The sequence below is a fragment of the Paenibacillus sp. 1001270B_150601_E10 genome (assembly GCF_015558675.1).
Classification (GTDB): Bacteria; Bacillota; Bacilli; order Paenibacillales; family Paenibacillaceae; genus Paenibacillus_B.
This window is the reverse complement of sequence record NZ_JADMOL010000007.1, coordinates 1-57,435: the sequence shown is the minus strand read 5'-3', so window position 1 is coordinate 57,435 and position 57,435 is coordinate 1. Positions and strand designations below refer to the sequence as shown.

The following is a 57,435-nucleotide window of genomic DNA, read 5'->3' as shown; positions in this document are numbered from 1 at the left end:
GTATTGATTTACACCGGTTATGAGATCAGCTCTCACTTTAACTTATTGGTTGAATCCGGGGTATCCGGCTTTGTGTCGAAGACGGTATCTAGAGAACAGTTGTTGAATGCGATCTATTGCTGCATGCGAGATGAAGCCATTATCCCTCTCTCGCTTCTTAAGCAGCTGCGGCGGAGCGAGATCAAGATTAAGCGCGGCGACAAGACATTTGAGGAAGCTTCTATCAATGAGCGAGAGCAGGAAATTCTGCAAGAGGTGGCCGAAGGACGCAGCAATAAGGATATTGCCGCTAAGCTTCATATGAGCCAGCGTACCGTTGAATATAATTTGACTCGAATCTTCGAAAAGCTAGGTGTTCGTTCGCGTTCTGAGGCAATTGTGGAAGCAACTAGACTTGGTCTTGTGCGAAAAGAAATGTTCTAGTTCTTATGACTTAATTATCATTTTATTTCAACTATGTAAAATAGTAAAAACGGTGTAATAATATGTTGTAAAAAGTAAAATATGACTATATAATTGTACTTGCAATCCATATATTAACAATAACAATGGGTGATTTGAGAGGAGGAATATGATGAATAGGAACATGGAATTAAGTTTGGCTAGACAGTTGAGTTTGGTATTTGAGGAATTGGAATCAGAGTTGATCGGCATAACAGGTGGGACTTTGGTAGTGTGTATACGCAACGATATGATAGGTAAGTTTGGCGTTAAGCATGATGCGCTTGAGAGCAAGAATGAGGTGCTGGTTCCCATACGACAGGGGATGCAGAAGAACCATATTGCTTCATTCCGCTTGCTTGCTATGGAAGCGCTAAAGCGCAAGAAGAACTGGACGCACGGAGAGATTGTATTCGACTTTACGCTGAAGCACGATACGCTGATGGTCAGCACTTGGTTCGAGTCGAACTATAATATGTCCAACCTGCTTGAAAAGTACAAATATTCAGATTCACATACAGGATTACGTCGATAAGATATACGCTTTACATAAGATTAAGACAACATAGCATGAAGCATAAGAATAAGTTATAACCATGCATGATTCTGCACGATTAGGCTTTATCTAGAAAGAGCCGTTCTATCGCACTCCTTATTAGTCGAACTAAGAGCTTAAGGGAACATGCGCAGATCACGATTCCGCTTGACGTTGTTCTGACTTCCTGATATATGTATGTCGACTAACTTTTAGGAGTGTAGAGAATGAAGACAATTTGTGTTTACGCAGGGTCTAACTTGGGTAATCGTCCGGAGTATGCGGACGAGGCGCGCAAGCTGGGCAAGCTACTGGCCGAGCGAGGAATTGAGCTTGTATATGGCGGCTCCAAGGTTGGACTTATGGGGGAAGTAGCAAACAGCGCTTTGGCTCACGGTGGAAAAGTAACGGGTATCATGCCGAAGGGCCTCTTTCGAGGAGAGGTTGTCCATACTGGACTTACAGAATTCATCGAAGTGAAGGATATGCATGAACGCAAGGCACTGATGGCTCATCGCTCAGATGGCTTTATTGCATTGCCTGGTGGGTTCGGAACCTTTGAAGAGTGGTTTGAGGCTGTCAGCTGGACGCAGATCGGAATACATAGCAAGCCAGTGGCGCTCCTTAATGTGTTGGACTACTACACGCCGCTTCTTCGCATGGTAGACCACAGTATTGAAGCGGAGTTCGCTCAGGAAGCTCATCGTCAGCTCATTCTGGAAGCTCCAACTGCTGAGCAGCTGCTTGAGAAGATGGAGCAGTATCATCGTCCAGAGCTCAAGAATAAGTGGAAGCATCTGGAAGACTAACTTTAGTGCTTTAAGAAATATGAATATGATAGGCTTGTGAATCAGGTTCGCCTTGAAAGAGGGCGGACCTTTTTCATTTCAATAGAGAGGGTTAGTACTCGGGTGGTAGAATAAGGGATTGTGAGAATGCTCCTAGCACAATGATTTCCATCGTTTTATGCTAGAAACGGATTCTAATCGTAATAGGAAACAGGACTCAAGGTCTTTAAACGAAAGCAAATCGCATCAGCATTGTCGAGTCTAAGCCCATAAGAAAAAATGGATGATACAAATAACGGGAGTGAAGGACATGAATTCATGTGCGACTATGCGGACTAGTGAGGCGCCAAGCAGTATCATGTGGAAAACAGTATCGGAGGATTGCAATCTTGCTTGTGACTATTGCTATTACAGCACTTGTGCTGGAAAGCCTGGTAAGACGATCCGACGAATAGAGGATAAGCTGCTCGAGTCAGTGGTTCAGCAAATGATGCAGGCATCCCGAGGCGCAGTGTCCTTTGCTTGGCAGGGGGGAGAGCCGTTGCTCGCAGGCAAAGCCTTTTTTGAAAAGGTGGTAGCCCTGCAGGCTCATTATGCACCCCCTCGTACGACCATCAGCAATAGTGTGCAAACGAATGGGACGCTGATTGATGAAGAATGGGCCCAGTTCTTTAGGACATATTCTTTCCTAGTAGGAGTTAGTGTCGATGGTCCCGAATCTATTCATGATAAGCGTAGAAAGACTGGCTCGGGCGCAGGCTCTTATAAACAGGTAATGCGCGGTATTGATGCTCTTCGTCAGGCAAATGTGTCCTTTAATATTTTGATGGTCATTCATGAGGACAATGTAAGAGAAGCTAAAGCGCTAATGCAATGGTTGAAGGAGCAACGCATTGAATATGCTCAGTTTATTCCTTGCATGAACTTCCGATCTCAGGATGTAGAGGCGTCCGGAACCTATCGCATAACGCCAGAGGAGTACGGACAATTCCTATGCGATGTTTTTGATCTATGGCTGGAAGACGGACAACCACAGTGTTCGATTCGTATTTTTGATAATTGGCTTCAGACGCTTATCGGAGATGAAACTGAACTGTGCACGTATCGGACAAGCTGCCCCAAAATGCTTATTTTAGAGCAAAATGGAGATGCCTATCCTTGCGACTTCTATATCCATGATCAGTACAAGCTGGGCAGTGCTGCAGAGGAATCTTTGGCAGAACTAATGGAAGCTTCGAAATGGGAGCTGTTTGAGGATCAGCAGAAGATTGGTTTAGATCAATGCCATTCCTGCTCGTATTGGCATTATTGTCATGGCGGTTGCCCTCGCAATCGAATGACAGAGAAGCCTGGATCTCAAGGAACCTTGCAGGAAACGGATTATTTTTGCCAAAGTTATCAAATGCTATATAAATATGGAGAGGACCGGATGAGAACGCTCGCTAAAGATGTTATGCAGCGGATCAAGCGGAGTTATCCAGGGAGAAATGAACGCTGCATATGCGGAAGCGGCAAAAAGTATAAGCAGTGCTGCGGCAGCTAGGCTATTTTCCGGGAAATAAAGGACTGGTTTATCAAAGGAGCGAGTATGCGTGCAGGAACAATGGAGAGTATTCATAGCCGTTCCACTTCCTCTGGAACGAAAGGAATGGCTTAAGAAACAGATGGATAATCACGATTCTGCATTAAAAGAGTTCAAGAAGCAGTCAGACTATCGTGACTATCATATTACGCTCCAATTCCTCGGAGATGTGGAGCCTGACAAAGTCGTTCACATTCACGAGGCAATGAATCAAGTGGCAGCATCGATGCGAGCCTTTTCTCTTCAGTTAAAGGACTGGGGGACCTTCGGTCAGCCCGCATCGCCACGTGTTCTATGGTGTGGGATAGAGGGGGACCTGAGTTCTCTTCAGCAGCTTTATGGCAGCTTGGCGGACAAAACCAAAAGGATTGGTTTTGAGCCGGAGCATCGTCCTTATCGACCGCATTTGACGATATCTCGCCAATATCGGGGAACAGAAACATTCTCTATGGACAAGCTTCCTCAATGGGATGATCATTCAGCAGCGGATCGCACTTGGAAGGTGGATCGCATTGTGCTTTATCGCACTCGATTGGGACAGCGACCGATGTATGAAGAGATCGCAGAGAGCTTGATACAGTCGTAATCCAATTCAGATGTATATAATACCCATCACGTAGAGGATGTCTTTTCCTTGTTCTACCTCCTGTATCAGTTATACAATAGAATCTAGAAGTCAGAAAGATGGACTTCTATTGCAGAACGTGCAGCAAAGGAGATTAGCAATCGATGAAAAGTCATCCCTGGAAATGGGTCAGGCGATTCCTGCTCTCTTTGGTGATTCTACTTATTCTAGGTGTTCTAGGCCTATCCATGTATGTGAAGCCTTCGGAGCCGATTGGCTGGGCTGCTCCCGTACATGTCTCGATCCGAGAGCGTATTGAACAAATGATTGACCAGCGCTCATTTGAAATTAAGATTACAGAGGACGAGATTAATGGGTATGCATCAGAATGGATGCTGACAGAAGGCTTTAAAAGGCCAGAGATTAAACGTTGGAATCTCCAAGGGTTATGGATCGCTGCGGAGAACGAATTCCTTCATTTGAGAGTAGTGGCCAAGCCTTGGCTTGGATTGGAAGTGGAAGTGAATCTAGATATGAAGCAGGAGTATGATGCTTCTACTGGACTGATTAAGCTGATTCCAATCAAATTGTATGTAAAAGATATTGAGCTTCCCCTTCATTGGTTCAACCTGAAGACGATAGAGGTAAAGCCAACGGATTATATGACAGACTGGGTAAAAGTGAAATCGATTGATTTCGGCGAACATTACTGGATGGTGCGTCTAGGTTTATCATTATAGAATGAATAAGTTTCGTCATAGACGGAACCAAACATTCTATTTAGTGATATAACCTGCCTCTTAACACGGTCGCTCATCTTGAATGGCCTCGAATAAGATTTTCTCGCGTCAATAATTCGGTATGCGTTGGGTAGGGTAAGTAGAAATGGAGTGGATGAATTGCCAAATAAAGATGAGCTTTATCAATTGCAAATTAAGTTTCGTTCGATTGTTCGACGCATCAACAAATTGTGGATGGAAGAGATGGATCACAATGTGAATCCTACACAGTTTAGTGTGCTGGAGCAGCTTAGCAAGCAAGGTTCTTTAAAGGTAACGGATGTTGCCAAGACCCTTCGACTGACGGCAGGTGCGGTAACAGGCATTACAGATAAGCTGATCGAGATGGAAATGGTCGTTCGCCGTCGCGATGATTCTGACCGAAGAACGGTATATTTAGAGATTACCGATAGAGGAAAGAAGCTGGTGGATGAGACGCAGGTGCATCGCCAGGAGCTATTTGCCCGCTTTTTCACAAATGTAACGGAAGAGGACTTTAAGGTCTATGTCGCGGTTAGCGGACAAATTATGGAGAATATTGAGCAGCTGATGATCGGTGACGAGACTAGCACTTCATAGGTGTAACAGAGATGACGACCGCCCCAGCAATGATTGGGGCGGTCGTCATGCTTGCATAAGTGCTGTTGATCCAAGGGTAAGCAATAGAAGCTCATGGCTTCAGCTAATTCGAAGACCCTCTTCTGCCTGTAATCAACGATATAATGAACAAGATCAGAAATACAAAGAAGAGTACCTTCGCGATAGAAGCAGCTGCTTCTACAATTCCAAAGAATCCGAAGATCCCGGCAACTAAAGCAATAATCAGAAATATTGCGGCCCATCTTAACATGTGAATCCCTCCAATTCAATTTGAACATGAGCTCATTTTTGAATGTGTCAAGTTATTAACCATTGATTTTATGGATTAATCAGGAAAATTTGTTTTGATCCATTTTGTTTGAACGCATAGTGGACAGGGTATAGAGTTGATAACTACCTGCTTTGTTTATGATGATGTGATCATATATCGCAACAAGCCTGTACATAACGAAAGGAGCCCTATTATGCTTATTGAAATTAGTGCCCTCATTGCTGCACTCGCTTTTGTTGTTCTTGTCGTATATTTAATTAAGACATTAGTGTCCGCTAGAAGCTCATTGGATCAGGCGACACAGACGCTCGCTGACATTCAGCGAACGATTGATGCCGTATCTAGCGATGTGAAAGAGGTTGTATCCACCGCGAATGAGATGACCTCCAATATTCATGTACAGGTCAAGAAGCTTGAGCCTGTTGTCGATTCGGTTGAAAACGTTGGAGAGGCGCTTGAGGAAATTACCGCTGTGCTGAGATCGGTATCGGTTGGTGTGGCTAAAGGCGTGAGGAAAGCGGCCTCGAGATTTGAGGAAGCGCCTAAGACAAAGCCAACTGAATCTCCGAAGGCTCAGACGGCTTCTGTTGTGAACTTTCCTGTACCAGTAGAGGACAATCTGCCAGCTAAGGTGGAAGAACCTGCCCCATGGGAAGCAGGAATGGCGGAGGCTGCTGTGGCTCACGAGATGAACAAGGCTCCCGCTAAGAAGACGTCTAATCCTGAGCAGTGGAAGGCATGGGTTGATCTAGGCGTGCAAGCATGGCAGCTGTTCCGAAAGTCATAGTCAAAAAGCTGTAGCCCGGCTATCTTAGATAGACGGGCTATTTTTTGTTCGATTATCCTAATCTAGCATTTGATAACATTTTCACAAAAAAGATGCTCGTATCCTTGGATTTCGGTATAGTAGAGATAACCACTAACGAGAGGAGAATCGTATGGTGAACGTTCTGGTAGTTGATGATAATCCAACGAATATTATGTTGATTCGAGAAATATTGCGCAAAGCAGGGTATACAGGCATTCATACGGTATCATCCGCTCGAGAAATGTATGAACAGCTTGGATTGACACGTGACGGCGACCATCCGGAGAAGCGAATCGAGCCTGATATCGATCTGATCCTTCTCGATATGATGATGCCGGAGATTGATGGATTGGAAGCTTGCAGACATATACAGCGAATTCCTGAATTACGGGATATTCCGATTATTATGGTAACGGCTATTGGGGATTCGAAAACGCTGGCAGAGGCCCTTGATGCGGGCGCGGTTGACTATGTCACCAAGCCTGTGAATCGCATCGAGCTTCTTGCGCGAATTCGGCTCGCGCTTCGGTTGAAGCAGGAGAAGGATTGGCACAAGGAGCGGGATCGGCATATCCGTGAGGAGCTTCGACTGGCTGCGCGCGTACAGGCCTCGGTTCTGACGGAGCCTTACGCGGACGAGAAGATTCATATCCATGCGATCTATAAGCCATCTGAAGAGCTGGCCGGTGATTTGTATGCCTGGTTTCCAATAGAAGAAGGAAAGTACGGCGTTATGATTCTGGATATGATGGGTCATGGTGTATCCTCTGCGCTTCTAAGCATGTTTATCGCATCTGAGCTTCGCAATAATGTGATGAGTGGAAGAGCCCCGCATGAAGTTCTTCAGCAGCTAAACGCCAAATTCCAGCAGGTCCATATGAATGGGAATCTTATGCTTTACTACATGACCGCGATCTATGCCATCATTGATGTGGAGTCGAATACGATCCAGTATGCGAATGCGGGACATCCTCCGGGAGTAGTCGTGATGGAGGACGGCCGCATTGAGAATCTAGGGACGACAGGACACCCTGTCGGCATGTTCTCCACGCTCGATATTGAGACGAAGGTCATTGAGTGCACTAGCGAATATCGAATGATTCTCTATACGGATGGCCTGACCGAAGCGGTAGGAGAGGATCCTGAAACGTCGGCTGCGCAATTAGCCTCCCTTGTGCAACAGTACCCAGCATCTGATGCGGAACCTTGGAAGGAATTATTCAATACGCCATTTGGCAGAGAAGATGATAAATGCATGGTATGGGTTCACGTAAATGGAACAGGGGGAATAACAGCATGAAATTAAGGACGAAATTGGTTCTCGGTTTCGCGTCCTTTATGATCATCATAGTTTCATTGGGAGTCATGTCTTATACACGAATGACCGAGATGCAAGAGGATATTCGTGAGTTCTATAGTGATCGCTTCGTGAAGGTCAAAGCAGCATCCACTATTATGAACGATGCTCATAATATATCGGCTGAGCTAGTGAATGAGCTGCTTAATGTTGAGACGGATCGTGCACAGGCCGTTATGGAGATTCAGCGTTATAAGCGCAGAATCGTACAGGGTATCCAGCTCCTTCAGAATATGACAGTGAAAGTACAGGAGAAGGAAGGCATTGCGCAACTCGAACAGTCTTGGACGAACTACATTCAATTTGTGGAAAAAGCAGCAAGCCTCGGTGAAGCGAACGAAATTGAGAAGGCGAATCAGCTTCGCAATGACGTTGGAGTGACCTTCCAGCGCAAGCTGTTGGATGATCTGCGCTCGTTAATTCATTACTACGAGATCCTGATGGATGATCAGCTTCAGCAATCACAAGCTTCTTATGAGAATGCGATCAACTGGACAGCCAGCATTATGCTTCTTGGCTTCGTGCTCAGCATTGCGGTAACGCTCTGGGTTATTCCAAGCGTGACAAGGAATTTGAATACGATGTCCATGATGATACGAAGCCTTGCTGCGGGCAAGCTTCGTGTTATTCGCAAGATGAAGGTGCATACGCGTGATGAGATTGGCGACGTCATCGAAGTCTTCAAACAGATGGTAGAGGACTTGGAGGAGCGCAAGCAGACTGAGGAAGTGCTTCGCAAGCAGCAGGATGATCAGGCTTGGCTGGATAGCAGAGTGGCTAAGATTGGCGAACAATTAAATGGCGCTACGAACCTGCACCAGGTTGGACAAACCTTTGTCAATGCGTTCACGCCGGTCATGAATGCCCAGTATGCAGCCCTTTACATTCGTGATGAGCTTCATGCTCCCGATACATTTGAACTCTACGGCACATATGCTGCACAGCATGCGCTTGAGGCTGTAGCCTCATTTGAGGTAGGGGTAGGACTTGTCGGTCAATGCGCAGCAGATGAGCATCCCATCATACTGTCTGATGGGGATCAATGCACGATCAAGCTTCGTTCTGGATTAAGTGAGATCAATGCGGCACAGATCGTCCTCTATCCACTAAAGTTTGAAAATCGTGTAATTGGGGTAATGGAGCTTGCTTCTAATCGTTCATTTTCAGAGCTTGAGCATAAGCTGCTTGAACAGCTTGGGGTGAGTCTAGGCATTGTAATCAATACGGTTATAGGCCGCTTGCGAATTGAAGGACTCCTTCGGGATTCTCAAGCCCTTACCGAGGAGCTTCAATGTCAATCCGAAGAGCTGATGTCCCAGCAGGAAGAACTGAGACGCTCCAACGAACATTTAGAATCACAAACCGATGCCTTAAAACGCTCTGAGGAGCTGCTTCAGCGGCAGCAGGAAGAATTGGAGCATTATAATAAACAGCTCGTTACCAAGACGAAGGCGCTTGAAGATACGATGAAAGCGACGCAGGAGAAGAACGAAGAGCTTGAGATTGCAAGAACGGCGCTTGAGAGACAGACGCTGCAGCTTGCTTTGACATCCAAGTATAAATCCGAGTTCTTAGCTAATATGTCCCATGAGCTTCGAACTCCGCTCAACAGCCTCCTCGTCTTGTCCCAGCTGCTCGCTGAGAACCCGGAAGGGAATCTTGTGGAGAAGCAGGTGGAGTATGCTCGCACCATTCATATGTCGGGCACAGATCTCTTGCAGATGATCGATGAGATTCTGGATTTATCCAAGATTGATGCAGGCAAGCTGAACATCAATTACGAGGCAGTTGATATTGAAGAGCTCGCCATGTTCATGAAAGATAGCTTTGATCAGATCGCAGCGCAAAAAAACTTGACCTTTAACGTGAAGCTGGGAGAGCATCTTCCAGAGACGATCATAACGGATAGCTATCGCTTGAAGCAGATTGTCCGCAATCTGCTGTCTAATGCGTTCAAGTTTACCGATGAAGGGGCAGTAAGCCTATATATCGATGTAGACGAGGAGACGTCAGAGCTTGCGCATACTCCATTCTTGGCAATACGCGTAAGCGATACAGGGATTGGAATTCCAGAGGATAAGCAGAAGCTGATCTTTGAGGCCTTCCAGCAGCTTGACGGCAAGACGAGCCGCAAGTATGGAGGGGCAGGCCTTGGTCTATCCATTAGCCGTGAGCTTGCTGGTTTGCTAGGAGGCAATCTGCAGGTGAAGAGTGTGTCGGACGAAGGTAGCACCTTTACCCTGCTGATTCCGATGTATACAGAGGAAGTAGAGATTTTGAAGCTGCAGCAGATGACGAAGGCTCGTGATTCTTCTCCTATCGATGAATTATTAAGCCGCTTAGGGGAAGGGCAGCAGCAAAATGGAGACCATACCGATCCTGTTCAAAAGGATGATCCTGCCGCCTTCGTTGCTGCTGTAGTTAAAGAAACGACGCAATCCGAGAAGGAAGCAGCGGCATCAAGCATGAGAGCGATAAACGGAAGCGAGACAAGTGAATCTGCACGGTCTAGTGATATCAAAGATAAGGTGAAGTGGATTTTCTGCCAGAAGCGTTTGCTTATTATAGGCATCGAAGAAACCGATGCCGATACCATCATGGAACGCTTGAAGGATACCAGCATTGGCATAACGGCTGTGTCCTCAGGACAAGAGGCGATTGAGACGCTTAGCAGGGAGCATGTTGACGGCATTGTAATGGATATTGGCCTTAGTGATATGACAGGGCTTGATCTTGTATCTAGAGTGAAGGACATCCCGGAGATGAGCGATATCCCGATTATTGTCTATACCGCGATGGGGCAGCATGCGATTGTTGCAGAGCTGCGGCAATATGCGCATCGCTTGATATCTAGTGACGATTCGGGGCTCGAAGTGCTCCTTGCTGAAATTATGAGCATGCTCAAATGCACAGATACGCTGCCTCCTGAACAATTTGGCTTACAGGAGCGTGTTAAGTTTGTGCGGGATCAGAACTTGTCTGGCAAGCGCATCTTGCTCGTGGACGATGATGTAAGGAATGTATTTGCATTATCCAGTGTCTTTGAACAATACGATATGGTCATAGAATATGCGGAAAACGGCTTGGAGGCCATCGAGCTGCTGAATCAGGATTCAGCGATCGATCTTGTACTGATGGATATGATGATGCCAGAGATGGATGGCTATGAGGCGATGGGGAGAATTCGCCAAGTGCCTAAGTTTGAGAAGCTTCCGATTATCGCCTTGACGGCCAAGGCGATGAAGGAAGACCGCAACAAATGCATTGAAGCGGGTGCATCCGACTACGTCAGCAAGCCATTTCAGACCGACCAGCTGTTATCTTTGATGAGAGTATGGCTTCACCAATAATAGAATAGCAAGAATAAGATTTAAAGAATGGAGAAGGGGATCGACATGTTTGAAGATAAGTTGCTCTTCAATCAAAGTGCGAATCGGTACCCTGACGAGGGATATCGGGAGCAGGTTGAAATTGAGCTGTTGCTGGAGGGCCTGTATCGGGTATACGGCTACGATTTTCGCGATTATGCTTTCCCTTCTCTGCGACGTAGAATATGGCATCAAGTGTATAAAGAGCAGTTGACCAGCATTTCGGAGCTGCAGGGACGACTCTTGTACGATCGCAAAGCTTCAGAAAGGCTAGTGGAGACCTTGTCGATTCCCGTGACGGAGATGTTTCGAGATCCATTGATGTTCAAGAAGCTTCGCGAGAAAGTGCTTCCGGAGCTGAAAGACATGCCGATGATTCGGGTCTGGCATGCCGGCTGCTCAACGGGAGAAGAAGTGTATTCGATGGCCATTCTGCTGGAAGAAGAGGGGCTCTTTGAGAAGACCAGACTTTATGCGACAGATATGAATATTGCCTCGCTTCAACAGGCGCGAGAAGGAATTTGCTCTTTAGAGAAGATGAAGCAGTATACGATGAACTATCTTGAGGCAGGGGGCAAGCACTCTTTTTCTGAGTATTATAAGGTTACGAATGATGGCATGGTTGTCTTTGATCCACGTTTGCGAAAAAATATGATTTTCTCTGATCATCATCTTGCGACGGATAAATCATTTAACGAGTTCCAGTTGATTTTTTGCCGTAATGTGATGATCTACTTCAACGATACTTTGCGGGATCGTGTGCATCAGCTGATCTACGACAGCTTGGCTCCTGATGGTGTATTGGTGCTTGGCTCTAAGGAGTCGATTCATTACACGGCCTTTCGCTCAAGATATGAAGAAGTGGATTATAATGAACGAATATATCGTAAAATTCGATAATGCTTGGAAAGGAGTCTTACGCGGTGGAACCGATCAACATATTGCTGGTGGATGATCGCCCAGAGAATTTGCTTGCCTTGGAAGCCGTATTATCCGAGGAGAATTATAGGCTTGTTAAAGCGACTTCAGGGGAAGAAGCGTTGCGCCATCTAATGAAAGAAGAGTTCGCCGTCATACTTCTTGATGTGCAAATGCCAGGCATGGACGGAATTGAAACAGCCAAATGGATTAAAGCTCGGGAGAAAACGATGAACATCCCGATCATTTTCATTTCAGCAAACTATAAAGAAACAGAGCATCTATTTGCGGGGTACTCTGCTGGCGGCATCGATTATATGGTGAAGCCCTTTGTTCCGCATATTCTAAGATCAAAAATCCACAGCTTCGTCGGCATGTTTCTTGCTCAAAAGAGACTGAAAGCACAGAAGATGCTGCTTCGTCAGAAGACCGAGGAGCTTGAGCGCATTAATCGTGAGCTTGAGATCGCAAAGGAAGAGGCGGAACGAGCGGCTTTGGCGAGAACCCAATTCCTAGCGATTATGAGCCATGAGATTAGAACGCCGATGAATGGTGTGCTTGGCATGATAGATCTGCTGCAGGATACGGAGCTTACGGCGGAGCAGCGCAGCTACACGGACATGATTTATAACAGCGCCAATGCCCTTATAAAGACCATCAACAACGTGCTCGACTTTACGAAAATGGAATCCGGGAAGCTGGAGCTGGAAGATTATCCGTTCGAGATTCGTTCCTTGATCCAGGGCGTATTTGAGCTCTTTACGCCTGAGGTTAACAAGAAGCCGCTCTCCTTGATCAGTGTTATTGATGACGGAGTGCCTGCTTGCTTAAGAGGCGACATGATACGCCTGCGGCAGGTCTTGATCAATCTGATCGGCAACGCCGTAAAGTTTACGAATGAAGGTAATGTTACTGTGCGAGTGCGGATGACGGATAAGGATACACTAAATGCCAAATGCACCATGCAATTCGACATTGAGGATACGGGCATTGGCATCCCGGCTGAGAAGCTAAATGGGATGTTCAAGCCGTTTTCCCAATTGGATTCGTCTATGAATCGAAAATATGGCGGCAGCGGGCTGGGGCTTGCGATCAGCAAGTCGATTATTCAGCTGATGGAGGGGGATATTTCGGCTTCCTCCTTGGAGTCCGGGGCATTATTGCAATTCACGGTTAAGCTCCATCTTGCGGAATAGGATATAATTGATGGTTATGTTTTTGGAAGCGGTTATGTTTCAATCGTGATAGAAACGGTTATAGTTTAAGAAAAGTGTGACAAATGTAATAAGGAAGCAAGATCCAAAAATGGTTTTCTCACGGGGAGAGGGAATGTTATGAATGGTAAAAAATTCAATGTTACGACAGCAGTAGAAGGCACAGAGCTAACCGTTTATTTGCAAGGAGAACTGGATCTGGCAGCAGCGAGTGAATTCAGAAGCTACATGGAGCCATTGACCAGTGATGGGGATATTTCTTTGACTCTTGATTTGTCCAAGCTCTCTTACATTGACAGCACAGGGATTGGGATTCTCATTTCGATTCTGAAAGCGCGCAAGGAAATGAACGCTCCGTTCCAAATCGTTCAGATTCCGGCTCAAGTTCAGAAGTTGTTTGATATGATCGGCATTTCGAAGTTTTTTAACGACTAATTAAGAATATGATAATTTGAAAGGAATTGAATCATGGCTGATGTAAAGTTACAGCAGCAGGTTAGATTGTCTATACCGGCACAAGCTGAATATGTTGATTTGGTTCGTTTGACGTTATATGGTATTGCAAATCAGATGGGCTTCTCCTTCGAGGACATCGAAGATATGAAAGTAGCTGTATCTGAAGCGTGCAACAATGCGGTACTGTATGCATACAAGCGTGATGGCGGAATGGTAGATATCGTGTTTAACGTTGGTGATCAAGATCTAGAGCTGATCATTCGCGACGAAGGCGACAGCTTCGATGCGGAAGAGAAGACGCAGGACCCGGGTGCATGGCATGATACTCCATTAGAGGATGTCGAGACAGGTGGACTTGGCTTCTATCTGATGCAAGCTCTGATGGATGACCTCGAGGTTAATAGTGTGGAGGGGCGTGGCACAGAAGTACGGATGCGTAAGTCCATCACTCTTAGCGAGGAGCTCCAATGAGTCTGCTTCCTAGACAACAACCAAATGATGCATTAGATCTTATTCGCCAATATCAAGAAACCAAAGATAACGATATCGCCACCATTCTTATTCAAAAGTTTGAACCGATGGTTAAGATGGCTGCAGGCAAAATCTCACGCAATCGACCTGACCTCTATGAAGATTTGATGCAGGTTGGGAATATGGCGCTGATTCGTCTATTGCAGCAGTTTGACTCTTCATTAGGGGTACCCTTTGAAGCCTACGCGATGAAGAGCATGATTGGACATATGAAGAATTTCCTGCGAGATAAGTCATGGTACATTCAAGTGCCGCGTCGAATCAAGGAAAAGGGGGCTCTTGTTCAGCAAACCATTGATCAATTGACGGTTATGCTTGAGCGAAGTCCATCTGTTGAGGAGATCGCGAAGCAGCTCGATCTCTCTGTGGAAGAGACCGTTGAGGTTCTTGCAGGCAGAGAATGCTATCACTATGTATCGCTTGATACCCCGCTGTCTCAAGAGGAAAGCGCGGCAACGCTGGGCGAGCTGATCAGCTCTGACGTTGATGACTACGATGCTGTTGAGCGGAAGATGGATCTGCTGGAAGCGATGAAGCAGCTGAAGGAGGAAGAGCGGCGTGTGCTTGTGCTTGTGTTCGAGCAGGGCTTGTCTCAGCGAGCAGCAGCAGAGAAGCTTGGTGTATCTCAAATGAGTGTATCTCGTATTCAGCGCAGGGCGACGGACAAGCTGAAGCAGATCATGTCTGCGCAAGGAACAAGCTGATGGAACTTATAGGTATGATCATCATAAAGAAATAAGCGTGAGCATCTAATAGAGAGCTCACGCTTATTTATATGGTCCGCTATAAATCGCTCATTCGCTAACAAAAAGGAATTAGGAGTGGCAATACTTGCGGTTCAGGGCTTCCAATGCTGGTACATACGTATAGCCAAGATCACGTGCAACTGCTTCATACGTAACTTGATGGCAGGCAACATTAAGTCCAGATAGAAGGGCGGTATTATTGCGAAGAGCACTTAAGAATCCTTTGTTCGCTAGCTGAAGAGCATAAGGTATGGTTACGTTTGTAAGCGCAAGCGTGGAGGTGCGAGGTACAGCACCAGGCATGTTGGCTACAGCATAGTGGACGACGCCGTGCTTTACATAAGTAGGCTGGTCATGAGTGGTAATGTGGTCAACCGTCTCGATGATACCGCCTTGGTCGATGGCTACATCGACAACGACAGAGCCTGGCTGCATCGATTGAATCATGTCCTCTGTAATGAGCTTTGGTGCTTTGGCACCTGGGATGAGTACAGCTCCGATAACAAGATCCGATTGCTTCACAGCATCCTTGAGGTTGAATGGATTGGAGATTAAGGTTTGGATTTGGCCATGGAAGAGGTCATCCAATTCGCGAAGACGATCAGGGCTTAAATCCACGATAGTGACGTCTGCACCAAGGCCAAGTGCAATCTTGGCTGCGTTTGTTCCAACTACGCCGCCGCCTACAATCGTGACTTTGCCTCTGTGTACACCAGGAACGCCGCCAAGCAGAATTCCTTTTCCGCCATGAGGCTTTTCAAGGAATTGAGCACCGATTTGTGCAGCCATGCGGCCTGCTACCTCACTCATTGGCGTAAGGAGCGGAAGTGTGCGTCCAACTTGTACGGTTTCATAAGCAATGGCAATGACGCCTTTGTCTACTAGAGCCTTTGTTAGGGCAGGCTCATTGGCAAGATGCAGATACGTGAACAAGATTAATCCTTCTTTAAAATAAGGGTACTCCGATGGGAGCGGCTCTTTCACCTTTAGAATCATATCAGCTTGAGACCATACCGATGATGCTTGATCAATGATGCTAGCTCCAACGGATGTGTAATCCTCATTTGTAAATCCGCTTCCTGCTCCTGCTTGTGTCTCGATAAGAACACGATGTCCGGCTTTGACGAAGGCATCGACTCCGGCTGGTGTAATCGCAACGCGATTTTCATTATTTTTGATTTCCTTTGGTACCCCAATAATCATGTTCAGTCCCCCTGATATGTTTCATTACTTCTCGTCATTAAGTATATCAATGTAAGCGATTTATCACTTCGTTCAGAATCATGAATGTCCATTTATTTTATTGTTTGTCAACACCAAGATAAATAAACAAAATACCCAGGCCATCACAGTGACGTGACATGACCTGGGCTAGTTCATATAGGAAGCATGCGAAGATGCCCTATACACCTGATGATCAATTAAAGAAAAAAGCTGTCTTAGCAGCTGCCAAGCCTTGCGCTTGACGCTAAGGGTAACTTTTTCTTGTCCTGCAAAGGATACTTTCGCCGCGTCAATTCGGAATTGACCGTCAGGAAGCAGCTCTGCAGGCACCGAAAGCATAAGTGCTGGGCGATCTTGTTGGTCATGCTGGCTTGGAATGCCCAAAACGAACACTTCTTCATCACTGCTGCGAATTCCCGTAAAGCCATAATCGCGGAGTACATCACGTACAGCTTCAGCAGGAGCTAGAACAATAAGATGCAGGTTCATCCCTTATGCCTCTTAATCTTCCTTCTTCAATTCCTCTGCCACGCTCTCTTTGATGTCTGCGGAAGCATCTTTAACGGATTGAACGGCGCTCAGAGTAGCTTCCCTTACTTGCTGAGCTGCATCGGTAGTTGCGTCTTTTACGGAAGTTGCAATCGTTGCAGAGGCTTCCTTCACGCCAGACACAACGGTTTCAGCTTTTTCACCGGCGTTCTTTACTGCTGTTGCGGCCTTAGAGCTCAGATCCAAGGCGACTTCCTTTGTTTTTTCGGTTACATTCTGTGCACCGCAGGCGAGATCCGTGCGAAGCTCACGGCCAGATTTTGGCGCAAGCAAGAGCGCTGCTGCCGCTCCAACGAGACCTCCGATAATAGCGCCTTTAATAAAAGCAGAGCTGTTTCGTTCACATGCCGTTTCTTGTACAGCTGTTTCCTGATTCGTATTCATGTCACATCTCTCCTCTTTAGGTTTTCTGAAGATCATTTACAATGGAATTACACCAGTTGCCTCGCTTCGAAACAATTATTTTCTTTAATTTACCGATTGACGATTCTAAAACGGACAAAACAGCGTCATAATTGAGGTGGAAGAAGTGAAGCTTATTAAGGTACAAGAAGGTTTGGGCAGAAGGAGCAAATAATCATGAGTGAACGATTAATAGAAGAGACACGCAATGGATGGCTGGAGTGTGAGCATCTCGGCTCTATTTGTGGAGTTGATGGAGAGGGCAAGATCGTATATGCTTTGGGTGATATGGAGCGGCCGCGATTTTTGCGATCTGCAGGCAAGCCCTTGCAAGCCATACCGGTCGTAAAGAGTGGAGTGCTTGAGCATTATGGTTTAACAGAGCGGGATCTTGCCATCATGATGGCCTCGCACCGAGGAGAATCCTTCCACATGGAGACGCTGGATCACATCATGCAGTCCACAGGTCTTGATCAACAAGAATTGATCTGCCAAGCGTCCTATCCGCTGCACGATCCTACTAAGGAAGAGTGGATTCGTCATGGAGGATACAAGGAACAACGGTTCCACAATTGTTCCGGCAAGCATCTTGGCGTGCTTGCTTGGTGTCAGCTGGCTGGCTATGACAAGCAGCGCTATACCGATCCGGATCATCCCGCTCAGCAGACAATCGTAAGCAGCATAGCGGAGATGTCTCTGTCTGAGGTTGAGAAGCTTGCGGCTGGAGTGGATGGCTGCGGATTTCCAGTGCTAGCACTGCCGCTGCCTTCTATTGCTAGAGCTTATTTACATATAGCATGTCCAGAGAAGCTTCAACATGAAGAGACTAGACAAGCGGTAATGCGTATTCGCGAGGCGATGGTCCATTATCCGCTGCTTGTTGGTGGCACTGGGCGTCTTGATTCCGTGTTAATGGAAGATGACAACATCACGGCAAAAGGCGGCTTTAAAGGCATATTCGCCTTCTCGCTTCGAGAGGAAGCGCTTGGCTTTGCAGTCAAGATTGATGATGGCAATGATGAGGAATGTGCCTATGTCGTGACCGAGATCTTGAAGCAGATGGATTATCGCAACAAGTCCACGATTGCGCGGCTGGAAGAAGCGTTTCCGATCCATATCCACAATGATCAAGGCATGGTTGTCGGGGCACGCCGTCCCGTCTTCCGCCTGGAAAGAGGTTGAAATCATGCAGCAAGTATCAAAACAGCAAGATCGTGTTCATTTGGAAGTTATCGGAACCACTCTGAGCGATGTTCGAGCAGCGGAGCAAGGCGGTGCAGACCGCATTGAGCTGATTACCGCCATCGCAGAGGGAGGCCTAACACCAAGCCTTGCTTTGGTAGAGCAGGCCGTTCGCACAGCGAACATTCCAGTTCGCGTCATGGTTCGTCCGCATGCACGTTCCTTTGTGTATGATCAAGATGACATGCTGACAATCGTGCGAGATGTGGAGCTGATCGCAGCTGCTGGAGCAGAGGCCATCGTATTTGGAGCGCTTACTCCAGACGGAAAGGTCGACGAGTCCGCTCTTGAGCAGGTATTGAAAGCAGCAGGAAACATGAAGATGACCTTCCATCGTGCGATTGATGAGAGCGATGATCTGCTTGAAGCGTTCAAGACGGTCAAGCAATATGAAGCGATCACGGATATCCTGACATCTGGAGGTGCGGACCGTGCGCCGGAAGCGGTAGAGATGATGCAGGCGCTGCTTAAGGAAGCCGGTCCTAAAGGAATTCATATCATGGCAGGTGCAGGCCTTAGCCTGAGCAATATTGCTGGCTTTATCCAGGAGACTGGAGTCCGCTATGTTCATTTTGGCTCAGGTGTGAGACAACATGGGGACGCAATCCAACCGATTGATATCGATCGCATTCGTGAACTGCGCGAGCTGCTGAACCACGCTATCTTAGAATCATAAGTGATTATATAAGCACACATTAGAAATGATGTTTCCACCACACAGCACAATTAAAGCTAAAAGGGGCTTCCCATGGTCGATTGACCCGGGACAGCCCCCTTGCCTTTTTTATATGCAGGAATATGATGCAATGCATTCGGCTATGATGTTCACGCCGTTCCCGATGCTCAACACTCTAGTTAGCCAGCTTCATGTATTCATCGGGTTTAATCCCTTCATAGCGGGCAAAGGCTCGTTTAAAGGAATACACATTTTCGTAGCCGACCTGATGGGCGATGTCATCGATGCGATAATTGCTCTCACGGAGCAATTCCTTAGCCATCTCCATACGGAGGCGACAGAGGTAATCGTAGAAGTTAATCCCCGTATTTTCCTTGAAAAGTTTGGATACGCCTGACACGGAGAGCTGAAATCTCTCAGACAGCTGTTTTAGCGAAATATCCACATTCGTGTAATTTTCGTTTACATATTGCAGCATCTTGCTGCCAACCTCCAAAGAGGAGGAGGTATTGGAGTATTGCTTTCTTTCGCATATCAGAGTACCCATTTCAAATACATAGCTCCACATCGCGCTAGGGTCAGCTGCCGCTACGCGGTTGTCGAACTGCTTCACATAAATGCCTGTATCGAGATTAAGCTCCTGAAGAACCCTTAACATCGTTTCCATCAAAGAAGAGATGAGCTTAACCGTACTCCCTTCAGACAGCTGGCGCTTTTCATTCTCCATCATGATTTCATGCAGAATTTGAATCGATGTGTCGAGGTTGCCAATTTTTAAATTATTGATCAGCTGAACCTCCCAGTCGGTTGGGTAGTAATAATGGATTGCATGCTGAATTGTAGCTTCAGGCTCTTGGATCTTATGTTCCTTTGAAAAAAGGATGACCTGCAACCGTTCTTGAGCTGCGTAATACGATTTGCTGATCCCGACGATGCCTTTCTCTAGTGAGCCGTGCAGTACGTCTGGCTGGAAACCACAAACCCGTCCTATGGCTGCGGACAGCTCTGCCGTAATTTGCCCGACCCATCCTTCGTCCTCGATTGGGCAGCTTGAGGATAGAATGAGACCATAATCCGCATGGGCCACTTCAAACAGCTCATAGTTCATATGGGTACGGCTCATCATGTCTTCAACGATCATCATCGTAGCCATTTCGATCTTCCACAGACTGTCCAGATGAGTGTGCTCTTGTACGGCATGAAAGCTTATAAGTATGGTGCAGTAATGCATGTCATCTGTGTAGGGAATTCCAAAGTGGTGAAGCCTATTCAGCTGCTGCTCATCTGGGAAATAGCCTTTAAGCAAGCGCAGCAGCATATTGGATCTAGCAGCGCTCTCAAAATCCTTCATTGCCTGCTGCAGCTTTTGATTTTCATCCAGCAAACGATCAAATGACTTCTCAATGTAGCTGTATTCAGAGCCGGTTGCAGGGATGGTTTTAAACGCTTCATCCTTTAACTTGCCAGAAAGCTTGTTTAACAGCATTCGCAGCGGCTGATAAGTCAATTTGGTCAACAGCAGCGTACAGCAGATTCCTAAGGCCAGCAGCAGGCCTAAGACTAGCAAGGGGCCTAGTAAATGGTGAACCCATATCCAGCGAGGATCGATGTATGCCACCTCATATTTCCACTTGCTCACCTCAGATGCCAGCTCAATCGAATAGGTCTTCTCGTCCAAGCTCTTCGAGGATGGAGTACCCTGCGCTTGGAAGTAGATGACGGCTTCATCATTGGATATCCTGAGATTTTTGTATTCCGCACCGCCAAAGCGCTGCAAATAATTTGAAAAGTAAGCGCTGTCAATAAAGAGAACGAGAACGGCTCGCGGGTGATTTACGACCTCTAGACTTTGAATAACAGGGATGACGGACTTTCCGTGTCCCCATAGGCTGACCTTTGCTGGATGAAGAATTCTAAAGTAGTCTGGTGTTTGAAGTGAATCCTCAATTTCCTGTTTCGTTGCAGAGTCGATAACGGCAACATGCTTAAAAAAATCTTCGCTAGCATAGGTGCCCCAAGAGGAAAGAACTTGATCTTTCTCAGGGAAGATCAGCATGCCAAAGGATAGGACGCCGAGTGAATTAATATCTTGGTTGAGATTGTTTCTAATTTCGAGCATCGAGAGAAAATCAAACTCGGATTCATAAATATTTGTATTTTGTATCAGCTTAATCAACCAAGCTTCATTACTCATCGTCTTGCCCAGGTTTTTTAGTTCGATTAGCTTATTATCGATGCTGTCGGCAATTCGCTTTGCATCCAGGGCATGCTTTTGGTATTGCTGTTTCTGGTCTTCCCGAATGCTTTGATATACACTTACGGCACTGAAGATGATGATGGGTATCATAATGATCGCGGTATACGAGATCAATATTTTTCGATATGCGCTGTTTCCAAAACGCCGTTTATGCATCCCCAGTTCCCCCCTCCGTATGAAACGTGAAAAATGGCAGACCCGTTAAGGGATATTTATCTGCCATTTTCCACATTGTATTAAACCAATCACTAATTGATGCTATTGTATCGGTCAAGAAGCTGCTGATCAATTTCAATTAATTCATCGAGGCCGAGCTTTTTCAGCTCCGTCATATACTGATCCCAGTCATCTAGCGATTTCTGGCCAAGCGCCAGCTTGGTAGCAAGCTCCGTGGAATACGTGGTCAGATTCGTTAAGATCTTGGTCTTTCTCTCCAATTGCTGATCATCTGGAATGGCCAAGTAGTTGTTGTTCATATTTACGAAATACGGTTTGTATTTCAACACTTCAAGCTCATTATCCGCTTTATGCTTTGGAACGCTGGTAAGCTCGAACTCCAAATTTGCATACTGTACACGCGGGAATACCGTATCGCCGAATAGAGGTCGGCCCGCAATCAGTCCTGACTTAGCCTGTTCTTCTTCTGTACCGGTGTTAATAAAGACTTTAGCGCCGTTGCTGTCCTTCTCATACGTCTTGCCTTCAATTCCCCAATACAAGAGGTCAGCATACTGCTCGGAATAGATCACATCGAAAAATTTGATCGCAGCTTCTACGTCCTTGGCGTCCTTCGTAATGGCGTATTTTTGCCAGACAAGGAACGGGGGCTCTAACTGTGCAGCAGGCGTAATGCTGTCCACGGCCTTAAGCGGCATTAACGGGAGATACTCTCCGCCACCCTTGATGAGAGGCTCATTATAGGTTGCAAGATTGTAGTCGGAAAGAGAGGCAACCTGATTCTCGGTCATCTTTTGCGTTCGCTGCTCGCCTTGGGCGCCGATCAGACTCGTATCCAATACACCCTCCTTTACGAGCTGCTGCATGTAGCGGAAGTAATCCTTAATGCCTTCCTGATACCAAGGAGACACGACCTTTTTGTGCTCCACATCTACCGCGGTGATATCGGTACCAAGGCCGAACCATTGGGCAATTGCACCTGAGAACAAGCCAGGATCGTAGGATAGAATTTCATCTTTTTGACCGTTGCCGTTGGCATCTTGCTCTCTAAATTTCTTCAATGTATCCAAATATTCCTGCGCTGTTTTTGGGACAGGCAGATTTAATTTTTCCAACCAGTCTTTCCGAACGAGCATGGTCAGGGAGACAGGTGCAGGATCTTTTTCCTGATACGTTTTCTTATGAAGATTGCTGAACCAATACATCTTCCCGTCAGGAGAGGTGGTTGTCTTTTTCGCATAAGGAAACTCGTTATCGTACATTTTCTTGATGTTGCCATTGCTGTACTTCTCAATAAGCGGGGTAAGGTCCTGAATAACCCCTTGCTTGGCTAGATTCAGTACTGTTGTGTTATCGAGCTTCGAAATGTTAACGATGTCTGGAAGATCAGCGCCTGATGCCATTCTTGTTTTGATAACGACATCATATTGCTCATTTGGTACAAGCTCGTAGTCCAAATCCAGGCCTGCTTCATCAAGCAGTTTATCGACCTCGGTCCATACCGGATATTTTTCTCTATCCTCGAATTTGATGTACTTGTTGGAAGAGCTGGGCCCAAGCAGGCGAAGCTTGCTTGTGTTGCTTGCAGAGTCCTTATTTCCTCCCTCTGCGGTCTTGTTGTCGCTGCTGCAGGCTGTGATCGATCCAATCATCAGCATGGCAGCCAGTACAGTTAAAAGTGTTCTTCTCCAAATATTCATGAACGTTTTCCCCCTTGGTCATGATTGTGGCAACCCTATTCCTTTAACGAGCCTAGAAGCGCTCCCTTGATGAAGTACTTTTGAAAGAATGGATACGTAAAAATAACCGGAAGTGTCGTAAACACGATAATGGCGTATTTCAATTGAATGCTGGAGAGCATGTTAGCAACTGCATTTCGGGTATCTTCGAGTGAAAGCGTCTTCAAATCTACCGATTGTTGGACAACGACACGGTATAAATACATCTGCAGCGGGTGAAGCTTCTCATTCGGAAGATACACTAATGAATCAAACCAACTGTTCCAAATGCCAACGACCGAGTAGATGGAGATAACGGCAATAATGGGCTTTGAAATCGGCAAAATAACTTTGAACAGAAGCTGCAAGTGGGAAGCGCCGTCGATAAACGCCGACTCTTTTAATCCATCTGGAATCGTGGTGAAAAAGGTTCTAACGAGAATGATATTCCAGATGCTTACCATCCCAGGAATAATGACGGCAAACATGGTGTTGTACAGGCCAAGTTTATTTACAAGCAGGTAAGTTGGAATTAATCCGCCTCCAAAGTACATCGGAATAAGCAAAAAGACGACAATCAATTTGCGCCCCTTCAAATTTTTGACGGTAAGCGGGTAAGCACCGAGTACAGCCATCAGGCAGTTCAGCAGGGTGCCTGCAGTGACGTAAATAAGTGTGTTAGAGTAAGCCCACCACATTTTAACATCCTTTATGATGAGTTCGTAGGAGCCGAGAAAAAATCCTTTTGGAAACAAGAATACATTCATAGCCGCAACTTCCTGCGGGTCACTAATGGACATGATGATAACATAATAGAATGGATACAAGGTAATCAGGCATATGAATAGCGCAGTTGCATACAGGATAATATCGACGACAATGGAACCTTGCCTGATCTTGTTCGGATTCCGCTTGAGCGCGGTGATCATATGAACTCCTCCTACCATAAGGCGTAATCAGAGTATTTGCGGCTGAGTGCGTTAGCAGTATACAGCAGCGTAAAATTAATGAGCGATACAAGCAGTCCGACCGCCGTTCCTGAACTGAAGTTTCCACCTAGCAAGCCTTCACGGAACAAATAGGTGCCGATGACATCCGCTGTTTCATAGACCATTGGATTATAAATAAGCAGGATGAATTCACTGTTTGCGGACAGCAAGCTGCCGATTGCAAATATCAGCAAAATAAAAATCGTTGGTCGAATAGAAGGCAGCGTGATATGAAGCATTTGCTTCAATCGATTGGCGCCGTCCATCTTTGCAGCTTCATATAAATGGGGATCGATCGATGACATCGCGGCCAAGTATAGGATGCTGCTCCATCCAAACGACTTCCATATGCTCGTGATCGTATAAATGGCCGGAAAATAGCCGGGCTCTGTATTTAAGGCTACCGGATGGCCTCCAAACAGCTTCACAAGCGCATTAATGATACCGTCCACATTAATGAAGGACAAGACCATGCCCGCCACAACGACATTGGATATGAAGTGAGGCAGGTAGCTTGCCGTTTGGACGAACTTCTTGAAGGAGCCGATTCTTAGCTCATTCATCAAGAGGGCGAACAGGATCGGTACCCAGAAGCCAAACACGAGAAAGTAGAAGCTAAGCAAAAAGGTATTTTTCATCAGCCTGCCGAAGTATGGCCCATTGAAGAAATCAATGAAATGCTGAAAGCCAACCCAATCTACCTCTCCTCCAAACGAAAGGAAGGGTTTACCCGGGTAATAATTTTGAAAGGCAATGACGATTCCGTACATCGGAATGTAGCTGAATATAAAAATGTGAACCAGAACGGGAAGCATAATCAAATATAGCTGAACATTGTCGCGCAGATGATACGATCTGCGCTTGCTCGCTTGACCGGCTGCTTTCATGATCTTCCCCTTTCCTCATTAAACCTGTGTCGGAACTAACGGGCCCGTTCTTCCGCTTGGGTTCATCATAAAAGTGCGCGAAAGATCCCGCAAGCAACATAATTTGATGAGACGCACAATTTTTTCTTCCCTTGCGCAGCAAAGAAACCGCGCGTTATGCCTTGTATTTCCATGAATGCAGTGGGAATTAATGATTCCAAACCCACAGCAGATAGGTAAGCTCTTTTGCATATTTGTTGTCTTGGAGAGAAGGAGGAGTCTAACATAAAAAACGGCCGTTCAGCAATAATCACTGAACGACCGTTTTGGGCTGCTCCATGTTACATCGTGGGAGCCTGTATGATACATAAATGCTCGATTTTATCGTCTTAGCTTGCCAAGCTCCGATACCAGAGCCTCCATCTCACTAATGCTGAAATGCGGCTTGCTCATGACAACATCATGAATATCCTTGATATCCTCGTATTGCTCAACTGAGAATGCAGATGCTTGCATCGCTTGTGCAGTAGCCATCTTCAAACGTTCCTTAATCGCTTCAATCATGGCTTCGATCTCGGCTTGTGTTACTTCTCCAGACATCGTAGTCCCCCCGTCAACCTTGATTCATTACTGAACGTATTGTAACATGCAGCATTCGAAAACAAAACGTTATTGTACAGACTTGGCTTTCCTACCATTCTAAAGTACAATGGGCTCAAGATAACGCGGTACAGTGAAATAGTTGAATCCGCAGTCATCTAAACGACGATATAAGGAGATTTGCATGTATAGAAGAGAGATCGTGCACTCTGATCTTCAGGGGAATAATGGGACGATGCGTGGTGATGCGTCAAAGCTTCGTGAATTTTGTGAGCAGCTTGCGAACAAGCATCGGTTGGATCAGATCGTATTTCTATGCATCGGGACGGACCGTTCAACAGGGGATGCACTGGGCCCTCTAGTTGGCTCAGCATTGGCGGAGAAGGGATGCCCGCATGTAGTGGGAACCCTGGAGTCTCCCTGTGATTCGAACAATCTTACGCTGCGCTTACAGAATGTACCCGCGGACAAGGTATTGATCGCCATCGACGCATGCTTGGGGCATCCGCTGAATGTAGGCCAGTATCTTATCGCAGAAGGCTCTATTCAGCCTGCGGAATCGGTCGGCACGGAGCTTCCTGCCGTTGGGGATTACAGCATTGCGGCCATTGTGAATGAGAATGGGGTAAAGCCGTATTGGACCCTTCAAACGACCTCGCTCTATTCCGTTATGCGCATGGCGAGAGAGATTGTGGAATCCATCACATCGGCCTTTCACAAAGACGGATGCAATCCGAAGTCATAAATTGCAGCCTCTATCCATAGTATGAAGTTGTGGGCATTCAACAGCCGCACAAGAAGAGCCGGATGTGGGGCATCCGACTCCTCGACACCATATTAGGCAAGTTCTTTTTACGATCCGTTCCTTGGAGGGGCGGATTACTTTTTATTCCGATCGGACAAAGCAATAATAAGCTGCACGAGCCCTAACATAAACATACAAGTACCTAAGAATAGTTCGAGCTCTTTCATTACATTCACCCCCTTTCATATGGGAATGGCAGGACGGAGAATGTTCATGAATTCGATTAAGTTTCAAGTGATGAGTGGAAGTGTAATATAGTATATATTTATGGACGGAGGGCGGTTGATAGAAGCTTTTGTCAAGAATAATATTCATGTTTCTTTACATTCGCATGATTTAACATATTTGCTGCAAGCGTTGCATACCCTAATTAGGATGAAGCTTGCGTTATTTTATGAAGAAATGAGGGTAATACGATGACGCAAATTCAATTACGCCAAGGATTACATATTCACGTTACAGAAAAGGGAACCGGTACGCCCGTTATGCTGCTGCATGGCTTTTGCGGAAGCAGCGGATATTTTGCGCCCATTGTCGATAAGCTTAGCGAGCATTGCAGAGTCCTTACACTGGATCTGCGCGGTCACGGCAAGAGCGCTGCGCCCAATGGTCCCTATACAATCGAAGAGATGGCAGATGACATCATTCAAGTAGCGTTCAAGCTGCAGCTTGAACGCTTTGTGCTGCTGGGTCATTCTCTTGGAGGTTATATTACGCTATCTCTGGCAGAACGATATGAGAATCGCTTGTTGGGCTTTGGATTGATTCATTCCAACGGCTATCCCGACAACGAAGAAGGGAAAGCACGGCGTCTTCAAGCGGTGGAGAACATTCAAACAGCAGGCATTGTCACTTTTGTGGATAAACTTATTCCCTCCTTATTTAATCCTGATCGATTGGATCAGCTGGGCAGCCAGATTCAAGCTGCCATACAGATTGGCTACCATACACCGCCACAAGGAGCGATTGGCGCTTCCTTAGCCATGCGCGAGCGTATAGATCGCCGGCATGTGATGGATCAATCCTCGCTTCCACTCTTATTGATTGCAGGAAGAAAGGATTCGAAGATGACGCCTGATAAGCTGTTTACGACGACACGCGATAAGGTTTCTTCGCATGTTATTGAGGATGCAGGGCATATGAGCATGATGGAGACGCCTGACGAGCTCGTGGAGTTGATTCGCTCATTTGTCAAAGATCAGGTAAACCCCGTATAATAGAAAAGATCTCACAAGTGCTGCCTCATACAGGCAGCATTTTTATTTCAAGTTTGCGTGACGTAAAGCTCGTATACATGATTTGATCTTCAACCATGTTAGCAGCAATCAAACGATGAAATCATAGGGGGATATGGATGTATCAACGGGATTACTTGATGAGAATTATTCAAGAGATGACGACGATGCTTGGGCAGCTGCTTGGGCTGCAACACCAGAAAAAGCGTACGGAGCTGTTAGAGGATTGGGATGATCTTCTTGACCGAAGATTTCGCATTAAGGGAGAACTCGCGGATTCCTTGTCTTCGCAAGACTTGATTAAATTGTTTTATCGACATGGCCATATACAAGCGGATGAGCTGCAGGCTTTTGCCATTGCCTTCGCGGAACGCGCTCAATTGATCAAGGACGTTGCTTTAGATGGCGACGAGAGAGGGAATGCTGCGCTACAGCGTGATGATATTGAAGCCTATTATATTGGGCGGATGATGAAAGCCTATTCCCTGCTGCTTACTGCACAATTGCAAGGCAGCGATCGACAGATGCTCGCTGTGGACAAGATCATGGAAGAGATGTCTCATCGTCTTCGGCCGTATAAGCTGGACGATGATCTTTTGGAATTGTTATGGCATTGGCATGCCCGCGATCAGCGCTACTCGGAAGCGGAGAACGCATGCTACGAGTGGATGGAAAGAGACGTGGCGCGTCTTAAAAAGGGGCTTGCTTGGTATGAGCGGCTTATGGAAGAAAGCGACGAGGAATTAGCAGCTTCTAGCCTCCCAAGGGATGAGGTCGAGCAGGCGATTATCGACATTAAGAGACGAATGGCTTCAGCTAGTATGAGCGATGAAGAGCAGCAGCCAAGCGATTTTAAATAGAAGGATGAGCATAAGATGGAACAGCTACAGCAATTTATGGAGCGCATATGGGAGCAGGGAACGCTGCACTCGGCTGTAATCAGCCAAGTAAGAACAGCTCCGATGGAAGGGTGCACGAAGGCGGTATTAAAGCCCGTACAGCTTAGAGGAGACCGCATGCTTCAAATCACCTATCATGTTGGTAATAAAGTCGTGCATGAGAATATGGAATCGGATCAGGCCGTTCAGAAATGGATGGCGCTTATGGAGCATCATTTCCGTCAAGCATTGATCAGAACAACGGAAGCGGAGCATCAGGTGATGATCAGCAAGAAGCATAAGGTCGCGATCAAGACGAAGGCGAAAAAGTCTCCTGCTGCCGATCTGTCGCATAATCGGAAGAAGCAGTACATTCTGGAAGAGGGCAAGCCTGCGGCATTTCTTGTTGAGCTCGGCATTATGAATGCAGCGGGGAAAGTTGTCGCTCAGAAGTTTGATAAGTTCAAGCAGATCAATCGTTTTCTTGAAATGGTGGCGGATGTGCTTCCCTACCTGCCCAAAGATCGCCCGATCTCGATCATTGACTTTGGCTGCGGCAAGTCGTATCTGACCTTTGCTTTGTATCACTATCTGCATGTTTTATTGCAGCGAGATGTTATGATCTACGGTCTTGACTTGAAGGAAGACGTGATTGAGCACTGTGAGTCGTTGGCAAGAAGACTGCAGTATGATGGTCTGCAATTTGCGGTAGGCGATATTGCGGATTATGATCGCACGTCTCCGGTGGATATGGTCGTGACGCTTCATGCGTGCGATACTGCAACGGATGCGGCACTTAACAAAGCGGTAAGATGGGGAGCAGAGGTTATCCTGTCGGTTCCGTGCTGCCAGCATGAATTATTCTCACAAGTGAACAATGACATGCTTGCACCGCTCTTGAAGCATGGTATACTGAAGGAGCGATTCAGTGCGCTGGCGACAGACGCACTGCGAGCGAATCTTCTGGATTGTGTGGGCTATCAGACTCAGCTGCTTGAGTTTATTGACATGGAGCATACACCGAAGAATCTGTTGATTCGTGCAGTGAAGAGCAAGCTTAAGAGCGAGGCGGCAAGCTGGGAGCAGTACTTGGCATTTCGTGAGGGGCTTCAGCTTGATCCGTATCTGGAACGAGCTCTTCAGGATATTCTTGAGACAAGGGGCTTTACTCGTTAGGGAGCCCTTCAACTATAGAACAGCATGCTTAGAAGAACACCATGATATGTAATATGATGGTGTTCTTTTTTGTATGACATAGACATGCTGAATTGCTAAGGGGACACGGTATTTTTTTATAAGATTCTTCGTTGTGCCAATACATGGAAACGATTACATCTGCTGCTATCTACGAGGTTGGTATACCATGCAGTGGAATTCACCTGTTCCTGTAGGGGTAGGACGCTCATAGGTATCGGTAATTCCAAATCCTGCTTTTTGATAGACATGTACGGCTCGTTTATTCCAAGTGAGCACTTCGAGATCAATTTCATCGTTAGGATGGCGGTGAATCGCTTCTTTCACGATCGCTTCTACAAATGCCGTTCCATGGCCTTTCCCAATTAAAGCGGGGTTCATGCCAAGTCCTAATCGTGTCACGCCGGCAAGCGGAAAGAACTGAGCGAATCCTTCAACCGAGCCATACTCCGACATGATAACGGCATATTGCGATTCACGAATAACAGGGTCACCGAATTCGACTTCAAGCGCCTTCATATGCTCCCATGGTAGGAAGCCATAGATTTGGTAAGTCGGCTCATATTCCCAGGAGCAAACCAATTCGGCATGCTCCTCTTGCATGGGCTCAACGTGAAACATCATCTGCATGATCTCCTCTATAAAACAATTAACATTACCCTTTTATTTTGGCATAATCGTACATGAAGAAACAATGCGCAACAGATTGTAACAATAAGGAAAATCAAGTAGAATGGTCTGATAGTATGGCGAAGTTTTCGCTTGGCAGATCAAGCATTTGCGTCTCGAATTAGAGATGATTAGAGGTGAGATAGTAATGCTCCTAGAGGCTGGTTGGTTGGATGGATTCATGTTTTCAGTGATGCTTGCATTAATGATTTATGTATTTGCTGTAAACGTTATTTCTTCTTTACATAAATACTATTTAGCATTTCATTTCATCATGCTTGTGTGGCCGTTAAGTCAATGGGTTATGCATACCTCACCGAGTCTGCTTGAAAGGCAGATAGCTTGTTATGCGGGCTTGATCTCATTGCTTGCATTAGGGCCGGGCTGGGTGCTGTTCGCTCGATTATTTACAAAGCCGGCGTACGCCTTATCTCGCGGAAACCTGCTTCTCTTAACCACCCCGGTGCTGCTGTTTATTCCTTTTATTCTATTCATGCCGGAATGGTGGTACAACCTAAAGACCCTGCCTGTATCGAATGGCGATATGGGATGGCCGTTTGGTGTTTATATCGTCATGATTGCGTTCTACTTTATTCTTGCGGCATCTGATATGCTGCGTACGATCCGCGGCTCAGCGTCAAAGATCCAGAAAAAGCAAATCGCGCTGTTATTGGTGGGCATCGCGATATTTGCCTGCTGTACTTGGATGGACTTCATTTATAATGCACTGCTGGAGGGGCAATCGCCGAAGCTTTACGGCATGACATCTCTTGGCATTGTGTTATCTGATTTGTTTCTAATCTTCGTCATTCAGCGTTACCGGGTCTTGGATATTGTGTCTATCGCAAGACGCGAGGTTGTGGATACCATGTCCGCTGGTGTAGTGGTTGTGGACGGACAAGATATCGTGATTGACGTGAATCGTGGGATGAACGTCTTTTTTCCTGTTCTGAAAGGTTCAACCCTTCCCATGAAGGAGATTCTGGGCTTGATTCCAGATTCCACTGATCGCGAGGAAGTGTGGACGCAATACTACTTCAGCCCGTATGATCATTTGAATTCCGAGATCCATATCTCTCTTCAAAAAGACATTGAGCCGATGCATGTTTCTCTTCATATTTCACCGATATATGACGATAACAAGAGGTGGGTAGGTCGGCTTTTGACCTTCCATGATGTCACGCAGCTAAGGGTTCTGGTTGAGCAAATGAACCAGAAGAACACGACCTTGTTTGAGCGGAATCTAGAGCTCATTCATATTCAACAGGAGCTGCAATACGCGAATCAGAAGCTCCAGCAGATGGCGATTACAGATCCGCTCACGAATTGCTACAATCGCAGGTATTTGATTGAACAAATGGAAGAGAAGGTTCCGATCTGCGTAAGATCACGGCAGCCTTTCGGCATTGTGCTATTTGACATCGATCATTTTAAGCAAATCAACGATAATTATGGACATATCGTAGGCGATGAAGTCCTGTGCTATGTTTCCGATATCGTTCGTAAACAGCTGCATCACTCGGATTTGTTGGCCAGGTATGGAGGGGAGGAATTTGTACTCTTCATGCCGGGTGTGAACGCACAAGAAGCTTATTCGACTGCGAAGCAGCTGATTGATCAAATGAAGCAGGCGCCGCCTATTACGGAGGATCTGCCGATTGCGGTAACGATTAGTGTTGGCTGGGTCGCTTACGAAGGAGAGGAGTTAGAGATCTCCGAGGATACTCGCAGCTGGATTCTGGCTTTGCTTGGTGAAGCAGATCAGCGCATGTATGAGGCCAAATCAAGCGGACGCAACGGAATTCGGCCTATATGGCGAGACCCTGAGCACTTGCCTCAAGAAGAGCAAGAGGACAAAGGGAATTCTGATGTACAAGCAATCACAAATAAAGAGGCGGCAGCGGGGCGTGAGATATAGCTGACGGGATGAATGGAAGGAAAGGGGAACAGCAGTTACGTGAATAAGGAAACATCAATAGAGCAGCAGCCTTTGAGTGTGTTGCTGCACAGCCGCTCGGTTCTTGAAGGAGAGCAGAGTGTAGCAACGGGTGTACTGTCTTATCTTGAAGGATTCCTCATGGACATTGAACTTTCTGAATATGAGCAGTTTCAGCTGGGTGAAAAAGTAAAGGTTACGATGTACTCTCCAGCAGGGGTGCACAATTTTACAACGAAGATTGTGGCTAGGCATCAAGGGTCACTGATGCTCGTGCATCCGCCTCATGAACAGCAGAAATTCAATGAGAAGCGGGAGTATCCGCGTATTGCGATTCGCAAGCATGGCTTTATTACTTCTTACTCGAATGAAGATGGAGACATGGTGAAGGCTCCGTCGCCTATCCCGATCCATCTCATGGACATTAGCATGAAAGGAATAGGCTTTACGATCTCAGAAGCTGCAGTCCTACAGTCAGCACTGGATGTTGGCAGCATGACACATGCTGAGCTTCACTTAGGTATGGAGCTTCCTTGCACAATAAGACTTGTGCACGATAGACAACAAGCGAACGAGCGCTTCTTCGGAGCCACTATCGAGTATATGGAAGAGGATGCAGCCCGCTCGCTGCAAGCCTTTATCCTGAGCCAGCAAATACATACGTATATTGAAAATAAATCCAAACAATCTCGCAGAAGTTAATTCACAACAAAGGAGAGAGAAGCATGAGCCTACAACCATCACGCCGTTTGGCCCTGATGAGTCTTGCAGCCATTTTTCTATTTACGATCATTCTCGGCATCACACCACGTTCTGCTTCAGCGCAAGGCATGGTTTTCCCTCCTGTAACCTATTCGGCAGAGAAGCAGGTCGAGCTTAACAATGGCGCTGCGGTCTTTCCTATAGTTGAACCGACGGTGACGGCTGTTACCTATCAAGTGGAAACAAGCGATCCATCCATCGCCAATGTGAACGTCGATCTTCATAATCGAACCTATGTGATAGAGCCCCTTCAAGTTGGTTCGGCGACTGTTCAGGTAACCTGGCATGATGCGCTAGGGAATACTGCGGCTGAGAAGTTTGCTGTGATGGTGCATGCAGGTGATCCTACGATCGTTCCGAGTGTTAATGTTGAAGCACTAAGAGATGAATACTTATTAGAAAATAACAACTTTATTAGTGTTGAGGTTGCAAAAGTATTTCGCAATGTAAATCAGACGGATCTTGAAGACAGGAGAAAATATACGATAACGGACACGGCAGGTGCTTTTACACCGAGCTTTGGATCTCAAGGAAATATTGCTTTATCCCAAAATATTCATATGTTTAAAGACTCAAAAATAACGATCAAGTTTACGAAGAACGGGATAAGTTCAAGTATTTTTATAACGGCTTCTCAAAATGAGTACCCAGAATTCACCGCACCACTTGAACCTTTGCAACTATTGAATGGCAAAGAAGCGCTGCTAGATCTCAATGCCTATTTTTCTGATGCAAATGGAGACAAGCTCAAGTACGATATGATCCAAGTTGATTCAATCTTGAAAGTGACACCAACCATATCAGGTTCTACGCTCATTATTCCAGCTGGAGTGGATCAGGACTTTAAGATTCAGATTAGAGCGGATGACTTAAGACTTGGCACTGTCGAAGGAGATTTCAACTTCCAAGTTAATGCAGTATCACTCAAGGAGTATGCTGGCAGCTATGAAGATACGGACAATGATATTGCGGTACCGATTACGGAAGAGGGGCAATATTGGCTTGCTCCTTTCCAGGAGTGGCTGAGCCAAGTGCCGGGAACAGAGCTTCGTACAGTAGATGTCCCTGCAGGTGCTGCGGAAGTGACGTTCTCATTGGATCAATCAGGCTCACAGAGCGAACTGCCTGCAGGAATCTATGGCATTTATAAAAATGATGCATCAGGCGTCAAGCTCATATCGGTCATAGAGCTTCAAGGTAAGCAAGTGCTGCAGCAGGAACTGCTAAGCATTGCCCAAGCGAACGGAAGGGCAAAGATTGAGCTTCCTGATGTCCGTCAGTGGATTCTGAAGCCTGAGAATCAATCGTACAAACGGATTCGAATGGCGATGTCATTCTTGTAGGTCATAGAGTGATGTAAGTGGGGAATGATTACAACAATATGGTGAAAGAGCTGTCTAATCCTCTAGGCAGCTCTTTTTATTTGAGGGAATAGGAGTTAAGGGCGGTTTATAGCAGAGTGTGGGCAAATAACGATCCCTGAGAGAATGCTGGTATAATGAGGAAGCCAAAACGGTTTTCTAACGGATCTTGAGATTATACAGGTTAGACATAGGCAATGAATAAAGAGAGTAGGAACCCATCATCCGTCTATTAAAAGGAGGTGAGCATATGAAACGAAATCACTTGGTCATTCATATTCGTTGGCTGTCACAATCCCGAATAGGGTCGCTTATAAGCCGTATGGGCGTCTTTAGTATTGGTCTGGCTCTATTTCTTGGATGGTGTCTTTGGAAGCAAGGCTTATTTTATGATCAAGCGATGCTTGTTCCTGCATTATTATCCATCTGTGTCGGTCTTTATTTGACTCTCTATAGACGAGGCTCTAGTCTTGCAATAGATAAAAAAGTGCTTCCGCTGGCAAGCATCACATGGATCATTCTTCTTTTTTACTGGCTTACGCTGGGATTTCAGCCTGCTTCCGTGCACGCGACTTGGATGCAGTTGATTCGATGGTCGTCCTATGCAGCATGGTGCTTTATTTTAATAAAAAGGGTACAGATCCAAGAAACATCGAAGAGTCAATGGCGAACAGGTCTGAATCTCGAAGGAGCGCTTGTATTCTCTGGCATGCTGCTCTCATTGGGTTCATTAGCGACATTATATCATTGGCTCCCTCTGGAAGGCAGCGTCATGATGAGTGATAATGAGAAGCTATCCTCATGGGGATTTCGATTGGGAGGCTTGCTCCAGTATCCGAATGTGCTTGGGGCCGCAGCCGGTGCGTTTGTCGTATTTCATCTTTTCCGATTAGGCAATAGACATGCCTCGTTGTATTCGATAGGCTGTATCGTCATCCATATAACCGTATTGCTGCTTACAGAGTCGAGAGCAGCTTGGCTTGCAACAGGAGCAGCTGTGATCATCGGATTTCTAGGAAGCAGCAAGAGCCGCTCGCTGTATATAAAATGGGGGGCATGGAGCTTCATATGGGCGTTTGGAGCAAGTGTGTTTACAGCAAGATTGTGGCTTGATTATAGTGTATGGACATTTGTCCCGCTGCTTTTTGCCGTCGGGGCTGCTGCGCTTCTTCCTTATGCATCATCCAAGGCGAGTGGACGAGCAGTGTGGGGTGTCCGTACTGGCATGCTGGCTTTAGCTGGAGGTATCGCGCTGCTTGGTATCTATGAAATGCCAAGCGATGCCATACATCGCATGACGGGGAACTATGATACGGGGAGCGCCAGGCTGCTCTTCTATAAGGATGCCTTGCGACTATGGCAGGAAAGCCCTTGGCTCGGCAGGGGAGGAGACACTTGGCGCCAGCTGTTTGCAAGCATACAGCAGGAGCCATACGTAGGAAAAGAAGTGCACAGCATCGTTTTCGACCTCTTACTCGATATAGGATGGATCGGCACGGCGATTGCCGTTTTACTGGCGTGCTGGGCTATGGTGCTTGCCATACGCAGCGATCTGGCGGCAGGGCTCGCTGCTGCTGTTATGGGCGTGCACAGCCTAGTTGATTTTGATATGGCATATGGTTGGTATGTTTATATATGGCTCGCCTGGCTTGTGCTCGCGATTGTACCTGGGCAAGGAGCGAGCGCAACGAATAGAAGTCTTCTGCTTGAGAGACGCGGTCTCAAGCGAACAGCGCAAGGATTAGCTGTGCTCCCGCTGTTCGGGGCGATCGTTATAGGGCTAAGCCTATTATCGGCTCAAGCCCTGTACCATATAGACGCGAAGACACTCGCCGTGCAGGCGTCGGCTGAAGGATTCGCGGCAGCACCTTGCCGCGATGACGGCAGCTGCCGTCTGCTTCGCGCCAGCCTGGCGCTCGCGCCTGCCGATACGGCGCTTCGCATCGCTGTGGCGCATCGCCTGCCGCCTGAGGAAGCGTACGCCCTTCTCCAACAGGGCGTACGCTATGAGCAGCGCGGCAAGACGCTCCACCGCGAGCTTGCGCTTGCGGCCGAGCGTGCGGTAGAGCCGCTTCAGGCAGCCTCCTATTGGCAGGCTGCCGTTCAAGACGATCGCTTCGATAGGCAGCTTCGCACCGAAGCGATCGTTCATCTCGCGCAGCTTGCTGACGCTGCTGCGGAGGCGAAGCGGCCTATCGCAGCAGAGCTGGCGAAGGCCGCGCTTCAACAATTTGAGGCGTACGAGGCAGATGTACGCCTTGTTGCCAACTTGCGCGCGAACGACAAGCGGTTCGCGATGACTCCAGCAGCTTCGCAGGCTGCGATGGCAGCGAAGCTGCTGCTATACACGCTGGAATAAGCGACAGAAGAGGGCGCATTGGAGTATTGCCGTCTATACCTTTTTCCCTTTCATAGCATAAGCTGTAGCATCTTCATATGATGTGCAGAAAGGGGTGAGCAGGGTGCGAGCATCTGTAAACAAGGTGCGTCGGGCTACACCGCCTCTTCATCAACCGAGCCAAGGCAGCCGCGACGTTCGGAAAAGAAAGCCTGCCAAGCACAAGCAGCGGATCACGCCTTATTTATCCCGCTTTACTGTGCTGTGGGTGCAGAATAATGGCGTTGCATTTGATACGAGAGGATTCAGAGCGAGAGTCTTTAATGGGAGAAGGCTTGTAGGAAGTGCTTCGTTCGATCCGTATGGAACCGTGCGCTTCAACGGGATCCGAACGCCAACGAATGCTGTGCTTCGGTTGGAGCTTCTAGATGAAGCAGGGCGAGTCTTTCGGACTCGGGTCGTTCCGGCAGATCTAACCGCATTTGTTGTGATAGGATAGAGGCCGATCTTTTCAAAGCGGCAGTTCAAAGAGACCTTCCCACGCTGATAGGATGCCTAGCGTTGAGAAGGTCTCTTTAATAATCGGAGGTCTCTCTTTTGTATAACAGTCTTTTATTCAACCGTACTATGCAGAGATTAAGAGAAGTCTCGTTAATCTTTCGTCCACTTCCTGCCCCTTATTCCCATGCTATATCGTTCAAGCATGGCTGCTTTTGGGCAGGGTGGACTAGCTCGCCTAGCCTCCAAACGCCTTTCGGAAGCACTCGGTAAGCCGATGTTTGTCGACCTGCCATAAGGCTGCCAGTTCTTCACTTACGGCTTGCTCCCACCAATCCGAAAGTGCTTTTCGATTGTTGCCGTTCTCATGAATCCATACGAGGTTGCCGATGACTTTGTTTACATAAAGCTCCTCGCCCTGCTTCATCAGCGCATCAGAGATGTAGACCTTCATTCGCTTTACCGTTCGGTACAATTCATTCTGACAAGCGCGGCGAATCTTTCGAGCCGAGGGCAGGGGGTCATGATGTCGTTCACGAGGTTTCATGGTGATCTCCTCTCCAAGCGAATTGTGATTTAATATATGCAGGAGCCTCGCTTGAAGGTACATCACACCATATGACAGTAGCTTATAGCACTAGAATGACCGTTGACATTAATCCACAACGATATAGCCGACCATCGGCCCTTCATGCGCTGCGTCAGCATGGGTCAGGCATACAATCCGGTAAATGCCCTCTTTCGCTTGGAAGGTCACAACCGTTTCCTCATTTTTCTTAATCGTTCCGCGGATATCCAGCCCCTCAATGACAAAATCATGCTGTTTGCCGTTCACTCCCTTTATACGAAGCTCTACCTTTTCTCCATCATGGGCATATACGGTGCCGGGATGGAACAAGTAGGTTTCAAGCTCCTTGCCATTGTCCAGGGTGGTTTTGAATTCGCCTGTAATCATATGAAGCACTCTAGTTTCACCAGTTGTTGTGCTTGCTGCATGCTCTGACATCTGAAGTTGACTATACTTGATGAAGGCAATGGATACCATGATAAAGGCAAGCACGGCTAGTCCAATATGCCACTGCTTGCGGGAGACTACCCAGAATCTTGACATGAACGATCCCTCACTTTGCCACAATATGATACTCGTACATATCTATGCTTTGGCTTGGACCCTAATTCCTGCATTGGAGTCATGATCGGCCATATGATAGAATAATATGGGTTAATAGAACATTGTTAGACAAGTATTCGGACTTATGGATAAGAGAGAAGGAAGTGTGAATCATGCAAATCATTCATCAAGTGGTCTCCACCCTGTTTGAATGGATTCAAGGAATGGGTGCTTGGGGCATCATGCTTGGTTTGATGATTGAGGTCATCCCGAGTGAGATTGTTCTGGCTTATGGAGGCTATTTGGTCGCAGAAGGGCAGATCGGCTTTGTGCCAGCGGTTATCTTCGGCGTTATTGGCGGTGTTTTTGCCCAGCTTATCGTTTACGCGATCGGCCGTTATGGCGGAAGACCGTTTCTGGAGCGTTTTGGTCGTTACATCTTGATTCAGAAGCATCATATTGACAAGTCGGAGGAATGGTTCAGCAAGTACGGCACCGGTGTTATTTTTACGGCGCGCTTTGTGCCCGTTGTTCGCCACGCCATTTCCATTCCAGCAGGGATCTCCAAGATGCCGGTTGGACGATTTACGCTGCTTACAACACTCGCGGTTATTCCGTGGACCATTCTATTCGTCTATCTTGGACATGTGCTTGGCGCGAATTGGCAGCATATTGATGAGAAAGCAGCGCCTTATATAAAGCCGTTTATTCTAATTGCACTTGCTGTACTCATCGTATATGTTCTGATTAAATATACCATTTCAAAGAAGAAAGCGGGGAACATTCAGTGAGTCAATCCATCGCGAAAGTAATGGGACAAGGGATTACGCCACAAGCCTTTATTGAAGGTATGACGAAAAATCAAGAGGACTTTGTAAGATGGTCCGACTCCTTTGAATGGACACAAGAGGACAATAAGTCATTTTTTGAATCGCTCCAATTCCGGGATGATTTGCGCTGCTCGATCCTGATGGCGGACTGGTGTGGCGATGTCGTACGCAATGTGCCCGTCGTGTTTAAGGTGATGGACGAGGCGGGAATCCCAACGGAAGTGCTCATTATGGAGCAGTTCCTTGATACGATGGATCAATTTCTGACCATGGGCGGTAGATCGGTACCGATTGTACTGATTACTGATACGGGTGGACATGTTCTCGCGCAGTGGGGACCAAGGCCAAGAGATGTGCAGGCGCATATGGTTGCATTCAAAGAAACCTATACGGACCGTGAAGCGCCAGCGTATGCGGAGCAGTTGAAGATTACTTATCAGAAGATTAAGGAACAGTATGGAGAAGGAACGGATTATCAGCGTCGTATCGTTCGCGAACTGCATGAGATTCTATCCTCCATTTAAGAGAAAGAATAGAACGTAATGTTAACTAAAGGCGGTGTCCAATCAACATGTTCAAGATCGTGACGTTTCCGCTAGGACCGCTGGAGACGAATGTATATTTATTGTTAAATGAAGCGACGAAAGAAGCGCTTATTATAGATCCGGGTATGAACCCCGATCGTATTTTCAAGCCGCTTGAAGGCTATGAGGTAAAGGCCATTCTGCTCACCCATGCCCATTTTGACCATATCGGCGGTCTCAAGCAGGTGCGAGATCGCTATGGCTGTCCGGTATACATCCATCATGAAGAGGCTGAATGGCTTACTTCAGCAGAGTGGAACGGTTCCCTTCGCTGGCCGCAGGTTACGCGTCCGATGACATTCGAGCCTGCTGAGCACCTGCTTGAAGACGGGCAGGAGCTAGAGCTTATCGGGCATACCTTTAAGGTTCTGCATACGCCTGGACATTCCCCAGGCAGCGTCAGCTTCCTGCATGACAAGCATCTATTCGCTGGCGATGTGCTGTTCCGAACATCTGTGGGACGCACGGACCTGCCTGGAGGCAATCCGCGCGAGCTCTTCAAGTCGATCCAAGAGAAGGTTCTGCCGTTAGGGGATCACATGAACGTCTATCCAGGTCATGGTCCTGCGACAACGGTTGGCTATGAGAAGCAGCATAATCCGTTTCTTTAATTGGCTTGGAGAATGACACGCAATAAAGCACTTCACTCGAATCTTTAGCTTTCGCCATGCAGCGAAAGTATAGACTAGAGATGAAGTGCTTTTCTTTCATTACTCTTCTTTGAAGGCCTTTGCCAAGAGTCTTTCTCACATGGAGGAGTAGAATGAACGTGCTTCCTGCTTGCGCCGAAGCGGAGCAAACTTCCCATAGGTTCCGGCGCGCCAAAGCCACTCGATAGGACCCATGTAATAGTATCGCAGCCAGAGCTTGCTTGCTGCAAGCTGCAGCACGATGATCAAGGCCGCTGTCGCCGTACCGATCCAGTACGCCTCTCCAATCCCTGGCCATAGCCAACGGTACAGGATGAACACCAGCACGGTATGCATCAGATAATTGGTCAAGGCCATCCTTCCTACGGCAGCAAGAGATGAAAATGAGCGTTCACCTAAGCGAGCAATTAGTCTTAACAACGTACAGATATAAAAGATGGCCATGCTCTTCCCGGACAGGTAGATAAAAAAGATGACCTGATTGGAGTCGTACTGCTCCTTCGTAACAAAATGCCATAGAATCGGGATGAATAGAATCAAAGATAACACGAGTGTTATCCATTGGGTGCGCTTTACACTTTTGGAGTTGTAGCGCTCTCTATGCTCAAACCACTGTTTTTTTCCTGCATATAAGCCTATCAAAAATAACCCAAGCACCTCAAAGCTTATTAAAATGAGATTTCCGATGCCTTGTGTAAGAAAGTACTCCCATCGCTCGCCTAGATTGGGTACAGCTTTGAACAAGCTGCCGTTTGCGAGTTCTGGATCATAGATCATCAACATATTCGAAGCGGCCGTAATGAGCGTGTACAGGCCGATCAGGACAATCCCCCATACGGCAAGTGTCCGTGGCTTTCTTTTATAGAATAAGAAGAGCAGGAATCCTATGGCAGCATAAATATGTAAGATATCTCCAAACCATAGTAGAATAAGATGGATGAGGCCTATGCCCAGCAGAATCCATAACCTCCGCCTAAATAGCGAGGAAGCTTTGTTTCCGCGCTCTTCCGCTCTCTTCATGAAGAGGAAGAACGATAGTCCAAATAAAAACGAGAAGATCGTATAGAATTTGGTTTGAATGAAGAGATCATATAATAACCGAATAATCGCATCACTTCCTGATAAATCAAAGCGATAATGAAGGCCATTTCCGACCATATCAGGAATATTCACCAAAAGAATGCCGAAGACTGCGAAGCCGCGAATGATATCAATGGCTTGGATGCGGGATTGCAGAGCAGTTGCTTGCATAATGATCCTCCTTCTTAAATGAGTGTTCCTTATTTATCCTGCGCTTACATTTTACACAATCCCCTTTAGGTTGTCTTCGATTACTTTGGTTTCGTTCATAGCAAGACAGAAATGTTCGTGTTATCATTATGCTGTTTTGTTGGGTTAGAGACCGATAGGTTTAAAATAGATATAGAGGACTGAAATGGAGGAATTGATATGACAGCGAATGAACACAAACCCGTTACTTCAAGCATGCTAGAACGCAAGGATCGGATTGCTCGATTGCAAGAAGAGATGAAAAAGAAACAGATTCATTTGTTCTTCGTCACGCAGAATGTGGATATTTATTATATAACCGGTTCGATGCAGACAGGATATGTGGTTGTTCCTCAAGTGGGAGAGCCAATCTTCCTTGTGAAGCGCAGCTATGAGCGTGCAGTATTGGAATCTAAGATTCGCGTCGCTCGCATGGGTTCGTTTAGACAGCTTGAGGACACCGTTGGGAGCTTCTTTCCTGAGTTGTACAGCAGCGAACACACGCCAACGATAGCCACCGAGTATGATGTGTTACCGGTACAGCAGTTCAAAAGACTTCAGGCTGTCCTTCCCAAAGCCAAATGGGTGGATGGCTCCATCCTATTTAGAGAGCTTCGAATGGTGAAATCTCCTTACGAAGTGGCTCGTATTCGTATGGCAGCGATTGCGGCTCACCGTGCATTTATTGAAGCGGTCAACTACGTAAGACCAGGCATGATGGAACTGGAGCTCATCGCTCATATTGAGCATATATTCCGGATGCAGGGGCATGTCGGCATCATGAGAATGCGCGGGTACAATCAAGAGATTATCACAGGGATGGTTGCAAGCGGGGATGCAGCTGCAGAGCCAACGTATTTTGATGGTCCTGCAGGAGGAAGAGGGCTCACGCCTGCTGCTCCTCAAGGAGCGAGCCGCAAGGTTATCAGTGAAAATGAGCCAATCTTAGTTGATATCGGCTGCTGTATTGACGGGTATGTCATCGATCAGACCCGAACACTTGTCATCGGTAAGCTGGATGAAGATCTTGAGAGAGCCTATCAGGTATCTGAACACATTCTTCGTGAGACGGAGAAAAAGCTAGTGCCAGGCACCATTTGTGAGTCACTTTACACAGATGCCCTCCGCATTGCTGAAGAAGCAGGTCTCTCCGATCACTTTATGGGTTATGGAGAGGATCAAGTCAAATTCTTAGGCCATGGAATTGGCATGGAGATTGATGAATGGCCGGTACTGGCAAGAGGTTTCAAGCAAGAGCTCACACCGGGCATGGTGATTGCAATCGAGCCGAAGTTTACGTTCCCTGGCCGTGGTGTTGTAGGAATTGAGAATACCTATCTGATTACAAAGGATGGATTCGAAAGATTGACGACCGCGCCAGAAGGAATTATTGCTGTGAAGAGCCGCGACAGGTAATGATCGGACGTTTACACCGCGACACTTTTTTAGTAACATAGTGAAAAATGGTCTATCGGACCTATTGGCTGGGAGGCATGACCAATGCTGCAATTGGGAGAGAAAGTAGTCATTGTCGCCGACCGTTTCGAACAACAACTGCCTATCGGGGAATACGGCTATATTATTGCATATGACCGCAACGCGGATAACGCCTTTGATTATGTCATCCGAGTTCCGAAAGCAAACCGCAACTTCTTCGTACCGGCTTCAGATATTGAATGCGAAGACCTGCTGATTCAGCAGGAAGCGGAACGCGTCGAACGGGAGGCGCTGATAGATTATGCGCTTGCTACACGCAACGAAGCCTTGTTCCGTCGTTTGATGAATGACGAGGAAGAGGTAGAGGCGGAACAAGAAGAAGGCTCTGAGCCCATGACTGCCGAAGACTTTATTCGTAAAGTCAACTTGAGAGCGTGGATATAAGACAAGATAAGATTGGGTCATACTATGGATAGTGGATATCCATCGTTATGAGGAAGACGTGCCAGATAGCGGTTTCGCCTTATCAGCGGAGTGCACTGCACGTCTTTTTCACCATATATAGAATTTATAAGTGCTGCTTCCAGAGTGTCTTCGAATTCTATATTGGCGATAAAACCTGCCTCTAGGCGCGGTCGTTCATCTTTGAATGGCCTCGATAGAGGTTTTCTCACTGTGAGAAGAAGGAGCTTGTCCTATTCTTCTTATCAATGTATGATGTGGACGCCTCTCCACAGCCGGTAAGGTCACCGAGAGCGTTCGACTTAAGCAGCTAGTAACATCAGGTGGAGAGGAAGTACGCAGAATGGAAGCAAGCCGCATCATCTATGTCGCAACTTATGCAGGCAAGATTATGCTTGAGAGCGGTGGGGAGACCTATCGGGTTGAGGATACGATCAACCGTATCTGCCAGGCCTACGGCATTAAGCAGGTGGACAGCTTTGTGGTTCCAACGGCTATTATTACATCCGCGGTAAAGGATGATTTTCGTTCAAAGACAGTCATTAAGCGGATCAAGCATCGAAGCTTTAATTTGCAGAAGATCGTGAGGGTCAATGAGCTGTCGAGGGCCATTGTTGCAGACAAGCTATCTGTCAATGAAGCCTACCGTGAGCTGAAAGAGATCGAGCAAATGCAGGGATATCCTTTGTGGCTCTCCACTCTCTTTTATGCCCTGATCTCTGCAGCCTATACGATCTTCTTTGGTGCATCCGTGCTGGACGCGCTGGGAGCCTTTGTGGCGGGTGCCGTGATGCGGCTGGTCCTGTATCCGTTTGAAAAAGGACAGTATAATGTCGTCTTTATTCATGTTATTGGTGGAGTGGCGGCGGCCATAGGTATTGTCCTGTTGACATTGACAGGATGGTTCCAGATGTCGAATATGATGTTAATCTCGGTTCTAATGAATCTGTTTCCTGGATTGATTATGGCCAATGCACTGCGTGATATTATGGCGGGTGACTTTTTATCCGGTATGTCTAGAGTATCTGAAGCCCTGTTAATTGCGATTGCTATCGCAGTGGGCTCTGGTTCTGTGATCGGAATGAGTATGAGCCTGTTTGGAAGTGATATTTTATGATCGTACAGGTCGTAACTTCATTTTTTATTAGTATGTGCTTTGGCGGCGCCTTTCAGCTTCGTATCAAAGGAATGCTGGTGTCAGGCCTCGCTGGGGCATTAAGCTGGCTTACCTTCCTTCTTGTGAAGCCGCTCTTTGGAAGCGACTTTGTTGCCTATTTCTTTGCTTCCTGTGTGCTCAATATATTTTCAGAGATTGCTGCACGCGTAGCAAAGATGCCAGCGATCAGCTTTATTGTGCCAGGGCTGGTGCCGCTTGTACCAGGGTGGGCATTGTACTCCACGATGTATGACTTTGTTCAGGGCAATACGCAGCAGGCGTGGAGCTCCGCCATTTTCTCCTTTTCGACAGCGATTAGCATCTCGTTGGGCTTTGTCCTAACGTTAGGTGTCACACGCTTGCGGAGACCCAAATGGATGAGTTTAAAGCGATAATCGTTTTGACCAACCATAAGACATCGTGCATGCTGCTTACAGGCAGGACATGTACGGTGTCTTTGTTTTTATCTGTAAGGAGCTTGAAGGTGATGGTTTAAAGCAGAGGATCGAAAAATCAGTAAATTTCTGTCAACATGTCGCATTGAGTTGATTTTCGTTCTGCGCTATAATAAAGGGATGATTTTGGCTGCTGGATCAGCCAATGGATAGTGAGGAGGATGTTGTAACGTATGAGCATTCGCTTAGAGAACGTTGAGCATGTGGCACGTCTTGCACGCTTGGAGCTAACATCAGAAGAGAAGGAACGCTTTTTAGGTCAATTGAATGCGATTCTGAATTATGCGGACAAGCTGAATGAGTTGAACACAGACGATGTAGCACCGACTACGCACGTACTGCCGATACATAATGTGCTGCGTGATGACGAGGTGCGTAAATCGCTTACGATAGAACAAGTTATGAAGAATGCACCAGAAGAGGAAGAGGGCCATTTCCTCGTTCCTGCTGTGCTCGAATAGGTTGAGAGGGGGATGTTCTAGTTGACGATCTTGGATATGAATATAGCTGAATTAAAGCAGCGCTTGAAGTCTCGCGACTTATCTTCCTCAGAGCTTGTGGAAGCTTCCTATGCTCGCATTGCGGAAACGGAAGAGTCGATTCAGGCCTTCCTTACGCTGGATGAGGATCGTGCTCGCACCGCGGCTAAGGCTTGGGATGAGCGTTATGCAAAAGGCGAGGCGGAATCGCTTCTCGCAGGTCTTCCGATCGGGATCAAGGACAACATTGTGACAGATGGGCTGCGCACTACTTGTGCAAGCCGCTTCCTCGAGAACTTTGTTCCTGTGTACGATTCCACGGTATCCCGCAAGCTGAAGGAAGCGGGAGCCATTACAATCGGCAAGCTCAACATGGATGAATTTGCGATGGGAGGCTCAAATGAGAACTCCGCTTACCAAACGACACGCAATCCTTGGGATATCACGCGTGTTCCAGGTGGTTCCAGCGGCGGTTCTGCAGCCTCTGTTGCTGCGCTGCAAGTCCCATTCTCCTTGGGTTCTGATACAGGCGGATCTATTCGTCAGCCTGCTTCCTACTGCGGGATTGTCGGCTTGAAGCCTACCTATGGTCGAGTATCTCGCTTCGGACTTGTTGCCTTTGCTTCATCCTTGGATCAGATCGGTCCATTAACACGTACGGTTGAAGATGCGGCTCATGTGCTGGAAGCCATTGCTGGTTATGATCAGATGGACTCTACTTCTGCGAATGTGGAGGTATCCTCTTACGCTTCTGCGCTTACAGGCGATGTGAAGGGACTCCGTATCGGCGTTCCGAAGGAATACATGGGTGAGGGTGTTGACCCTGCGGTTAAGGCTAATATTATGGAGGCATTGAAGGTCTATGAATCTCTAGGCGCAACATGGGAAGAAGTCTCCATGCCGCATACGGAATATGCTGTTGCTGCTTATTATTTGCTCGCTTCTTCTGAAGCAAGCTCTAACCTTGCTCGATTTGATGGCGTCCGTTACGGCGTGCGCGCATCGCGTCCTGACAATCTTCTTGATTTGTACGTGAAGTCCAGAAGCGAGGGCTTCGGCCAAGAAGTGAAGCGCCGCATTATGCTTGGTACTTATGCGCTTAGCTCCGGCTATTACGATGCGTTCTATCTCAAGGCTCAGAAGGTTCGCACATTGATTAAGCGTGACTTTGACGAAGCCTTGTCTCGCTTCGATATTCTGCTTGCGCCTACTGCGCCGACGACGGCATTCAAGATTGGCGAGCAGGTGGACAATCCATTGCAAATGTACATGAACGATATTCTTACGATTCCAGTGAGCCTTGCCGGCGTTCCAGCTATTAGCATTCCATGTGGATTTGCGGATGGACTTCCAGTAGGATTGCAGCTCATCGGCAAGCCTTTTGATGAGGCTGGACTGCTTAAGGCCGCTCATGCTTACGAACAGCATACTGAACATCACAAGCTGCGTCCGCAGTTGTAAGAGGAGGGAGACCCTGACATGACGCAAGCTCAATATGAAACGGTCATCGGCTTGGAGGTGCACGTCGAGCTCCATACGAAGTCGAAGATCTTCTGCGGCTGCTCGACATCCTTTGGTGCGGCGCCGAATAGCCAAACTTGTCCTATCTGCCTAGGTCATCCGGGCGTGCTGCCGGTGCTTAACCGTCAGGCGGTTGAATATGCGATGAAGGCAGCCATGGCATTGAATTGTGAGATTTCATCTGTCGGTCACTTTGACCGTAAAAACTATTTCTATCCCGATTCTCCGAAGGCCTATCAGATCTCTCAGAATGATCGCCCGATCGGAACGAACGGCTGGATCGATATCGAAGTAAACGGTGAAACGAAGCGTATTCGAATCAACCGTCTCCATTTGGAAGAGGATGCGGGCAAGCTGACACACATGGATGGCGGCTTTGGGTCCATGGTAGACTTGAACCGCTGCGGAACGCCGCTTGTAGAGATTGTATCCGAGGCGGATCTTCGCTCCCCTGAAGAAGCAAAAGCTTATTTGGAGAAAATGAAGGCGATTATGCAGTACTGTGACGTGTCTGATGTGAAAATGGAAGAGGGTTCCCTTCGCTGCGATGCAAACGTCAGTCTTCGTCCTTACGGCCAAGAAGAATTCGGTACGAAGACAGAGCTCAAGAACATGAACTCCTTCCGCGGTGTTCAGCGCGGACTTGAGTATGAAGTCGAGCGCCAGACGGAGGTTCTGGAAGACGGCGATAAAGTGATTCAAGAGACTCGCCGCTGGGATGAAGCGCAAGGACGGACCATAGTGATGCGTACGAAAGAAGAAGCGCATGACTATCGCTACTTCCCAGACCCAGATCTTGTGGAGCTTCATATTGATGAAGCTTGGCAGGAGCGCGTGCGTGCTACCATTCCTGAATTGCCTGATGCAAGACAAGCTCGCTACACAGCGGACTACAGCTTATCGAGCTATGATGCTGGCGTTATCACATCCTCCAAGAAGCTCGCTGATCTGTTCGATGTAAGCTTGAATTATACGCAAGATGCCAAGGCTGTTGCGAACTGGATCATGGGCGATCTGCTTGGCTACCTGAATCAGAACAGCAAGGACATCGATGAAGTGAAGCTTACGGGTCAAGGGCTTGGCGAGATGATTGGCCTTCTTGAAAAGGGCACGATCAACAATAAGATCGCGAAGACGGTATTCAAGGAAATGCTCGAAACAGGCAAGGCTCCTCAAGCCATTGTCGAAGAAAAAGGTCTTGTTCAAATCAGCGATACAGGTGCGATCAAAGAGATCGTGGAGAAGGTTGTTGCCGCTAATCCTCAATCAGTGGAAGATTTCCGTGCTGGCAAGGATAAGGCGATTGGCTTCCTAGTTGGACAAGTGATGAAGGAATCCAAAGGGAAGGCTAATCCTGGGCTCGTCAATGAACTTCTTCGTGAGGTTCTTAAGGGTTAGTATCCTCTTTTGAGACGTTCAAGATGATTGTAATATGATCGTTCGGAACAGAGCCATGCTTTTTGCGTGGTTCTGTTTTTTTATGCCTGTGCATAATCTATTGCTTGCTGCTTGTCTATCTATGCATACCGTTAAAGCAGGAGAAAAATGATGATTGGTTGCTCTATTAACATCAACAAGATGTTCCAGATCAAGAAAGTGCGAATCAAAGTTTTTCCTCTCTTTCGATTATGTCAAATATGATGTACACTGCTGTTTATAAGCCGCTATTAGCGGCGTGATTAAGGAGCAATGGATCGGTAAAAAGCACGGGATACATTCATTTTCAGAGAAGAAGGTGAGTACAATGATTAGAGAGATTCATTTACATGATCCTGATCTATTAGATCAGGTGTGGAATATGCAGCAGCAAGCCTATGGGATAGAAGCTCTGCTTATAGGCTTTCACGAGATTCCGCCTTTGCTTGAGACGAGGGACGAGCTTCAGCAGGTTCAGGAGCAATTTTATGGCTGGTACACCGATTCCAATGAACTTGTAGGGGTTATTTCTTATGAAATGGAGGCGCCGCATCTGCTGCAGATTTGCCGTGTCATGGTAAGACCGGATCATTTTCGCAAAGGGATTGGCAGATCATTAATGCAGTATGTGCTGTCTAAGCAGGGCGTCCATACATTTACCATTTGCACAGGGTTAAAGAATACCCCAGCCCTTACACTGTATGAGCAGCTTGGCTTTCACTACGTTCGTGATGACGAGGTGGCGCCTGGCGTTATACTTCGAACGTTGATCAAGACACAACCATTGACTTAGATGGCATCGGGAGGAGATTGGGTTGCCAATAGAGGATCCATGGTATATTGATAATTTACATATTACGCTTCGCTTGCTGCTGGCCATGGTGCTTGGAGGCGTTGTAGGACTTGAACGGGAACAAGCGAATCATCCAGCTGGACTTCGTACTCATATTTTAGTTTGCTTAGGTTCTTCGTTGCTTATGCTCTTATCTATTTATGGCTTTTCTCAATTCGTGCAAGAAGAGAATGTTCGCATCGATCCAGCCCGCCTTGCGACCGCTGTTATTACCGGGATTGGTTTTTTAGGAGCTGGCACGATCATTTTTACCGGTAAAGCCATTTCAGGACTAACGACAGCAGCTTCACTATGGGTTGTTGCCGCGATTGGATTAGCAGTTGGTGCAGGCTTTTACTTCCCGTCCATTTTGACGACTGGGCTCGTCCTCGTGAATCTATTTGCATTTAATAAGCTGGAGCAGCGCTATTTGGCGGGCAAGAAGCCAAGAATCTTAACGTTAATTACAGATGAGGCATTCGATGTCATGAAGACGCTGAACAGCTGTCTTTCCGAGCATGGAGTTAACGTGAAGAAGATGACGATCATGCATCTCGAAGAAGAACGAGATCGTCGTGATTATGGGTATTCCTATCGCAAAGAGATCAAGCTTGCGGTTGTCATTTCCAAACATACGGATATCCTAACCTTTGCTACGGAGATCGAACAGCTGGCTGGTGTGCGCTCAGTTACGATTGAATAAAAACTAGACTAAAGTCGGTGAAACCTTCCTAGACTCAGGAAGGTTTCTTTGTTTTTGTCGTTCGACGTAAAATAAAGATAACAAAAATGGTCTTTCGCGGACGCGTGTAAATAGAGACACCCATTGGGTTAGGTGGAAAGGAATGGACAGCAATGAAAAAGCAAACGATGGATTATACCCAACAACAGCATACTGATGAATATTTGATTCAACAATATAAAGAGGGAAATGAAGGCGCTATGCACGAATTGGTGGAAAGACATCGCCCATTTGTGTTAACTTGTATTTGTCGCACGGTTTCTGACCGCTACCTGGCAGAAGATATTGCACAGGATGTGTGGTTAAAAGTATTTCGCTCCTTGCATACGTACCGTGGCGATGCCAAATTTACGACTTGGCTGTATCGGCTGACGCGCAATCAGATGATTGATACGCTTCGCAAGTGGAAGCATCAGCATGTGGAGATGACGACAGACACGATGCAGCATATCGAAGGGCACACGGATCTTGAGCCACAGTGGTGCGATATGCCAGAAGAGCGATTGATGACAAGAGAGCGTACGGCTGAAGTGCATGAGGTATTAAAGCAGCTTCCGATGAAGTACAGAACGGTCATGGTCTTGTACCATCTTAGAGACCGTTCCTATACCGAGATCGCAGAACAGCTGTCGATGCCAGTCCGCACGGTGGAGACAAGACTTTATCGAGCTAAATCTTTGTTTAAACGCGAATGGGGACACTCTCTTGAACTCGCTTAAATGGTTGATATAGAGAACCGATTGTAATAAAAGGGGGGAGTATGATGAAGGATTATCGTTCTGGCTCATCAATGAATGATCAGGAGGAGCAATTTCTGAAGGAACGGATGAAGAAGGTTGAACACATGCAGAAGCAGCAGAGGGGCAGCGGTTGGTATCATACGCCTGAGCAGCCTTATGTCCATGCAGGAGAGCCTCCTTTTATGAATAGCAAGCCTCCTCGTAAGAGCAAGTTTGTTGCTGTGCTTCTCGGATTTTTCTTTCCGGGAATGGGGCATTTCTACTTAGGGCTTATGCAGCGCGGGCTTCTTATGATGATGCTCTTGGCACTGGATATCGTAACGATCGTCTATTTCAGCACTTCTAATGACGGAACCAATGTCCCACTGATTGTGCTGCTTTCGTTGCTCTTGCCCGTGATATATTTTTATAACTTGTTCGATGCGATGCAGAATACGGATAAGGTAAACCGACAAGCCTTGTATGGTGATATGAAGTCGGTTAAGCAGGGGCCGTGGCTTGGCATTCTCCTTGTGCTCATTGGCATGATGCTGATGCTCTTTACCGTCGATCCAGATTGGCTTCGCTGGCTGCTTCACAATGGGGGCTCATTTGCGGGAGCAGGCGTATTGATTGCTGGTGGTGTGTATTTGCTCTATAAGGAGTCCAAATATAGACCATAGCATTGCAGGAGGGATAGGAGCTTTATGATCAAAGTAGGTAGGATCACGGCTTCGCTGCTGATCATTGCAGTTGGCCTAATGCTCTTGTATGACCGCCTGTATCATACACACACGATCGCACTGCTTACCTCTTGGTGGTCACTCATCTTGATTGTCTTAGGCATCGAGATTGTGTGGTACAGCTTTCGATCCAAGGGTCGCAAGCGTAAGTTTGATGCCTTAGGAATATTCACCTCTATTTTTATAGCCGCAATCGTATTTACGATCACGCAGCCGAATCTATTTCAAGATTGGGTAAGAAGCATTCAATTTGATTTCTCGATGATGAAGCAGATGGTTAAGATGGACGGCACGAAGTCCGAGCTTCCAACACAGTCGATCTTTGTACCAACCGAGGTTAATGAACTGAAGCTTGAGCTGCAGGCAGGAGATATCTATGCGAAGATGGGATCTGAGGACCATCTAGAGGTGGAGGCAATCCTTACGATCTATAATGCCCCATCCGAACAGGTTAAATCCCTTGCTCAACTTGTTCAGATTCGTTGGGTACAGGATGAGAAAGAGCCTGTGATGAGAATGAAGATTGATGGCTTAGACAGGGTTAAGCAGGCAGGTTATGCTAGCCGAGTTGATCTTAATTTGTTGCTGCCAAGAGAGCGGGCATTCGTGCTGGACGCAAGCGCCAAGGAAGGGAATCTCTACATCCACAACCTAGTCGGCACAATTCAAGCAGACACTTCGGATGGAGGTATTGCTGTTTCCAATATTGATGGAGAGGTGTACGCGCACTCCTCTACCGGCGATATTGATATAAAGGATGTAAGTGAAAGAGTGGAAGCGAAGGCGGCAAATGGAGATTTGAATATTAAGAACGTCGGAGGAGACACCCATTTATTTACGAAAAGCGGAGATATCGATGCGAATGAGCTTCTTCGTGGAGCCTATGCGGAGACTTACAGTGGTGATATCTTTATGGGGGCCTCATCGTTAGATGGGGATTGGACGCTGACTACATTAGCTGGAGATGTTCACATAGAGCTCCCTAAGGAGGCAAGTGCTGCGATTCAAGCGAAAAATTCGTTTGGAGACTTATCATCAGACTTTCCGATAACGATAGTGGAGCATGAGATGCAGGGCGTGATCGGTGAAGGGCTGTATCGAGTCATGATTCAAGCGAATGGTGACATCGATGTGAGCGAGAGATAGTGAGATAAGCGTTGGAAAAACACTAGAAAAGGAAGTCAGACCGCACGGTTGTGCGGTTTTTCTCGATTAGATATACAATAATCATATTGACAAACAAAAAAATAAAGACGTACAATGGACATATACCAATTATTTGTTGATAATTGTTATAATGTAATAGTTATACCCGATGTGCAGGATATTACAGATAAAGGTGGTGGTCAGGATGAAGACGCGGGTACAGCATGCATTAGAACATTTGAAGGAGTCCGGCGTACGCATAACACCGCAGCGTCATGCCATTTTGGCATATTTGATGGATTCCATGACCCATCCTACTGCAGATGAGATATACCGGGCTTTGGAGCCGAAGTTTCCAAGCATGAGTGTAGCGACTGTATACAATAACCTGAAGATGTTTATTGAGGCAGGACTTGTACGAGAGCTGACTTATGGAGATAGCTCCAGCCGCTTTGATGCAAACGTATCCGATCATTATCATGCGATCTGTGAGAAGTGCGGGAAGATCGCGGATTTCTCGATACCTGCATTAGAGAACGTTGAGCAGGCAGCTGCTGAACGAACCGGATTTCATATTCGAGGACATAGGATGGAAGTATATGGAGTGTGCCGAGAGTGTGCTGAACAAGCAGCATCGGTACGGTAATATTGGAAATGGACCAAAGCGCGCAGTGATAGCACCTGCGCGCTTTTTATTTTTCATGGACATGGGGAGGCAAGGATGAATAGGAATATGGGGAGACCTCCTGCAAGGAGGAGAAATGTGCGAAAAAAGAAGGGGCTTGGCCGCTTTATTTTGCTAATTGGGCTTATCTTATTAGCCTTTAGCCTTTGGAAAGGCATTCAGGAATGGCTGCCTAATCAGCAGTATGCGAATCAAGATGGCGAAGTTGCACAGCGAATCGCTTGGAATGACCAATTAACGTCTTACGGAGCGAGCGGAAGCGGCAAGTCCCTGCTTATTCCGGCCGAGGCTATTGAAGAGTATATGGGATCTTATGTATGGGTCGAGAAGCAATCGAATCTTGTGGTTATCACCAATGAGACGGATACCGCAGTAATCCCGATTGACGGGAAGAAAGGCTATTGGAACGGTGAACGCCATACGTGGGATGGAGAAGCAAAGTTGATTAATGGAGAGGCATATGTGCCTGCCTCGGCGCTAGAGGAGCTAGGAGTGGCAACAAGCACGCAGTTCAAAACCGATGGCAGAGTTGAACTGGTCGCCCCTGGCTCAAGCTATCAGCAAGGAAAGATTAAGCTGCAAAAGAAGCCTGATCTCAAAGTGGCGCTTAGACAGGAAGCGGATAAGCAATCGTTGCTGGTCGGTGAATTGTTTGGCGAAACGGAACTTAAAATTTGGGAACAGGCAGGAAATTGGCTGAAGGTAACGGATCAGATTAGCGGCGCGGTCGGCTTTGTGAAAGAGAGCGAAGTAGAGCAAGGTGCCGCGGTTCAAGCACCAGCGAAGAAGCAGCTGGAAGCTCCTGAATTTGTGAGGCAGAAGACGCCGGTCAACTTGACTTGGGAAGCTGTATATACGCGGAATCCGAAGACAAGCAATCTTCCAGATATGCCGGGTGTTAATGTGATAAGTCCAACCTGGTTCAGTTTGGCTGATCCGGTGGGCAATGTGAACAGCAAGGCGGATTCAAGCATCGTCGAGTGGGCGCATGGAAAAGGGAAGCAGGTATGGGCGCTGTACAGCAACAGCTTTGATCCTGATCTTACGAAGGAGGCGCTTAGCACCTACGAAAGAAGAAGCAGATCCACTCAACAGCTGATTGACTATGCAAGACAGTATAATCTAGATGGCATTAACATTGACTTTGAAAATGTGAAGGTAGATGAGCGTGATGCCCTAACTCAATGGGTGAGAGAAGCATCTCCTCTGCTTCATCTTGAAGGATTGGTTGTATCGATTGATGTGACAGGGAAATCCTCCAGTGGCAACTGGTCCATGTTCCTCGATCGCGAGAACCTCGCGAAGAGCGTGGATTATATGATGGTGATGGCCTACGATGAGCATTGGGCGGCGAGTCCTAAGGCTGGTTCAGTTGCTTCATTGCCATGGACTGAACAAACGATGAGACGCATCATGGAAGAAGACAACGTACCAGCAAGCAAACTAGTTCTTGGCATGCCGCTATATATGCGTATTTGGACTGAAACAGAGGCGGGTGGCAAAACAGAAGTGAAGTCCAAAGCTGTAGGAATGACAGGAATCAAAGAATGGCTTCAGGAGCATAAGGTTACACCGCAATTTTTAGAGGATGTTGGTCAGCATTATGCGGAGGTTACCGTTAATGGTGAGAGATTGAGGGTGTGGATTGAGGATGAAACCTCGATACAAGCCCGTATCGATATGGCAAAGCGCATGGAGCTAGCAGGCGTAGCGACTTGGGCACGAACGTTTGGCGATGAGTCACTTTGGGATATGCTGCACTATTAGTTTTACTATTTTGATAGATGGTATAAAAAAAACCGTACCTTCATGGTCTAGCAAGCTAGGCCAAGGTACGGCTTTTTGTGCATTTTCTAAGATGCTGATATCTAATGATGTGTTGTCGTCGAGTTCTCCTGCACAGCCTGGTGTTTAACCGTTGAAGCGTTTGGAGCCTCTTCTGCACTTTTGATCTGTGGATGCTCGGTTGCCTGATCCGGGTCAAAGGTAAGCATGGTACGGCAGAACATGCAGCGATCGGTCTTGCCAAGAACCTTTGTTTGTCGGCCGCATTCTGGACATACTAGAATCATAGCGCTGGTAGACAGCATACCTGCAGCGAAGTAAACTGCGACACTGCCTAATAACGCGATCATGCCGATTACCATGAATACTGCGGCAAACAGCCTTCCGCTAGTTCCCCACATGAGGATTCCTGAGGTGCCAAGCACCATTAGCCCCATTCCCCCCATGGTCAGAAGTAATCCCCACAAACGAAATTCATTGATCTTGCTAGATCTAAATAAGAAGCGCTTAGCCTTCTCCAACTGGCTAGAGGAATCATTCATAGTGCGACTCTCCTATCATGTGTGGAATGTTAAATATATGAGGAGGAAAGAGACGATCTATGTAGAATTATAAACGATGAGTTGCTGTAAAAGAAAGCCAAAAAAAAGTGTGGGGAACGGAATGGAAAAGGGAAGAATGGGGCTGCCATTGCTCTTAGACCCTCTATTAGATGATCGTGCGGTAACTGGAGTAATCATCGTAGATAAAAATATTGTCGAAGCAAAGCTGAAGAAGTTTGTCGAATGGGGCACTCATATTATTGTGATTCAAACCAAGCTTCCCGATGAGGCATATGCTTCTCATTGGCTGGATGATGCTGACGGACACCCGATTCTGGTAAGCCGATTGTCCGAACAAGAACTTCTGGAGGTGAGTGATTTGGAACACCATGATGTAAAGCGTTTAATTCCATTAGGTAAAATTGAGCTTGATCGCACTGGTCATGTTGAAAGTATTAAGCGCATCATGTTGGGAAGAACGCCCATGCAGGAACAAGTGGTTCTAAGCCGATTTGCACGTTTCATCGAAGCTTACATTTACGGCAAGCGTTATCTCGAAATGGGTCATGTATGGGATGCCTATACTTCAGTATTGGCTGCACTCAAAGAATGGGGATCGCTAACGATTGCGGAGCACGGGGAAGAAGATGAGATTGGGCTTTGGGAGCAGGTTAAGAGACTTAGCCCTGGAGTATTCAAACTATATGAGGAACTTGCAACAAGCAACGAAACGGTGTTGCAGAGAGTGGAGCTTGTACTCCTAGCGTGTGAATTCTCGATTACAACGAAAATGAATACTTGCGGTGAGCCTTTGCTTCGTATTCTACGCGAGCATAAACAAGGAATATCGCTTGAACAGCTTCTTGAAATTGAAGAATTGAATCTGATCCACAGTCAGCTTCCCATGCTAATGGATAAACTCACAAAGAGCCACTATGTATATAAGCAGACTCAAGTATCTAAGAATCCGTATCATCCTGATGCACTCGTGTCGGCTTATCATTGGAATGAAGAGCGTAAAGCCGTTCATGGTTAAAAAGAGACTGGGCTCCTGTGATCTGGGCGTGGCCTCAGTAAAACGTAATGTCATCATAATGGACATAGAGAGGTCAGTTTAGCATTCTTTAATAAAAAGGGTTGACTTCACTATGTCCGTTATGATAAATTAGAACTCGTCCCTCAGAGGACATGATTCAAAGTTCACAAAGAGATGACAAGCTTCGATAAACTTCGAAAAAAACTTCTAAAAAAAGTGCTTGACGGAAACTAAGTGAATATGATATATTATAAAAGTCGCCGCTGAAAAGTGTGGCTGACTAAAGTGGAAGTGGTCAAGATGATCACGAAGCAAAATTGTTCTTTGAAAACTGAACAACGAGTGAAACATTATTGAGAATTAAATTCTCGTCAGCAATACAAATGAGCAAGTCAAACACTTAATGTGAACTTTGTTCGATTCTTGAATCGGTAAACAAAATTCGCTTTTATGGAGAGTTTGATCCTGGCTCAGGACGAACGCTGGCGGCGTGCCTAATA

General features: G+C 46.8%; 58 protein-coding genes (1 of these 58 only partly in view). 44 read left to right on the top strand and 14 right to left on the bottom strand.

The window, feature by feature from the left end:
* The 7 genes from I2H74_RS16455 to I2H74_RS16425 all read left to right on the top strand — a co-directional run.
* Positions 1-423: the 3' portion of a response regulator gene (locus I2H74_RS16455; RefSeq protein WP_195575328.1), read on the top strand. Its footprint begins 228 nt before the window's first position; 423 of the gene's 651 nt are visible here — the last part of the coding sequence; its start codon lies off the left edge, out of view; it ends in the stop codon at positions 421-423.
* Positions 424-586: 163 nt separating this feature from the next.
* Positions 587-976, top strand: a complete 390-nt coding sequence (locus I2H74_RS16450) for an O-methyltransferase (protein WP_229106757.1) — start codon at positions 587-589, stop codon at positions 974-976.
* A 227-nt stretch (positions 977-1,203) separates the two neighbouring features.
* Positions 1,204-1,785, top strand: coding sequence for a TIGR00730 family Rossman fold protein (locus I2H74_RS16445; protein WP_195575327.1), 582 nt, complete (start codon positions 1,204-1,206; stop codon positions 1,783-1,785).
* Positions 1,786-2,074: 289 nt separating this feature from the next.
* Positions 2,075-3,307 (top strand): anaerobic sulfatase maturase, encoded by a 1,233-nt coding sequence (locus tag I2H74_RS16440; RefSeq protein WP_229106756.1) that lies wholly within the window; start codon positions 2,075-2,077, stop codon positions 3,305-3,307.
* 49 nt (positions 3,308-3,356) lie between these two features.
* Complete coding sequence (gene thpR / locus I2H74_RS16435; RefSeq protein ID WP_195575326.1) at positions 3,357-3,932, top strand: RNA 2',3'-cyclic phosphodiesterase; 576 nt, start codon at positions 3,357-3,359, stop codon at positions 3,930-3,932.
* 143 nt (positions 3,933-4,075) lie between these two features.
* Positions 4,076-4,651: a hypothetical protein gene (locus tag I2H74_RS16430; protein WP_195575325.1), complete on the top strand. Its 576-nt coding sequence runs from the start codon at positions 4,076-4,078 to the stop codon at positions 4,649-4,651.
* Between the two features lie 159 nt (positions 4,652-4,810).
* Positions 4,811-5,269, top strand: coding sequence for a MarR family winged helix-turn-helix transcriptional regulator (locus I2H74_RS16425; RefSeq protein ID WP_195575324.1), 459 nt, complete (start codon positions 4,811-4,813; stop codon positions 5,267-5,269).
* A 103-nt stretch (positions 5,270-5,372) separates the two neighbouring features.
* Here the strand turns inward: I2H74_RS16425 and I2H74_RS16420 are convergent, their stop codons facing one another.
* The gene (locus tag I2H74_RS16420) at positions 5,373-5,540 is read right to left on the bottom strand and encodes a DUF1328 domain-containing protein (RefSeq protein WP_195575323.1); all 168 of its coding nucleotides are present in this window, start codon (positions 5,538-5,540) and stop codon (positions 5,373-5,375) included.
* A gap of 214 nt (positions 5,541-5,754) precedes the next feature.
* Between I2H74_RS16420 and I2H74_RS16415 the strand changes: the two genes are divergently transcribed.
* The 8 genes from I2H74_RS16415 to I2H74_RS16380 all read left to right on the top strand — a co-directional run bounded on the left by I2H74_RS16415 (position 5,755) and on the right by I2H74_RS16380 (position 14,917).
* On the top strand, positions 5,755-6,348 hold the full coding sequence (locus I2H74_RS16415; protein WP_195575322.1) for a DUF948 domain-containing protein: 594 nt from the start codon (positions 5,755-5,757) through the stop codon (positions 6,346-6,348).
* A gap of 154 nt (positions 6,349-6,502) precedes the next feature.
* Positions 6,503-7,669 (top strand): fused response regulator/phosphatase, encoded by a 1,167-nt coding sequence (locus I2H74_RS16410; protein ID WP_195575491.1) that lies wholly within the window; start codon positions 6,503-6,505, stop codon positions 7,667-7,669.
* Positions 7,666-11,076, top strand: a complete 3,411-nt coding sequence (locus I2H74_RS16405; protein WP_195575321.1) for a response regulator — start codon at positions 7,666-7,668, stop codon at positions 11,074-11,076. The genes I2H74_RS16410 and I2H74_RS16405 overlap by 4 nt, the downstream gene beginning before the upstream one ends.
* A 45-nt stretch (positions 11,077-11,121) precedes the next feature.
* Complete coding sequence (locus I2H74_RS16400) at positions 11,122-11,994, top strand: CheR family methyltransferase (protein ID WP_195575320.1); 873 nt, start codon at positions 11,122-11,124, stop codon at positions 11,992-11,994.
* A complete protein-coding gene (locus I2H74_RS16395) occupies positions 11,994-13,208 on the top strand; it encodes an ATP-binding protein (RefSeq protein ID WP_195575319.1) in 1,215 nt (404 codons plus the stop codon). The genes I2H74_RS16400 and I2H74_RS16395 overlap by 1 nt, the downstream gene beginning before the upstream one ends.
* Positions 13,209-13,346: 138 nt before the next feature.
* A complete protein-coding gene (locus I2H74_RS16390) occupies positions 13,347-13,661 on the top strand; it encodes an STAS domain-containing protein (RefSeq protein ID WP_195575318.1) in 315 nt (104 codons plus the stop codon).
* A gap of 33 nt (positions 13,662-13,694) precedes the next feature.
* Positions 13,695-14,153 (top strand): anti-sigma B factor RsbW, encoded by a 459-nt coding sequence (gene rsbW, locus I2H74_RS16385; RefSeq protein WP_195575317.1) that lies wholly within the window; start codon positions 13,695-13,697, stop codon positions 14,151-14,153.
* On the top strand, positions 14,150-14,917 hold the full coding sequence (locus tag I2H74_RS16380) for a sigma-70 family RNA polymerase sigma factor (RefSeq protein WP_195575316.1): 768 nt from the start codon (positions 14,150-14,152) through the stop codon (positions 14,915-14,917). Before rsbW ends, I2H74_RS16380 begins: the two co-directional genes overlap by 4 nt.
* A 111-nt stretch (positions 14,918-15,028) precedes the next feature.
* Here I2H74_RS16380 and ald read toward each other — a convergent pair whose 3' ends face one another.
* The 3 genes from ald to I2H74_RS16365 form a co-directional block, all read right to left on the bottom strand.
* Positions 15,029-16,162, bottom strand: coding sequence for an alanine dehydrogenase (gene ald / locus I2H74_RS16375; RefSeq protein ID WP_195575315.1), 1,134 nt, complete (start codon positions 16,160-16,162; stop codon positions 15,029-15,031).
* Between the two features lie 168 nt (positions 16,163-16,330).
* A complete protein-coding gene (locus I2H74_RS16370) occupies positions 16,331-16,672 on the bottom strand; it encodes a hypothetical protein (RefSeq protein ID WP_195575314.1) in 342 nt (113 codons plus the stop codon).
* Between the two features lie 12 nt (positions 16,673-16,684).
* A complete protein-coding gene (locus tag I2H74_RS16365) occupies positions 16,685-17,116 on the bottom strand; it encodes a YtxH domain-containing protein (protein ID WP_195575313.1) in 432 nt (143 codons plus the stop codon).
* A 195-nt stretch (positions 17,117-17,311) separates the two neighbouring features.
* Between I2H74_RS16365 and I2H74_RS16360 the strand changes: the two genes are divergently transcribed.
* The gene (locus I2H74_RS16360; protein ID WP_195575312.1) at positions 17,312-18,316 is read left to right on the top strand and encodes an asparaginase; all 1,005 of its coding nucleotides are present in this window, start codon (positions 17,312-17,314) and stop codon (positions 18,314-18,316) included.
* Between the two features lie 4 nt (positions 18,317-18,320).
* On the top strand, positions 18,321-19,052 hold the full coding sequence (locus tag I2H74_RS16355; protein WP_195575311.1) for a copper homeostasis protein CutC: 732 nt from the start codon (positions 18,321-18,323) through the stop codon (positions 19,050-19,052).
* 175 nt (positions 19,053-19,227) lie between these two features.
* On the opposite strand, the gene I2H74_RS16350 is transcribed toward I2H74_RS16355, so the two are convergent.
* The 5 genes from I2H74_RS16350 to I2H74_RS16330 form a co-directional block, all read right to left on the bottom strand.
* Positions 19,228-21,465 carry a helix-turn-helix transcriptional regulator gene (locus I2H74_RS16350; protein WP_195575310.1) on the bottom strand — a complete coding sequence of 746 codons (2,238 nt, stop codon included), beginning with the start codon at positions 21,463-21,465 and terminating at the stop codon, positions 19,228-19,230.
* A 92-nt stretch (positions 21,466-21,557) separates the two neighbouring features.
* On the bottom strand, positions 21,558-23,186 hold the full coding sequence (locus I2H74_RS16345) for an extracellular solute-binding protein (RefSeq protein WP_195575309.1): 1,629 nt from the start codon (positions 23,184-23,186) through the stop codon (positions 21,558-21,560).
* Between the two features lie 35 nt (positions 23,187-23,221).
* Positions 23,222-24,133: a carbohydrate ABC transporter permease gene (locus I2H74_RS16340; protein ID WP_195575308.1), complete on the bottom strand. Its 912-nt coding sequence runs from the start codon at positions 24,131-24,133 to the stop codon at positions 23,222-23,224.
* Positions 24,134-24,144: 11 nt separating this feature from the next.
* Positions 24,145-25,080 (bottom strand): ABC transporter permease, encoded by a 936-nt coding sequence (locus I2H74_RS16335; protein ID WP_195575307.1) that lies wholly within the window; start codon positions 25,078-25,080, stop codon positions 24,145-24,147.
* A 360-nt stretch (positions 25,081-25,440) separates the two neighbouring features.
* Positions 25,441-25,659: a DUF1128 domain-containing protein gene (locus I2H74_RS16330; RefSeq protein ID WP_195575306.1), complete on the bottom strand. Its 219-nt coding sequence runs from the start codon at positions 25,657-25,659 to the stop codon at positions 25,441-25,443.
* 184 nt (positions 25,660-25,843) lie between these two features.
* Here I2H74_RS16330 and yyaC point away from each other — a divergent pair, with 184 nt between their 5' ends.
* From yyaC to I2H74_RS16310, 4 genes are all read left to right on the top strand, one after another.
* Positions 25,844-26,404, top strand: coding sequence for a spore protease YyaC (gene yyaC, locus I2H74_RS16325; protein WP_229106754.1), 561 nt, complete (start codon positions 25,844-25,846; stop codon positions 26,402-26,404).
* A gap of 476 nt (positions 26,405-26,880) precedes the next feature.
* On the top strand, positions 26,881-27,681 hold the full coding sequence (locus I2H74_RS16320) for an alpha/beta fold hydrolase (RefSeq protein ID WP_195575305.1): 801 nt from the start codon (positions 26,881-26,883) through the stop codon (positions 27,679-27,681).
* Between the two features lie 137 nt (positions 27,682-27,818).
* Positions 27,819-28,559 carry a DUF6483 family protein gene (locus tag I2H74_RS16315; protein ID WP_195575304.1) on the top strand — a complete coding sequence of 247 codons (741 nt, stop codon included), beginning with the start codon at positions 27,819-27,821 and terminating at the stop codon, positions 28,557-28,559.
* A gap of 15 nt (positions 28,560-28,574) precedes the next feature.
* A complete protein-coding gene (locus I2H74_RS16310) occupies positions 28,575-29,753 on the top strand; it encodes a class I SAM-dependent methyltransferase (RefSeq protein ID WP_195575303.1) in 1,179 nt (392 codons plus the stop codon).
* Positions 29,754-29,918: 165 nt separating this feature from the next.
* On the opposite strand, the gene I2H74_RS16305 is transcribed toward I2H74_RS16310, so the two are convergent.
* Positions 29,919-30,395 carry a GNAT family N-acetyltransferase gene (locus I2H74_RS16305; protein WP_324254088.1) on the bottom strand — a complete coding sequence of 159 codons (477 nt, stop codon included), beginning with the start codon at positions 30,393-30,395 and terminating at the stop codon, positions 29,919-29,921.
* Positions 30,396-30,621: 226 nt separating this feature from the next.
* Between I2H74_RS16305 and I2H74_RS16300 the strand changes: the two genes are divergently transcribed.
* From I2H74_RS16300 to I2H74_RS16280, 5 genes are all read left to right on the top strand, one after another.
* Positions 30,622-32,358 carry a diguanylate cyclase gene (locus I2H74_RS16300; protein ID WP_229106752.1) on the top strand — a complete coding sequence of 579 codons (1,737 nt, stop codon included), beginning with the start codon at positions 30,622-30,624 and terminating at the stop codon, positions 32,356-32,358.
* Between the two features lie 39 nt (positions 32,359-32,397).
* Entirely contained in the window at positions 32,398-33,078 is a 681-nt protein-coding gene (locus tag I2H74_RS16295) for a PilZ domain-containing protein (protein ID WP_195575301.1), read from the top strand.
* Positions 33,079-33,101: 23 nt separating this feature from the next.
* Complete coding sequence (locus I2H74_RS16290) at positions 33,102-34,481, top strand: hypothetical protein (protein WP_195575300.1); 1,380 nt, start codon at positions 33,102-33,104, stop codon at positions 34,479-34,481.
* Positions 34,482-34,749: 268 nt separating this feature from the next.
* The gene (locus I2H74_RS16285) at positions 34,750-36,858 is read left to right on the top strand and encodes an O-antigen ligase family protein (protein ID WP_195575299.1); all 2,109 of its coding nucleotides are present in this window, start codon (positions 34,750-34,752) and stop codon (positions 36,856-36,858) included.
* Positions 36,859-36,961: 103 nt separating this feature from the next.
* Positions 36,962-37,336: a hypothetical protein gene (locus tag I2H74_RS16280; RefSeq protein WP_229106751.1), complete on the top strand. Its 375-nt coding sequence runs from the start codon at positions 36,962-36,964 to the stop codon at positions 37,334-37,336.
* Between the two features lie 237 nt (positions 37,337-37,573).
* On the opposite strand, the gene I2H74_RS16275 is transcribed toward I2H74_RS16280, so the two are convergent.
* Complete coding sequence (locus tag I2H74_RS16275; protein WP_195575297.1) at positions 37,574-37,882, bottom strand: dehydrogenase; 309 nt, start codon at positions 37,880-37,882, stop codon at positions 37,574-37,576.
* A gap of 108 nt (positions 37,883-37,990) precedes the next feature.
* Complete coding sequence (locus I2H74_RS16270) at positions 37,991-38,446, bottom strand: cupredoxin domain-containing protein (RefSeq protein WP_195575296.1); 456 nt, start codon at positions 38,444-38,446, stop codon at positions 37,991-37,993.
* Positions 38,447-38,619: 173 nt separating this feature from the next.
* Between I2H74_RS16270 and I2H74_RS16265 the strand changes: the two genes are divergently transcribed.
* The 3 genes from I2H74_RS16265 to I2H74_RS16255 are packed head-to-tail and all read left to right on the top strand — an operon-like array spanning position 38,620 to position 40,471.
* Positions 38,620-39,237, top strand: a complete 618-nt coding sequence (locus I2H74_RS16265; protein ID WP_195575295.1) for a DedA family protein — start codon at positions 38,620-38,622, stop codon at positions 39,235-39,237.
* Entirely contained in the window at positions 39,234-39,800 is a 567-nt protein-coding gene (locus I2H74_RS16260) for a thioredoxin family protein (RefSeq protein ID WP_324254087.1), read from the top strand. Before I2H74_RS16265 ends, I2H74_RS16260 begins: the two co-directional genes overlap by 4 nt.
* Positions 39,801-39,847: 47 nt before the next feature.
* Complete coding sequence (locus I2H74_RS16255; protein ID WP_195575294.1) at positions 39,848-40,471, top strand: MBL fold metallo-hydrolase; 624 nt, start codon at positions 39,848-39,850, stop codon at positions 40,469-40,471.
* Between the two features lie 135 nt (positions 40,472-40,606).
* Here the strand turns inward: I2H74_RS16255 and I2H74_RS16250 are convergent, their stop codons facing one another.
* Positions 40,607-41,761 (bottom strand): DUF418 domain-containing protein, encoded by a 1,155-nt coding sequence (locus tag I2H74_RS16250; protein WP_195575293.1) that lies wholly within the window; start codon positions 41,759-41,761, stop codon positions 40,607-40,609.
* A gap of 234 nt (positions 41,762-41,995) precedes the next feature.
* Here I2H74_RS16250 and I2H74_RS16245 point away from each other — a divergent pair, with 234 nt between their 5' ends.
* From I2H74_RS16245 to I2H74_RS16180, 14 genes are all read left to right on the top strand, one after another.
* On the top strand, positions 41,996-43,195 hold the full coding sequence (locus I2H74_RS16245) for a M24 family metallopeptidase (RefSeq protein ID WP_195575487.1): 1,200 nt from the start codon (positions 41,996-41,998) through the stop codon (positions 43,193-43,195).
* Between the two features lie 84 nt (positions 43,196-43,279).
* On the top strand, positions 43,280-43,660 hold the full coding sequence (locus I2H74_RS16240) for an ATPase (protein ID WP_195575292.1): 381 nt from the start codon (positions 43,280-43,282) through the stop codon (positions 43,658-43,660).
* Positions 43,661-44,021: 361 nt separating this feature from the next.
* The gene (locus I2H74_RS16235; protein WP_195575291.1) at positions 44,022-44,795 is read left to right on the top strand and encodes a threonine/serine exporter family protein; all 774 of its coding nucleotides are present in this window, start codon (positions 44,022-44,024) and stop codon (positions 44,793-44,795) included.
* Entirely contained in the window at positions 44,792-45,229 is a 438-nt protein-coding gene (locus tag I2H74_RS16230; protein WP_195575290.1) for a threonine/serine exporter family protein, read from the top strand. The genes I2H74_RS16235 and I2H74_RS16230 overlap by 4 nt, the downstream gene beginning before the upstream one ends.
* Before the next feature lie 233 nt (positions 45,230-45,462).
* Positions 45,463-45,750 (top strand): Asp-tRNA(Asn)/Glu-tRNA(Gln) amidotransferase subunit GatC, encoded by a 288-nt coding sequence (gene gatC / locus I2H74_RS16225; RefSeq protein ID WP_195575289.1) that lies wholly within the window; start codon positions 45,463-45,465, stop codon positions 45,748-45,750.
* Positions 45,751-45,771: 21 nt separating this feature from the next.
* Positions 45,772-47,229: an Asp-tRNA(Asn)/Glu-tRNA(Gln) amidotransferase subunit GatA gene (gene gatA / locus I2H74_RS16220; protein WP_195575288.1), complete on the top strand. Its 1,458-nt coding sequence runs from the start codon at positions 45,772-45,774 to the stop codon at positions 47,227-47,229.
* Between the two features lie 18 nt (positions 47,230-47,247).
* Entirely contained in the window at positions 47,248-48,687 is a 1,440-nt protein-coding gene (gene gatB / locus I2H74_RS16215; protein ID WP_195575287.1) for an Asp-tRNA(Asn)/Glu-tRNA(Gln) amidotransferase subunit GatB, read from the top strand.
* Between the two features lie 346 nt (positions 48,688-49,033).
* Positions 49,034-49,498: a GNAT family N-acetyltransferase gene (locus tag I2H74_RS16210; protein ID WP_195575486.1), complete on the top strand. Its 465-nt coding sequence runs from the start codon at positions 49,034-49,036 to the stop codon at positions 49,496-49,498.
* Positions 49,499-49,526: 28 nt separating this feature from the next.
* Positions 49,527-50,240: an MgtC/SapB family protein gene (locus I2H74_RS16205; protein ID WP_195575485.1), complete on the top strand. Its 714-nt coding sequence runs from the start codon at positions 49,527-49,529 to the stop codon at positions 50,238-50,240.
* A 152-nt stretch (positions 50,241-50,392) separates the two neighbouring features.
* Positions 50,393-50,998, top strand: coding sequence for an RNA polymerase sigma factor (locus tag I2H74_RS16200; RefSeq protein ID WP_229106749.1), 606 nt, complete (start codon positions 50,393-50,395; stop codon positions 50,996-50,998).
* Between the two features lie 41 nt (positions 50,999-51,039).
* A complete protein-coding gene (locus I2H74_RS16195; protein ID WP_195575286.1) occupies positions 51,040-51,681 on the top strand; it encodes a DUF6677 family protein in 642 nt (213 codons plus the stop codon).
* A gap of 24 nt (positions 51,682-51,705) precedes the next feature.
* On the top strand, positions 51,706-52,887 hold the full coding sequence (locus tag I2H74_RS16190) for a DUF4097 family beta strand repeat-containing protein (RefSeq protein ID WP_195575285.1): 1,182 nt from the start codon (positions 51,706-51,708) through the stop codon (positions 52,885-52,887).
* 205 nt (positions 52,888-53,092) lie between these two features.
* A complete protein-coding gene (perR, locus tag I2H74_RS16185) occupies positions 53,093-53,533 on the top strand; it encodes a peroxide-responsive transcriptional repressor PerR (protein ID WP_195575284.1) in 441 nt (146 codons plus the stop codon).
* 117 nt (positions 53,534-53,650) lie between these two features.
* Positions 53,651-55,339 carry a glycosyl hydrolase family 18 protein gene (locus tag I2H74_RS16180; protein ID WP_324254086.1) on the top strand — a complete coding sequence of 563 codons (1,689 nt, stop codon included), beginning with the start codon at positions 53,651-53,653 and terminating at the stop codon, positions 55,337-55,339.
* A gap of 101 nt (positions 55,340-55,440) precedes the next feature.
* On the opposite strand, the gene I2H74_RS16175 is transcribed toward I2H74_RS16180, so the two are convergent.
* A complete protein-coding gene (locus I2H74_RS16175; RefSeq protein WP_195575282.1) occupies positions 55,441-55,899 on the bottom strand; it encodes a DUF2614 family zinc ribbon-containing protein in 459 nt (152 codons plus the stop codon).
* A gap of 121 nt (positions 55,900-56,020) precedes the next feature.
* Between I2H74_RS16175 and I2H74_RS16170 the strand changes: the two genes are divergently transcribed.
* Positions 56,021-56,935 (top strand): hypothetical protein, encoded by a 915-nt coding sequence (locus I2H74_RS16170; protein ID WP_195575281.1) that lies wholly within the window; start codon positions 56,021-56,023, stop codon positions 56,933-56,935.
* The last annotated feature ends 500 nt before the right edge of the window (positions 56,936-57,435 follow it).

Coding starts and splice junctions, on each gene's coding strand:
- I2H74_RS16450 (WP_229106757.1), top strand. CDS start 587: ATGGAATTAAGTTTGGCTAGACAGTTGAGTTTGGTATTTGAGGAATTG.
- I2H74_RS16445 (WP_195575327.1), top strand. CDS start 1,204: ATGAAGACAATTTGTGTTTACGCAGGGTCTAACTTGGGTAATCGTCCG.
- I2H74_RS16440 (WP_229106756.1), top strand. CDS start 2,075: ATGAATTCATGTGCGACTATGCGGACTAGTGAGGCGCCAAGCAGTATC.
- I2H74_RS16430 (WP_195575325.1), top strand. CDS start 4,076: ATGAAAAGTCATCCCTGGAAATGGGTCAGGCGATTCCTGCTCTCTTTG.
- I2H74_RS16420 (WP_195575323.1), bottom strand. CDS start 5,540: ATGTTAAGATGGGCCGCAATATTTCTGATTATTGCTTTAGTTGCCGGG.
- I2H74_RS16415 (WP_195575322.1), top strand. CDS start 5,755: ATGCTTATTGAAATTAGTGCCCTCATTGCTGCACTCGCTTTTGTTGTT.
- I2H74_RS16405 (WP_195575321.1), top strand. CDS start 7,666: ATGAAATTAAGGACGAAATTGGTTCTCGGTTTCGCGTCCTTTATGATC.
- I2H74_RS16400 (WP_195575320.1), top strand. CDS start 11,122: ATGTTTGAAGATAAGTTGCTCTTCAATCAAAGTGCGAATCGGTACCCT.
- I2H74_RS16395 (WP_195575319.1), top strand. CDS start 11,994: ATGCTTGGAAAGGAGTCTTACGCGGTGGAACCGATCAACATATTGCTG.
- I2H74_RS16390 (WP_195575318.1), top strand. CDS start 13,347: ATGAATGGTAAAAAATTCAATGTTACGACAGCAGTAGAAGGCACAGAG.
- rsbW (WP_195575317.1), top strand. CDS start 13,695: ATGGCTGATGTAAAGTTACAGCAGCAGGTTAGATTGTCTATACCGGCA.
- I2H74_RS16380 (WP_195575316.1), top strand. CDS start 14,150: ATGAGTCTGCTTCCTAGACAACAACCAAATGATGCATTAGATCTTATT.
- ald (WP_195575315.1), bottom strand. CDS start 16,162: ATGATTATTGGGGTACCAAAGGAAATCAAAAATAATGAAAATCGCGTT.
- I2H74_RS16370 (WP_195575314.1), bottom strand. CDS start 16,672: ATGAACCTGCATCTTATTGTTCTAGCTCCTGCTGAAGCTGTACGTGAT.
- I2H74_RS16365 (WP_195575313.1), bottom strand. CDS start 17,116: ATGAATACGAATCAGGAAACAGCTGTACAAGAAACGGCATGTGAACGA.
- I2H74_RS16360 (WP_195575312.1), top strand. CDS start 17,312: ATGAGTGAACGATTAATAGAAGAGACACGCAATGGATGGCTGGAGTGT.
- I2H74_RS16355 (WP_195575311.1), top strand. CDS start 18,321: ATGCAGCAAGTATCAAAACAGCAAGATCGTGTTCATTTGGAAGTTATC.
- I2H74_RS16350 (WP_195575310.1), bottom strand. CDS start 21,465: ATGCATAAACGGCGTTTTGGAAACAGCGCATATCGAAAAATATTGATC.
- I2H74_RS16345 (WP_195575309.1), bottom strand. CDS start 23,186: ATGAATATTTGGAGAAGAACACTTTTAACTGTACTGGCTGCCATGCTG.
- I2H74_RS16340 (WP_195575308.1), bottom strand. CDS start 24,133: ATGATCACCGCGCTCAAGCGGAATCCGAACAAGATCAGGCAAGGTTCC.
- I2H74_RS16335 (WP_195575307.1), bottom strand. CDS start 25,080: ATGAAAGCAGCCGGTCAAGCGAGCAAGCGCAGATCGTATCATCTGCGC.
- I2H74_RS16330 (WP_195575306.1), bottom strand. CDS start 25,659: ATGTCTGGAGAAGTAACACAAGCCGAGATCGAAGCCATGATTGAAGCG.
- yyaC (WP_229106754.1), top strand. CDS start 25,844: ATGTATAGAAGAGAGATCGTGCACTCTGATCTTCAGGGGAATAATGGG.
- I2H74_RS16320 (WP_195575305.1), top strand. CDS start 26,881: ATGACGCAAATTCAATTACGCCAAGGATTACATATTCACGTTACAGAA.
- I2H74_RS16315 (WP_195575304.1), top strand. CDS start 27,819: ATGTATCAACGGGATTACTTGATGAGAATTATTCAAGAGATGACGACG.
- I2H74_RS16310 (WP_195575303.1), top strand. CDS start 28,575: ATGGAACAGCTACAGCAATTTATGGAGCGCATATGGGAGCAGGGAACG.
- I2H74_RS16305 (WP_324254088.1), bottom strand. CDS start 30,395: ATGATGTTTCACGTTGAGCCCATGCAAGAGGAGCATGCCGAATTGGTT.
- I2H74_RS16300 (WP_229106752.1), top strand. CDS start 30,622: ATGTTTTCAGTGATGCTTGCATTAATGATTTATGTATTTGCTGTAAAC.
- I2H74_RS16290 (WP_195575300.1), top strand. CDS start 33,102: ATGAGCCTACAACCATCACGCCGTTTGGCCCTGATGAGTCTTGCAGCC.
- I2H74_RS16285 (WP_195575299.1), top strand. CDS start 34,750: ATGAAACGAAATCACTTGGTCATTCATATTCGTTGGCTGTCACAATCC.
- I2H74_RS16275 (WP_195575297.1), bottom strand. CDS start 37,882: ATGAAACCTCGTGAACGACATCATGACCCCCTGCCCTCGGCTCGAAAG.
- I2H74_RS16270 (WP_195575296.1), bottom strand. CDS start 38,446: ATGTCAAGATTCTGGGTAGTCTCCCGCAAGCAGTGGCATATTGGACTA.
- I2H74_RS16265 (WP_195575295.1), top strand. CDS start 38,620: ATGCAAATCATTCATCAAGTGGTCTCCACCCTGTTTGAATGGATTCAA.
- I2H74_RS16255 (WP_195575294.1), top strand. CDS start 39,848: ATGTTCAAGATCGTGACGTTTCCGCTAGGACCGCTGGAGACGAATGTA.
- I2H74_RS16250 (WP_195575293.1), bottom strand. CDS start 41,761: ATGCAAGCAACTGCTCTGCAATCCCGCATCCAAGCCATTGATATCATT.
- I2H74_RS16245 (WP_195575487.1), top strand. CDS start 41,996: ATGCTAGAACGCAAGGATCGGATTGCTCGATTGCAAGAAGAGATGAAA.
- I2H74_RS16240 (WP_195575292.1), top strand. CDS start 43,280: ATGCTGCAATTGGGAGAGAAAGTAGTCATTGTCGCCGACCGTTTCGAA.
- I2H74_RS16235 (WP_195575291.1), top strand. CDS start 44,022: ATGGAAGCAAGCCGCATCATCTATGTCGCAACTTATGCAGGCAAGATT.
- I2H74_RS16230 (WP_195575290.1), top strand. CDS start 44,792: ATGATCGTACAGGTCGTAACTTCATTTTTTATTAGTATGTGCTTTGGC.
- gatC (WP_195575289.1), top strand. CDS start 45,463: ATGAGCATTCGCTTAGAGAACGTTGAGCATGTGGCACGTCTTGCACGC.
- gatB (WP_195575287.1), top strand. CDS start 47,248: ATGACGCAAGCTCAATATGAAACGGTCATCGGCTTGGAGGTGCACGTC.
- I2H74_RS16210 (WP_195575486.1), top strand. CDS start 49,034: ATGATTAGAGAGATTCATTTACATGATCCTGATCTATTAGATCAGGTG.
- I2H74_RS16200 (WP_229106749.1), top strand. CDS start 50,393: ATGAAAAAGCAAACGATGGATTATACCCAACAACAGCATACTGATGAA.
- I2H74_RS16195 (WP_195575286.1), top strand. CDS start 51,040: ATGATGAAGGATTATCGTTCTGGCTCATCAATGAATGATCAGGAGGAG.
- I2H74_RS16190 (WP_195575285.1), top strand. CDS start 51,706: ATGATCAAAGTAGGTAGGATCACGGCTTCGCTGCTGATCATTGCAGTT.
- perR (WP_195575284.1), top strand. CDS start 53,093: ATGAAGACGCGGGTACAGCATGCATTAGAACATTTGAAGGAGTCCGGC.
- I2H74_RS16175 (WP_195575282.1), bottom strand. CDS start 55,899: ATGAATGATTCCTCTAGCCAGTTGGAGAAGGCTAAGCGCTTCTTATTT.
- I2H74_RS16170 (WP_195575281.1), top strand. CDS start 56,021: ATGGAAAAGGGAAGAATGGGGCTGCCATTGCTCTTAGACCCTCTATTA.